At 63.0% G+C, this 57,671-nt stretch carries 42 protein-coding genes and 1 pseudogene (1 of these 43 running past the window's edge); 11 read left to right on the top strand and 32 right to left on the bottom strand.

The window, feature by feature from the left end; translation table 11 throughout:
- From HA052_RS14855 to HA052_RS14845, 3 genes are all read left to right on the top strand, one after another.
- On the top strand, positions 1-731 hold the 3' portion of the coding sequence (locus HA052_RS14855) for a [protein-PII] uridylyltransferase (RefSeq protein ID WP_166452468.1). It extends 1,843 nt beyond the left edge of the window; the window shows 731 of its 2,574 coding nt (coding positions 1,844-2,574); its start codon lies off the left edge, out of view; the stop codon is at positions 729-731.
- Between the two features lie 535 nt (positions 732-1,266).
- Positions 1,267-2,895: a S53 family peptidase gene (locus tag HA052_RS14850; RefSeq protein WP_166452467.1), complete on the top strand. Its 1,629-nt coding sequence runs from the start codon at positions 1,267-1,269 to the stop codon at positions 2,893-2,895.
- A 100-nt stretch (positions 2,896-2,995) separates the two neighbouring features.
- Positions 2,996-3,640, top strand: a complete 645-nt coding sequence (locus HA052_RS14845) for a HugZ family pyridoxamine 5'-phosphate oxidase (protein ID WP_166452466.1) — start codon at positions 2,996-2,998, stop codon at positions 3,638-3,640.
- Between the two features lie 62 nt (positions 3,641-3,702).
- Here the strand turns inward: HA052_RS14845 and ribA are convergent, their stop codons facing one another.
- Together ribA and HA052_RS14835 are read right to left on the bottom strand one after the other, a co-directional pair.
- Positions 3,703-4,284 carry a GTP cyclohydrolase II gene (gene ribA / locus HA052_RS14840; RefSeq protein ID WP_081544494.1) on the bottom strand — a complete coding sequence of 194 codons (582 nt, stop codon included), beginning with the start codon at positions 4,282-4,284 and terminating at the stop codon, positions 3,703-3,705.
- 96 nt (positions 4,285-4,380) lie between these two features.
- Positions 4,381-5,106 (bottom strand): GAF domain-containing protein, encoded by a 726-nt coding sequence (locus HA052_RS14835; protein WP_166452465.1) that lies wholly within the window; start codon positions 5,104-5,106, stop codon positions 4,381-4,383.
- A 110-nt stretch (positions 5,107-5,216) separates the two neighbouring features.
- Here HA052_RS14835 and HA052_RS14830 point away from each other — a divergent pair, with 110 nt between their 5' ends.
- Positions 5,217-6,293: a hypothetical protein gene (locus HA052_RS14830; RefSeq protein WP_166452464.1), complete on the top strand. Its 1,077-nt coding sequence runs from the start codon at positions 5,217-5,219 to the stop codon at positions 6,291-6,293.
- A 54-nt stretch (positions 6,294-6,347) separates the two neighbouring features.
- Here HA052_RS14830 and HA052_RS14825 read toward each other — a convergent pair whose 3' ends face one another.
- From HA052_RS14825 to HA052_RS14815, 3 genes are all read right to left on the bottom strand, one after another.
- Positions 6,348-9,014, bottom strand: a complete 2,667-nt coding sequence (locus HA052_RS14825) for a collagenase (RefSeq protein ID WP_166452463.1) — start codon at positions 9,012-9,014, stop codon at positions 6,348-6,350.
- Between the two features lie 223 nt (positions 9,015-9,237).
- Positions 9,238-10,119, bottom strand: coding sequence for an Hsp33 family molecular chaperone HslO (hslO, locus tag HA052_RS14820; RefSeq protein ID WP_166452462.1), 882 nt, complete (start codon positions 10,117-10,119; stop codon positions 9,238-9,240).
- Positions 10,116-10,712 carry an Ntn hydrolase family protein gene (locus HA052_RS14815; RefSeq protein WP_166452461.1) on the bottom strand — a complete coding sequence of 199 codons (597 nt, stop codon included), beginning with the start codon at positions 10,710-10,712 and terminating at the stop codon, positions 10,116-10,118. The genes hslO and HA052_RS14815 overlap by 4 nt, the downstream gene beginning before the upstream one ends.
- Positions 10,713-10,935: 223 nt before the next feature.
- Here HA052_RS14815 and HA052_RS14810 point away from each other — a divergent pair, with 223 nt between their 5' ends.
- Positions 10,936-11,373 (top strand): hypothetical protein, encoded by a 438-nt coding sequence (locus HA052_RS14810; protein ID WP_166452460.1) that lies wholly within the window; start codon positions 10,936-10,938, stop codon positions 11,371-11,373.
- On the opposite strand, the gene HA052_RS14805 is transcribed toward HA052_RS14810, so the two are convergent.
- Positions 11,342-11,758 carry an OsmC family protein gene (locus tag HA052_RS14805; protein ID WP_166452459.1) on the bottom strand — a complete coding sequence of 139 codons (417 nt, stop codon included), beginning with the start codon at positions 11,756-11,758 and terminating at the stop codon, positions 11,342-11,344. The two genes, HA052_RS14810 and HA052_RS14805, sit on opposite strands and share 32 nt — an antisense overlap.
- A 121-nt stretch (positions 11,759-11,879) precedes the next feature.
- Between HA052_RS14805 and tsaD the strand changes: the two genes are divergently transcribed.
- From tsaD to HA052_RS14790, 3 genes are all read left to right on the top strand, one after another.
- Positions 11,880-12,905: a tRNA (adenosine(37)-N6)-threonylcarbamoyltransferase complex transferase subunit TsaD gene (tsaD, locus tag HA052_RS14800; protein ID WP_166452458.1), complete on the top strand. Its 1,026-nt coding sequence runs from the start codon at positions 11,880-11,882 to the stop codon at positions 12,903-12,905.
- A gap of 53 nt (positions 12,906-12,958) precedes the next feature.
- Positions 12,959-14,863, top strand: a complete 1,905-nt coding sequence (locus HA052_RS14795; protein ID WP_166452457.1) for an ATP-binding cassette domain-containing protein — start codon at positions 12,959-12,961, stop codon at positions 14,861-14,863.
- 208 nt (positions 14,864-15,071) lie between these two features.
- On the top strand, positions 15,072-15,830 hold the full coding sequence (locus HA052_RS14790) for a substrate-binding periplasmic protein (RefSeq protein ID WP_277345104.1): 759 nt from the start codon (positions 15,072-15,074) through the stop codon (positions 15,828-15,830).
- A 46-nt stretch (positions 15,831-15,876) separates the two neighbouring features.
- Here HA052_RS14790 and accD read toward each other — a convergent pair whose 3' ends face one another.
- The 15 genes from accD to leuC all read right to left on the bottom strand — a co-directional run bounded on the left by accD (position 15,877) and on the right by leuC (position 32,610).
- A complete protein-coding gene (accD, locus tag HA052_RS14785) occupies positions 15,877-16,746 on the bottom strand; it encodes an acetyl-CoA carboxylase, carboxyltransferase subunit beta (RefSeq protein WP_019102618.1) in 870 nt (289 codons plus the stop codon).
- 74 nt (positions 16,747-16,820) lie between these two features.
- A complete protein-coding gene (trpA, locus tag HA052_RS14780; protein WP_166452455.1) occupies positions 16,821-17,609 on the bottom strand; it encodes a tryptophan synthase subunit alpha in 789 nt (262 codons plus the stop codon).
- Between the two features lie 9 nt (positions 17,610-17,618).
- Entirely contained in the window at positions 17,619-18,821 is a 1,203-nt protein-coding gene (gene trpB / locus HA052_RS14775) for a tryptophan synthase subunit beta (protein WP_166452454.1), read from the bottom strand.
- The gene (locus HA052_RS14770; protein WP_346774562.1) at positions 18,808-19,437 is read right to left on the bottom strand and encodes a phosphoribosylanthranilate isomerase; all 630 of its coding nucleotides are present in this window, start codon (positions 19,435-19,437) and stop codon (positions 18,808-18,810) included. Before HA052_RS14770 ends, trpB begins: the two co-directional genes overlap by 14 nt.
- Before the next feature lie 2 nt (positions 19,438-19,439).
- Positions 19,440-20,231 (bottom strand): tRNA pseudouridine(38-40) synthase TruA, encoded by a 792-nt coding sequence (gene truA / locus HA052_RS14765; protein ID WP_166452453.1) that lies wholly within the window; start codon positions 20,229-20,231, stop codon positions 19,440-19,442.
- Positions 20,232-20,459: 228 nt separating this feature from the next.
- Positions 20,460-22,904 carry a type IV pilus assembly protein FimV gene (locus HA052_RS14760; RefSeq protein ID WP_166452452.1) on the bottom strand — a complete coding sequence of 815 codons (2,445 nt, stop codon included), beginning with the start codon at positions 22,902-22,904 and terminating at the stop codon, positions 20,460-20,462.
- Between the two features lie 265 nt (positions 22,905-23,169).
- Positions 23,170-25,452: a motility hub landmark protein FimV gene (locus tag HA052_RS14755; RefSeq protein ID WP_346774561.1), complete on the bottom strand. Its 2,283-nt coding sequence runs from the start codon at positions 25,450-25,452 to the stop codon at positions 23,170-23,172.
- A gap of 218 nt (positions 25,453-25,670) precedes the next feature.
- Positions 25,671-26,681: an aspartate-semialdehyde dehydrogenase gene (locus HA052_RS14750; RefSeq protein ID WP_166452451.1), complete on the bottom strand. Its 1,011-nt coding sequence runs from the start codon at positions 26,679-26,681 to the stop codon at positions 25,671-25,673.
- A gap of 152 nt (positions 26,682-26,833) precedes the next feature.
- Positions 26,834-27,946 (bottom strand): aspartate-semialdehyde dehydrogenase, encoded by a 1,113-nt coding sequence (asd, locus tag HA052_RS14745; protein WP_166452450.1) that lies wholly within the window; start codon positions 27,944-27,946, stop codon positions 26,834-26,836.
- A gap of 180 nt (positions 27,947-28,126) precedes the next feature.
- Complete coding sequence (leuB, locus tag HA052_RS14740) at positions 28,127-29,191, bottom strand: 3-isopropylmalate dehydrogenase (RefSeq protein ID WP_019102609.1); 1,065 nt, start codon at positions 29,189-29,191, stop codon at positions 28,127-28,129.
- A gap of 13 nt (positions 29,192-29,204) precedes the next feature.
- Complete coding sequence (locus HA052_RS14735; protein ID WP_019102608.1) at positions 29,205-29,516, bottom strand: hypothetical protein; 312 nt, start codon at positions 29,514-29,516, stop codon at positions 29,205-29,207.
- Complete coding sequence (locus HA052_RS14730; RefSeq protein WP_166452449.1) at positions 29,513-30,292, bottom strand: class I SAM-dependent methyltransferase; 780 nt, start codon at positions 30,290-30,292, stop codon at positions 29,513-29,515. Before HA052_RS14730 ends, HA052_RS14735 begins: the two co-directional genes overlap by 4 nt.
- A gap of 23 nt (positions 30,293-30,315) precedes the next feature.
- The gene (gene leuD / locus HA052_RS14725) at positions 30,316-30,954 is read right to left on the bottom strand and encodes a 3-isopropylmalate dehydratase small subunit (RefSeq protein WP_166452448.1); all 639 of its coding nucleotides are present in this window, start codon (positions 30,952-30,954) and stop codon (positions 30,316-30,318) included.
- A 92-nt stretch (positions 30,955-31,046) separates the two neighbouring features.
- Positions 31,047-31,184 (bottom strand): entericidin A/B family lipoprotein, encoded by a 138-nt coding sequence (locus HA052_RS14720; RefSeq protein WP_019102605.1) that lies wholly within the window; start codon positions 31,182-31,184, stop codon positions 31,047-31,049.
- Positions 31,185-31,203: 19 nt separating this feature from the next.
- Positions 31,204-32,610, bottom strand: a complete 1,407-nt coding sequence (gene leuC / locus HA052_RS14715) for a 3-isopropylmalate dehydratase large subunit (protein WP_166452447.1) — start codon at positions 32,608-32,610, stop codon at positions 31,204-31,206.
- A gap of 170 nt (positions 32,611-32,780) precedes the next feature.
- Here leuC and HA052_RS14710 point away from each other — a divergent pair, with 170 nt between their 5' ends.
- Positions 32,781-33,560 carry a helix-turn-helix transcriptional regulator gene (locus tag HA052_RS14710; protein ID WP_107798728.1) on the top strand — a complete coding sequence of 260 codons (780 nt, stop codon included), beginning with the start codon at positions 32,781-32,783 and terminating at the stop codon, positions 33,558-33,560.
- A gap of 117 nt (positions 33,561-33,677) precedes the next feature.
- Positions 33,678-34,583 (top strand): hypothetical protein, encoded by a 906-nt coding sequence (locus HA052_RS14705; RefSeq protein WP_166452446.1) that lies wholly within the window; start codon positions 33,678-33,680, stop codon positions 34,581-34,583.
- Positions 34,584-34,598: 15 nt separating this feature from the next.
- Here the strand turns inward: HA052_RS14705 and HA052_RS14700 are convergent, their stop codons facing one another.
- A complete protein-coding gene (locus HA052_RS14700; protein WP_166452445.1) occupies positions 34,599-34,868 on the bottom strand; it encodes a hypothetical protein in 270 nt (89 codons plus the stop codon).
- A gap of 232 nt (positions 34,869-35,100) precedes the next feature.
- Here HA052_RS14700 and HA052_RS14695 point away from each other — a divergent pair, with 232 nt between their 5' ends.
- Entirely contained in the window at positions 35,101-35,535 is a 435-nt protein-coding gene (locus tag HA052_RS14695; RefSeq protein WP_166452444.1) for a hypothetical protein, read from the top strand.
- 84 nt (positions 35,536-35,619) lie between these two features.
- Here the strand turns inward: HA052_RS14695 and HA052_RS14690 are convergent, their stop codons facing one another.
- The 10 genes and pseudogenes from HA052_RS14690 to HA052_RS14645 form a co-directional block, all read right to left on the bottom strand.
- On the bottom strand, positions 35,620-35,994 hold the full coding sequence (locus tag HA052_RS14690; protein ID WP_166452443.1) for a hypothetical protein: 375 nt from the start codon (positions 35,992-35,994) through the stop codon (positions 35,620-35,622).
- 369 nt (positions 35,995-36,363) lie between these two features.
- Entirely contained in the window at positions 36,364-36,963 is a 600-nt protein-coding gene (locus HA052_RS14685; RefSeq protein WP_166452442.1) for a hypothetical protein, read from the bottom strand.
- Positions 36,960-49,913, bottom strand: coding sequence for a two-partner secretion domain-containing protein (locus tag HA052_RS14680; protein WP_166452441.1), 12,954 nt, complete (start codon positions 49,911-49,913; stop codon positions 36,960-36,962). Before HA052_RS14680 ends, HA052_RS14685 begins: the two co-directional genes overlap by 4 nt.
- Before the next feature lie 73 nt (positions 49,914-49,986).
- A complete protein-coding gene (locus HA052_RS14675; RefSeq protein WP_166452440.1) occupies positions 49,987-51,597 on the bottom strand; it encodes a ShlB/FhaC/HecB family hemolysin secretion/activation protein in 1,611 nt (536 codons plus the stop codon).
- 226 nt (positions 51,598-51,823) lie between these two features.
- On the bottom strand, positions 51,824-53,089 hold the full coding sequence (locus tag HA052_RS14670; protein WP_166452439.1) for a nitronate monooxygenase: 1,266 nt from the start codon (positions 53,087-53,089) through the stop codon (positions 51,824-51,826).
- 253 nt (positions 53,090-53,342) lie between these two features.
- Positions 53,343-55,352 (bottom strand): M13 family metallopeptidase, encoded by a 2,010-nt coding sequence (locus tag HA052_RS14665; RefSeq protein WP_166452438.1) that lies wholly within the window; start codon positions 55,350-55,352, stop codon positions 53,343-53,345.
- Between the two features lie 202 nt (positions 55,353-55,554).
- Entirely contained in the window at positions 55,555-55,974 is a 420-nt protein-coding gene (locus HA052_RS14660; protein ID WP_166452437.1) for an ExbD/TolR family protein, read from the bottom strand.
- Positions 55,975-55,987: 13 nt separating this feature from the next.
- Complete coding sequence (locus tag HA052_RS14655; protein WP_043631007.1) at positions 55,988-56,431, bottom strand: ExbD/TolR family protein; 444 nt, start codon at positions 56,429-56,431, stop codon at positions 55,988-55,990.
- Positions 56,432-56,441: 10 nt separating this feature from the next.
- On the bottom strand, positions 56,442-57,173 hold the full coding sequence (locus HA052_RS14650; RefSeq protein WP_081551353.1) for a MotA/TolQ/ExbB proton channel family protein: 732 nt from the start codon (positions 57,171-57,173) through the stop codon (positions 56,442-56,444).
- A gap of 49 nt (positions 57,174-57,222) precedes the next feature.
- Positions 57,223-57,671: pseudogene (locus HA052_RS14645) on the bottom strand (energy transducer TonB); the annotation flags it as partial.

The raw sequence follows: 57,671 nt of genomic DNA, 5'->3' as shown, positions 1-57,671 counted from the left end.
AAGCCCAGGCGCTGCTGCGCCTGCACGCGGTGCCGAGCGGCGTGGAAGCCGCGCTGTGGCAGGAACTGGACACCGTCTACTTCCTGCGCCACGAAGCCAAGGAGATCGCTTGGCACGCGCGCCTGCTCAACCGCTTCGTCCATGCCGACGGGCCGCTGGTGCGCGCCCGGCTGTCCGACGACCACGAAGGCATCCAGGTGCTGATCTACACCCGGGACCGCCCGGAACTGTTCGCCCGCGCCTGCGCTTTTTTCGGTCGCACCCACTACAGCATCGCCGACGCCAAGGTCTACACCACCCGCCACGGCTACGCGCTGGACACCTTCCACGTCTTCGTGCCCGAGCATCATGACGGCGATTATCGCGACATGATCAATTTCATCGAGTTCGAACTGGCCGAATGTCTGCGCCAAGAGGGCGAGCTGAACCTGCCCGCCTCCGGCCGCATCAGCCGCCACCTCAAACACTTCCCCATCACGCCGCAGATTCTGATTCGCCCGGACGACAAAGCCAGCTTCTACGTGCTGTCCATCGTCGCCGGCGACCGCCCCGGCCTGCTGGCTCGCATCGCCAAAGTGCTGTCCGACTACCGGATGAATGTGCAATCCGCCAAGATCATGACCCTGGGCAGCCGCGCAGAAGACTCCTTCCTGATCTCCGGCCCCGGCCTCAACGACGACAAGACCGTACTGGCGCTGGAGAACGCCTTGCTGACGGCCTTGCGGTTGTAAAAGCCTGCTCTCAAAGTCTCGTGAACAAGAGCGAGACAAGGCGAAAACGGCAGAGGAAGCGAAGTTTACAAGTGCTATATAAGCATTCCGGAGGCCCACTCACCATGCGGCGCCTCACGAAGCGCAGCAGACTTTGAACAGGTTCTAAACCCCCGTCAGCGCCCACAACGCGTCACCAGTCCGCACGTTGGCTAGCTCAGCAAAAACTCATGCGCCGCATGAGTAAAATCGCAGCCTCAACCACCCCTCTCCTGTTTAGCCTCACCCATCAGACATATCCATGGAAGCCATTAAACAAACACATCGCATGCCTCATATTTTTGCGTTTTGCATACAGATTTGACGCTGATCAATAATTTACTTGTCATCACTTGAGGTTTGGGATTACACATTCAGCGTTCCCCATCGGGAGCAGCCCTTCCGCACCAAGGGCAACCAATCTGGATCAAAGGCGCGCCGTCGAGCGACTACAAGCCTGGTCCAAGGGCCTTGCCCAAGAGCAGGCCCGCGCGGTACTTCTTCAGAGGAGAAGTGAATGTTTGCCAAGCAATACACGGCCGCACTGGTGTCCGCCGCCGTCTTCAGCATCGCGGCGCAAGCAACAACCCTCAACTGGCAGTCCACCAACACCCTGGCTCATCCTGTGCAAACGCTGATCCCGCAAGCGCAGGATAGCGGCGAAGTCGCCGCCGGCCAGAGCGTGCACATCGCCGTGGCCTTGAAAGTACGCGACAAAGCGCAGCTGGACGCGCTCACTCAGGACATCCTGCAAGGCCGCAGCAAGCGCTACCTGAGCAAGGCCGAGTTCCTGCGCCGCTTCTCGCCCACCGAGGCGCAAGCACAAACCGTGGTCAAGCATTTGCAGGCCAGCGGTTTCCGCACCATCAAGGTGGCGCCCAACCGCCTGCTGATCACGGCCGACGGCAGCGCCGCCACCGTCAAGGCAGGCTTCCAGACCACGCTGCACCGCTACGACATCAACGGCCGTCAGGCCTTCGCCAATGTCGCCAACGCTCAGGTGCCCAGCCAGTTGGCCGACATCGTTCTGGCGGTGCACGGCCTGCAAAACGTCCACCAGTTCCACACCGCCTTGCGCCACCCAACGCCGCAGGCCTTCAAGACCGCCAGCGTCAGCGGCCACTCTCCCACTGACTTCCCGTCCATCTACAACGCGAACAGCCTGCCGCCGGCCGGCAACACCACCGTCGGCATCATCGCAGAGGGCGACCTGAGCCAGACGCTGAGCGATCTGCAGGACTTCGCCAGCAGCGCCGGCTACGGCGCGGTGGCCACCTCGGTGATCAACAGCGGCACGCCCACCAGCGACACCTCCGGCACAGAGGAATGGAACCTGGACAGCCAGGACATCCTTGCCGCCGCCGGCGGCGCGGTTCAACAGATGAACTTCTACGTGGCGCCGTCGATGACCAACGCCGATATTACCGCCGCCTTCAACGCCGCGGTCAGCGACGGCACGGCCAAGGTGATCAACGTGTCGCTGGGCGAATGCGAAACCAGCGCCCAAAGCGACGGCATGACCGCCAGCGCCGACCAGATTTTCCAGGCGGCGGTAGCCCAGGGCCAGACCTTCTCGGTATCCACCGGCGACTCCGGCTCCTACGAGTGCGGCGGCCGCACCGCGCGCCAGAGCTACCCGGCGGTATCGCCCTACGTGATCGCGGTGGGAGGCACCACCTTGTCCACCAGCGGCAAGACCGGCTATCTGTCGGAGAGCACCTGGAACGGCGGCGGCGGCGGCCCCAGCTATACCGAGAGCGCCCCTGCTTGGCAGAGCAGCGCCGGCGTGCTGACCATTTCCAAAACCAAGCGCGGCGTGCCCGACGTCTCCTTCGACGCCGACCCCAATAGCGGCGCGCTGGTGCTGGTCAACGGCAGCACCTCGCAGATCGGCGGCACCAGCCTGGCGGCGCCGCTGTTCACCGGCTTCTGGGCGCGGATCGAAGCGGCCAACGGCAACAACATCCACTCGCCGGCGCCGTCGATTTACAAATACTTCAAGGCCAACCCCTCGCTGTATCACGACGTCACCAGCGGCAGCAACGGCGCTTACAGCGCCGCCAAGGGCTGGGACTACACCACCGGCTGGGGCAGCTTGAACATCGCCAACCTGAACGCCTTCATCGCCAGGACTCCAGGGTTCTAATCTCAACGCCCTCTCTCCTTGAGCCCCGGTCCGCCGGGGCTTTTTTGCGCCTAGCCCCGTCGCCGGCTAAGATGAGCCCACTTCGCGCCGAGAACCCAACATGAAAATCCCGCCCGCCGCCGCCATCCACCTACTTCACCGCTGCGCCCACGCCAGCCTGGCCACTCACAGCACTCAGCTGGCCGGCTACCCCTACGCCACACCGATACCCTGCGTGCCCGACGCCCGCCACCGGCCCACGCTCTGCCTCAGCGCGCTGGCCGAACACTGCAAGAACCTGCGGGCCGACCCGCGCTGCAGCATGGCGCTGCTGGACCCGGCGGCGGCGTCCAGCCAAAGCGGCACGCGCCTGACCCTGCTGGGCGATATGGAAGCCTTCCAACCCACCCCGCTGGAGCTGGCGCGCCACCTGCGCTACCAGCCGGAGGCCGAAGACTGGCTGCAGCTGGATTTCACCTTCTACCGGCTGAAGCCGCAACGGTTTCGCTATATAGAAGGCTTCGGCCGCATGGGCTGGCTGGAGGCCGAGCAGTGGCTTGACGGCCCGATGCTGGAGCCGGAGCAAGAAGCGGAGCTGCTGGAACAAAACACCACCCTGCCCGCCGGCGTCCGGCTACTGGGCGCCGACTGCCACGGCATTGACTACGAGATCGCCGCCACGCGCCGGCGACTGCCCTTCCCCGCCGCGCTGGAGGTGGACGAACTAGCCGCCCGCTGGCCGGAACTGACTGCGGCGCTGACATGAAAAACGGGAGCCCTCGGCTCCCGTTCGTTCACATCCTGCTTGCGCCGCTTTGACGCGGCCATTCACTTAAACAACATATGGCCCAGCTTGCTGGCCTTGGTGTCCAGATAGCGGTCGTTGTGGGGATTGCGCCCCACCTCCAGCGGCACCCGCTCCACCACATCGATGCCGGCGGTGCGCAGGGTTTCGATCTTGCGGGGATTATTGGTCATCACCCGCACCCGCGATACGCCCAGCTGTTCCAGCATGTAACGGGCAATGCGGAAATCACGCATGTCGGCGGGGAAGCCCAGCCGCTCGTTGGCTTCCACCGTGTCGGCGCCACCGTCCTGCAGCTGATAAGCGCGGATCTTGTTGATCAGACCAATGCCGCGGCCTTCCTGGCGCAGGTACAGCAAGGCGCCGCGACCTTCGGCGGCAATGGCGGACAAGGCCGCCTCCAATTGGAAGCCGCAGTCGCAGCGCAGCGAAAACAGCGCGTCGCCGGTCAGGCATTCCGAATGCAGCCGCGACAGCACCGGCTCGCCGTCGTCTATCGTGCCCAGGGTCAACGCGATGTGCTCGCGGCCTCCCACTTCTTCAAAACCATGCATGGTGAACTCACCCCAAGGGGTGGGCAGCTTGCAACTGGCGACGTATTCCATCCTCGGCTCATCCGCGCTGAGCTCGACAGCAGGCAATGACATTATTTCTCCGCTAAACCTGATAAGCGCACCTGAATCCGCGCGCGATAATCTTTATTAACTGTGGTCGGCTTCCGGATTTTCAAGCGCCAGCGGCAAAGCGGCGAAGGGCTCGGCCAACACGATGGCCAGCGCGGCCAGCCACACCAGCCGTTCCGGCGTGAAAAAGCCGGCGCTGGAGGCCTCGGCGTCCAGAATGCCCAGCACATTGTCGTCCCGGCCCAGCACCGGCAGGCAGACCTCGCTCATGACTTTGGGATCGCACTCGTAATAACCGCCGCCCTCGGCACGCCAAGCCTTGACGTCCTCAATCAACACCGCCCAGCCGGTCAGTCCCACCCGGCTGTTGTTGCTGTACTCGGCGAAGGCCTCGGTCAAAGGAAACTCGGCGCGGCTGGGCACGCCCTGGTAGGCCAGCTTAACCAACTTGGCCTGCTGGCCCTTGCCTAACTTGCGGTACACGCCCAGCCAGTCCGCGCCCACCTTGTGGTTTACCGACTCCACCAGCGCGTGCAGATTGCGCAAGGCCGCCGTGGCTTCCGGGCTTTCGCCGCCGAACAACGGCGCCAGATCGTAAGGTTCGTCGGCCAGTTCTTCAAACAAGGAGCAACTGCCGTCCTCGCTCAATTTGGGCACCCGATAGCGGTACAAGTCCTGGCGCGCCGCCGGCTTGTCCGCGCTCAATACCGCGGACAGGGTCAACACCGCGATCTGCAGCTCGGTGCGATCCAGTTCCAGGCTCTGCTCGCGCAGATAGTCGGCCAGTTGGCTTACGGGTATCATGACTGTGCTCCTGAAGGCGGCACCGCCGCCTGATGCGAATGAATATCGAAACCCAGCAGGATACCAAAAACCGCCCCACGCTGGCCAACCCCAGTCCAGAATAAGACACCATGTCCGCCATCCATATTCCCTACCAGCCCCTCGTGATCAAGGCCGGCGCGCACGCCCGCAAGCTGCTGGCGCGCCAGGGCCTGCCCGCCGCCAGCGTGGCCATTCTGCCCGGCGCCGCCGGCGGCCCCAAGGCGATAGGCATCACCGGCCTGGATCAGGCGGTGTTCGAATGGCTGAACGGCAACCCGCGCCGGCGCGAACTGGTTGGCGCCTCCATCGGCGGCTGGCGCTTCGCTTGCGCGATGCAGGCCGAACCGCGCCAGGCGCTGGCCCGGCTGGCGGAGCGCTACACCGCTGAAACCTACGCGGCGGACTCCAGCGTGGCCGACATCACCCGCCAGACCCGCCTGATGCTGGACGAGATACTAGCGCCGGCGGCGCGTGGCGCGCTGATAGACCATCCGCACTATCAGCTTAGTCTGTTGTTGGTGCGTTCCCACGGCCTGCTCGCCAGCGAGGCGCGCGCCGCGCTGCTGGGCGGCCTGGCGCTGAGCGCCGCGCTCAACGCCGTGTCGCGCGGCCTGCTGCGCCACGCTTTCAGCCGGGTAATCTGCCATGATCCCCGCAGCGCCTTGCGCTTCAAGCCCGAGGACGGCATCCCCACGCTGTGCCAGCCCTTGGGGCCGGACAATCTGGACACCGCGCTGATGGGCACCATCGCCATTCCCGGCGTGCTCAGCGGCGTGCAGCTGCCAGGCGCCCCGGCGGCCACTTATCGAGACGGCGGCCTGACCGACTACCACCTGGACTTCCCCTTCGCCCAGGGCGACGACATCGTGCTGTATCCTCACTTCACCGAGCGCATCGTGCCCGGCTGGTTCGATAAATTCCTGCCCTGGCGCAGGCCCGACCCAGCCCACCACGCCAACACCGTGCTGATCGCGCCGTCGCGCGACTACCTGGCGCGCCTGCCCGGCGGCAAGCTGCCGGACCGCCAGGATTTTCACCGCTACCTGGGCCGGGACGCTCAGCGCCAGCAGGTCTGGCGCCAGGCCACCGCCGAGAGCCAACGGCTGGGCGACGCCTTCATGGCTTGGCTGGAACGGCCGGATCTGGGCCAGGTTCAAGCGCTCTAACACAAAAAGAGCCGGGAATCTCCCGGCTCTTTTCATTCATGCCTCAGACACGCCTCAACCGGCGCGGGCCCAGCACGCCTCGTCCGACATATTCACCGGCGTCGCCAGCAATTGCACCACCACATCCCGCGTTTGCGCGCCCTTGCGCACGCGCACGGTGATCTGGTCTGCCACGCCCGGCTGGTCCTGGTCGCGGCGGTAGTTGAAGGCACCGTGGTCGGCCATGATGGCGCGGCCGAGCTTGGGGCCGCTTACCAGGCTATAGCCGTCCGGCTCGCCCACGCCTTGCAACTGGCCACGCAGGCAGCGCACAGGGCTGGAATAGCTGAGCTTGGCCAAACCCAGCTGGGCGTCGCCTCCGCCCGGCTGCGACGGCTGCGACATGGCCGGACCCAACGGACCTTCGCAGCGCAGCGCGGCGCGCTTGGCCTTGAAGTCGTAGTCGGTGGCCGCGCAGTTGAGCGCCATCATATTGTTGATGCCGCTGCCGCGCAGCAGGTTCTGCAGCGCGGAATCCAGCGTCTTGTCCAGCTCCTGGCGCGCCATGGTGGCGGTGCCGGAACGCAGCGGCAAAGCGCCGTCGCATTCGAAGCGGCGCAGAGCGCTGCGCTCGCCGTCAGCCCACACTCGGCACGTCACCGGCAGATAGCGGCGCATCGCGCCCTCGATCGCGCCGACGTCGCCGGCCTGCCATTGCGCCTGCTTCAGCCAATCCACGCCCCGCTCGGTTGAGGTGTTGCCCAACTGGCCGGCGCGCTGCGCCTCCACCTGGCGGCCCACATAGTCGTGGAAGCCCTGAACCAGGCCGGCGTCGCGCCCCATTTCCGCCACCAGGGCGTCGAAGCGCTTGACGTCGTCGGCGCGCAGCGCGGCCAGGATCTCGGCAATGCGGCCCGGCTGTTGCTGGTTCAGATAGTAGAACCACAAGGCGGAATGACTGTAGAAGTCCCAACCGTCGCTATAGCTGGAACGCATGATGCGGGACGGTTCCAGATAGCTTTGCGGCCAGCCGTTGGCCACCACGTCCACCACGTGGCCGCGCACCTTGATGCCGTCGCGCGACGTGCTCCAGGCCATGAATTCGGCGAAGCCCTCGTCGTACCAGGCCATGCGGTGGTCGTCGCGGTAGAAGTCCGAGCTGCCCCACATGCCCGGCTGGATGAAGCGGCCGGACAGATAGTGCACGTACTCGTGGCGCACCAACTCTTCCAGGCTCAGATAGCTCTCGCGCGGCACTTCGCGCTGGAAGGTGTAGAAGGTGCCGTCCTTTTCGATGTAAATGCCGCCGTTGTCGGTGGACAATTCATTGAGCAGGCCCTGGAAGCGCTGGTAGGCGGTCTTGCTGCCGTAGATCACCATGCGCAATTTGGCGTTGGTGTCGCCGCTAACCGGCTGGCTGATGCCGCTGACCCGGCCCAGTTGCGCCTGCACCTGCTTCATCGCGTAGTAGAGCGGCTCCACTTCGGCCAGCGCCAGCGAGGTTTCGAACACCAGATTGCCGTTGTCGAAACTCCAGCTATGCGGGAATAAATGGGTTTTCAGTTCCTGTTCCGCCTGGCAAATGCCGTAGCGCTCGCACGGCACTTTGCCCAGTTTCTTCAGCGCGTACACCGCTTCCGCCCACGAAGCGCCGAACTTCTCGCCGCCCAGCAAGCCGGCCACCGCGTCTTCCGCCAGCTTGGCGGTGCGCGGGTATTGCATGAAACGGCCGGTTTCGCGCACGGTGTTCAGATACATCTGCTCATCGGCGAAAGCCGCCTGGCCGGCGCGGGTCAGTCCTGCCAGGCTGGTCGCCAGCGCATCCAGTTGCCCGGCGCCCGCCTTGGCGGCGAAGCCCTCGGTGTAATGCATATTGAACAGGGTGGTCTGCATCGGATGCAGCGCGATGCGCGCCCAGTTGTTCTTCGCCGCGGCGTTGTAACGGCCGAAGAAACGCTGCAGCAGCGGCAAGGCGTGCTCCGGCTTGCGCACCGAATCCGCCAGGATCATGGTTTCCGCCACGGACTGACGCAGATCGGTCGCCAGATACCAAGCGTCGTGATCGCCGCTGCCGTCGCGCACCGGCTCGCCCCACAGCGCCGGGTTTTCCGCCAGCGCGCTCACCGCCTGCATCACCGGCTCGTCCACCGGGCGGCCGTAATCGCCCACTTCCGCGGCGTGGCTGTACTGGGTGAAATAGCCGGCTTTCAAAAACACCGCCAGCGGCCACAGGCCGTTGGCGCTCTTGCCGTCCCAGCCTTGCGCGCGGGCGCGGGCCTCGGCCGCCACTTCACGCATATTCGCCGGCGATACCACCCGGTAGCTGAAAGCGTCCGCCTGGAACAGGCGGTTCATGCAAGTGCCCTGCACGCTGGCGACATAGCGCGCCAAGGCCGCGCCGGACAATTGTCCCAGCTTGGCTTCGTCGCAGTCGGCGTACTGCGGCGCGGCCGCGGCCTCCTTGGCGCGACGCGCGCCGGTCTGCTGCATCGGCCCTTGCGGCTTGGCACCGGGGCCGGCGCCGTCGGCCGGCGCGCCGGGCGGCAGGCCGTGCGGATAGGACGGTTTCTCCGACAAAGCCGGAGAGTGCGAAGAATGGCCGGCCTGCGGCAGATTGGCCTGCGGCGCCGGCTGACTGAGCGCCGTTTTTTCGGAATCGCTGACGCAACCGACCAATAAGGCGGCGGCCATCACGGAAAGACTCAGTGCGCGCACGCCGCTGAGCGAAGCTGTTTTTATCATGACGCTATCCAAGACATTGAAAATGTCGCATCAATAATCATATGCGAATTTCAAATCATATAGAATAGCCATCGTCATGAAAATTCAGTTTAAAATAAAACCAGCAATTTAAACCATAATTACAACATTGGTATTTTTACCCTATTTTTCACCCAAAAAAGAGCGTAAAAAAAGCCGCATAAGCGGCTTATGGAAAGTTTGTTGCCAAACTAACAGAAATGCATCAATGCCTGGCCTCGCGCGCCGCGGCGATCACATCGTAATCGAACAACCCGTTGGCATCGTCTTCGTCGTAGACGTAATGCTGGTTGCAGTAATCGCAGACGATTTCCACGCTGCCTTGCTCCAGCAACACCTCGCCCACTTCCTGGCCGCCCAGCATCTTCAACATGTCGCCGACGCGCTCGCGGCTGCAATTGCAGGCGAAACTCACCGTTTCCTGATCAAATACGCGCACCGTTTCCTCGTGGAACAGACGATGCAGGACATCCTCGGCCGGCAAGCCCAGCAACTCATCCGCCCTCAGGGTGGCGCCCAGCATCTGAATGCGCTCCCAGCCTTCCTGATCCCCATGGCCTTCCGGCAGCCTCTGCAACAGCATGCCAGCGGCGGTTTCCTCGCTAGAGGCCAGGATCAGTCGGGTTTCCAGCTGCTCGGAACGAAGCATGTAGTTCTCCAGCATCTCGCCAATGCTGTCGCCCTCCAGCGCCACGATGCCCTGCCAGGTTTGCGCCTTGTCCACGCGCGGCTCCAAGGTCACTACGAAGCGTCCGTGAGCGCCCAGCAAGGACTGGATGGACGCGTCGTCGGAAATGCTTTCGTCCCACTTTGCGGTGGCGCGAATGGTGCGATCGTTGTTGCACTCCACCACCGCCAGTTTCAGGGCGCCGGCGCCGTGAAGCTGCAGAATCAGCGCTCCGTCAAACTTGAGGTTGGCGGCCATTAGCTCGGCCGCCGCCATCATTTCACCGACAATCTTCTTCAAGGCAGGCGGGTAGCTGCGGCGAGCCAACACCTGCTGCCAGGCGCCGTCCAATCTCACCAGCGCGCCGCGCACCGGCGCGCCGTCAAACAAAAATCGTTGCAATCTGTCTTGTGTGCTCATGCTGTGTCTTTCTTTTCCTTGCCCGCCGCCAGTTCTACGGTATAGACCGTCATCGGCATTGAAGAACTGACGTCGAATTCGCAACCTGCGCGCACGCCGATTTCGGCGATTTCGCGCGCGCTCAGCGCTTGGTCATACACCGCGTACATCGCGCCCATCGCGAACTTGCGGCCGGAGCCTATCGCCCAGATGCGGGAGAACTCGTAAATCTCGCGCATCGGATAAACCCCGAAAATCCCGTGACGGTTGGCGATCACCACCATCATCTGGCTGGATTCGTACGGATCCTCCTCGTCCTCTTCAGGACGCAGGTAGAAACCATCCTTCAGCTTGGGATGCAATTTGCGGAAGGTCTCGAAAATACCCTGGCGGCTGCTCAGGTCCTTTTTCTTCAACTCCTTCAGCGCGCCTTGCAACACCAGATCGTGGGCGGCCGAGCCGGAGATGGCCAAATAGCTGTCCCCATGCTGGAAAATCTTGTTGTGGAAACAATCATAGCCGGCCAACAGCTTCTGGTCGTCGCCAAAAGTGGTCTGGCTGTCGGCGGCGATCGCGATCTGATCGCCCTTTCTTACCGCCACGATGGTAGTCATCCCTACGCCTTTTTCGTCGATGGCGGCCCCGGAGTCGGCGGCCGCGCAAAACCGCCTATTGTATCGGCTTACGCCCGGCAACCCAAGCCTTGCGCCCACGGCCGGCCTTAGGAAAGGTGGGGACCGCCGGAGCGAATCTCAAGACCGCTCCGCGACCGCCATCGGGATGACAGATCGGGTTTTTGACGATACAATGATATTGATTATCATTTACAAAAAAGCCATGCAATTCCACGCTCAAGACTTCCCCATCGTCTGGCTGGATCGCCGCCGCCCGGATGGGCAGCAGCCCACCGACATCTTCGCCACCCTGGACCAGTTGCTGCTCCAGCAACGCCCCTTTGTGTTCATCGCCAAGGAACCGGCGCCAACCGAGCTGGATCTTCACGCGCGCATCATCCGTAAAATGGCGGCGCTGTGGGTCAAGGACAACCGGCTGCAGATTCGCCAATTGATACGCGGCACCATCGTGATCGCCCCGCAAGCCGACCAACAGCGCTATCTTGACGAATTCGCGCCGCGCTTCGAAAAGTTCTGGGGCTATCCGCTGCGCCACCGTCCGGACCATGATGCGGCGCTGAGCCTGGCGGCGGACCTGTTGGCCGGCCCGCCCGCCGTCGGCGGCGTCCTCAGGCGTCGCGCAATTCGAAATCGTGGCTGATCTCGGCGGTCTTGCCCAGCATGATGGAGGCGGAACAGTACTTCTCCGCCGACAGCTTGATCGCTCGCTCCACCGTCTCCGCCTTCAGATCGCGCCCGGTCACCACAAAGTGAAAATGAATGCGGGTGAACACCTTGGGCTCCTCCTCCGCGCGTCCGGCCTCGATCTCCACCCAGCAATCGCTGACTTGCTGCCGCGACTTCTTCAAAATAGTGATCACGTCGTAACTGGTGCAGCCGGCGGTACCCAAGAGCAGCAGCTCCATGGGCCGCGGCCCCAGATTCCTGCCGCCGCCCTCCGGCGCGCCGTCCATCACCACCGCGTGACCGCTGCCGCTTTCGCCCAGAAAACACACGCCGTCCACCCACTTCAACCTGGCTTTCATCCCCGCCTCTCCTCATAGTAGGAATTCCGAAACGGCCTAGCCTAACATCCGGATTTGGGGGAACAAAGATTCACCGGTAAAATAGAAAGATTGTCCCGCTATATCCGAGCTGCGCCCAAACATGCTGGTACTAGGTATTGAATCCTCCTGCGACGAAACCGGAGTCGCGTTGTACGACACAGACGGCGGCCTGCTGGCCCACCAACTGCACACTCAGATGGCCATGCACGCCCAATACGGCGGCGTGGTGCCTGAGCTGGCCAGCCGCGACCACATCCGCCGCGCTATCCCGCTGACCGAAGCCTGCCTGGCCGAAGCCGGAAAAACGCTGGCCGACCTCGACGCCATCGCCTACACCCAGGGCCCCGGCCTCGGCGGCGCGCTGCTGGTAGGCGCCAGCGTGGCCAACGCGCTGGCCTTTGGCCTGAACATCCCGGTGCTGGGGGTCCACCACCTGGAGGGCCACTTGTTGTCGCCGCTGCTGGCCGAGCCCAAACCGGCGTTCCCCTTCCTGGCCTTGCTGGTTTCCGGCGGCCACACGCAGCTGATGGCTGTACGCGGCGTCGGCGACTATCAAATCCTGGGCGAAACCCTGGACGACGCCGCCGGCGAAGCCTTCGACAAAACCGCCAAATTGCTGGGCCTGCCCTACCCCGGCGGCCCTCTGCTGTCGCAGCTGGCGGAGGAAGGCGATCCGGCCCGCTTTACCCTGCCGCGGCCGATGCTGAATTCCGGCGACCTCGACATGAGCTTCTCCGGCCTGAAAACCGCAGTGCTGACGCTGAGCAAACAAGTGGCGGACGCCGACGGCCACATTGACGAACAGACGCGCAAAGACATCTGCCGCGCCTTCCAGGAAGCCATCGTCGAAGTGCTGACCAAGAAATCGCTGGCCGCGCTCAAGCAATGCGGCATGAAACGGCTCGTGGTGGCCGGCGGCGTCGGCGCCAACAAGCAACTGCGCGCCGCACTGGACGAAGCCGCACGCCGCCGCCGCTTCGACGTGTTCTATCCGCCGCTGGCGCTGTGCACTGACAACGGCGCGATGATCGCCTTCGCCGGCGCGATGCGGCTGAAACACGCCCAAGCCCCCGGCAGCTACTCGATCAAACCGCGCTGGGATCTCAGCGCACTGCCCCCGGCCTGACCCACCCCCATGCGCCGCGCCGGCCGCAAACGCCGGCGCGGCTTCGGACTCCTATGATTCAACTCAAGAACCTCAACCTGCGCCGCGGCCTGAAAGAATTGCTGCTAGGCGCCAACCTGACCCTCAACCCCGGCTACAAGACCGGCCTCACCGGCGCCAACGGCGCCGGCAAGTCCAGCCTGTTCGCGCTCCTGATGGGCGAACTACACGCCGACAGCGGCGACGCGCTGCTGCCACCCCACTGGACCATCGCCCATGTGGCGCAGGAAACGCCGGCGCTGGAACGCTCGGCTCTGGACTACGTGCTGGACGGCGACCATGAGCTGCGCCAGCTGGAACAGGGGCTGCAAGACGCCGAAGAGCGGCACGACGGCAACGCCATCGGCCATCTGCACGGCGAATTGGCGCGCATCGACGCCTACGCCGCGCCGGCGCGTGCCGGCAAGCTGCTGACCGGCCTGGGCTTCGACATCGACGCCCAGCAACGACCGGTGGCCAGCTTCTCCGGCGGCTGGCGCATGCGCCTCAACCTGGCCCAGGCGCTGATGTGCCGCTCCGACCTGCTGCTTTTGGACGAACCCACCAACCACCTGGACCTGGAAACCGTACTGTGGCTGGAGGACTGGCTGCAAGGCTATCCAGGCACCCTGCTGATGATTTCCCACGATCGCGATTTCCTAGACAGCGTCTGCGACCACATCGTTGAAGTCGCCAACCAGGATTTGACGCTGTACACCGGCAACTACAGCCAGTTCGAAGTGATGCGCGCGGAAAAACTGGCGCGCCAGCAAGGCGAGTACGAAAAGCAGCAGCGCCAGATCGCCCACCTGGAGTCCTTCGTCAACCGCTTCAAGGCCAAGGCGTCCAAGGCGCGCCAGGCGCAAAGCCGGGTCAAGGCGCTGGAAAAGCTGGAGCGCATCGCGCCGGCACACGTGGCCTCGCCGTTCGACTTCCACTTCGACAGCCCGGACAACCTGCCCAATCCGCTGCTGAAGCTGGAACAGGCCGACGTCGGCTACGGCTCCGCCGCCATTCTTAGCGGACTGAATCTATCGGTGGAGGCCGGCGCGCGCATCGGCCTGCTCGGCGTCAACGGCGCCGGCAAATCCACCTTGGTCAAACTCTTGTCCGGCGACCTCGCCCCGCTGCGCGGCGAGATCGTCAACGCCCAAACGCTGAAGATAGGCTACTTCGCCCAGCACACGCTGGAGACCCTGCGCGAAGACGAAACGCCGCTGCAACACATGCAAAGGCTGGCGCCCACCACGCGTGAACTGGAACTGCGCAGCTTCCTTGGCGGCTTCAACTTCCGCGGCGACGCCGCCACCGATCCGGTGGGCCCGATGTCCGGCGGCGAGAAAGCGCGGCTGGCTCTGGCGATGATAGTCTGGCAAAAACCCAATTTGCTGCTGCTGGACGAACCCACCAACCACCTTGACCTGGAAATGCGCCATGTGCTGACCATGGCGCTGCAGGACTTCAGCGGCGCGCTGATCGTGGTGTCCCACGACCGCAGCCTGCTGGAAGCCACCACCGATATTTTCTGGCTGGTCAGCCACGGCAAGGTGCAGCCCTTCGACGGCGACCTCGAAGATTACCGCCAATGGCGGCTGACCCTGCTGGCCGACGCCGGGAAGCCCTCCTCCGGAGACGCGCAGGGCCAGAACCGCAAGGAACAGAAACGCCAGGAAGCGGAAGCGCGGCAACGGCTATCCCAGCTGCGCAAACCGCTGCAGAACAAGTTGAACAAGCTGGAAAAGGAACTGGACCAACTTAGCGCGGCAAAAGCCGAACTGGACGGCTTCATGGCCTCCGCGGACGCCTACGAGGACGCCAACCGGCAAAAACTGGCCGACGCAGTGCGCCGCCAGGGCGAAGTGGCGACCCGTCTGGCCGAAGCGGAGGAAGCTTGGCTGGAAGTTCAGACCGAACTGGAGGAGCTGGAACAGGCGGAATAACGGCGACGGCGGCCGGGGTTTTCCACAGCAATCACCGGATAACTTTGTGGATAACCCCAAGCGGACGCCAAAAAAACTTTTGCAATTAGCCACTTGCCTCTTACGCTTATAAAAAAGGCAAAATCCGGGAACTTTCCCACCTTGCCAATGAGCAAATCTGGTGACAGCATGTGGATAAAACCGGCAACTCCATGATTGCAAAAAACAAATGACTGCCGCCTGTTTTTTAAGCAGGATCCCGGGCCATTCTTCCCGCCGCAGCTCATGCCCGTCGCCCATCCGTCGCGCTCTGCTAGCCGGCCTGCTGCTAGCCGGAGCCGCCGCCGCCGAACCGCCTATTCGGCTCAACACTCATCAGCAAGCTCCGTTGTCCTTCCGCAAAGAGAACGGCGACGCCGACGGCTTGGCGGTGCAAGTCGTTCAGTGCGCGCTCAAGCACCTACAACGCCCCTACTCCATCTCCTTCCTGCCGTGGCCGCGCGCGCAATGGCAGGTACAGCACCAACAAGCCGATGCCTTCTTCACCGCCACGCCATCGGCGGAACGCGACGGCTACGCGGTGCTCTCCGCCCCCATCCTGCCTTATGAGCGACGCTGGTACCTGCTAAAGGACAACCCGCAGACGCCCACCAGCAGCGATTTCAAGCGCCAGGGCCGCACCGCCGCCTTCAACGGCTCCAATATGGACGACTGGCTGCGCGAACACGGCTACCAACTCACCTCCACCCCGCCCAATAGCGAACAGCTAGTAAAGATGCTGCTAAACCGCCGTGTTGACGCCATTCTCGGCAACGCTTACGTGGTGGACGCGCTCATCGCCAAAATGGGTGTACAGGAGCGACTGCGCAGCGAGCTGGCGCAAAGCCTGCCCTTCGGCGTCTACTTCGGCAAAGTCTTCCTCGCCCGCGAGTCGCCGCAGTTCCTGATGCAATTCAATCGCGCGGTGCAAGCCTGCCGCGCCAAATAAAAAAGCCGCCAGAGATGGCGGCTTTTCAATACGACTTGGCTGCGGATCAGACCGGAGCCGGCTCCTTCATCAGCAAAGCGCTCAACTCCGCCAGCTTGCGCTTCAGTTCGCGACGATCCACCACCATGTCCACCGCTCCCTTGCTCAGCAGAAACTCGGCGCGCTGGAAGCCTTCCGGCAGCGTTTCGCGCACGGTCTGCTCGATCACGCGCGCGCCGGCAAAGCCGATGCGGGCCTTGGGCTCGGCCAACACCACGTCGCCCAGGAAGGCGAAGGAAGCCGACACGCCGCCCATGGTCGGGTCGGTCAACACCGAGATGAACGGCAATTTGGCGTCGGTCAGCAACTGCAAGGCGGCGCTGGTCTTAGCCATCTGCATCAGCGAATTCAAACCTTCCTGCATCCGCGCGCCGCCGGAAGCGGCCACGCAAACGAAAGGCGCCTTGGCTTCCACCGCGGCGCGCACGCCGCGCACGAAGCGCTCGCCCACCACCGAGCCCATGGAGCCGCCGATGAATTTGAATTCAAACGCGGCCACCACCACCGGCATCGATTCGATGCTGCCCTGCATTACAACCAGCGCGTCGTCCTCGCCAGTGTCGCTCTTGGCTGCGGTCAAGCGATCCGGATACTTCTTACTATCCTTGAACTTCAGGATATCCACCGGCTTGACTTCTTCGCCCAGCTCGCGCCGGCCCTCTTCGTCCAGCAGCAGGTTCAGACGTTCGCGCGCGGTCAGCGGGTGATGGTGATTACACTTGGGACACACCTGCAGATTGCTCTCCAGGTCAGTGTAATACAACACGGCTTCGCATTCCGGGCACTTGCTCCAAAGCCCCTCCGGTACCGCGGAAGGTTTGTCAGCGCGGTTGTCGCGCTTGATCTTCGGCGGCAGGAGCTTGTTCAACCAGCTCATGCTGACTCCTTGATTCTTGGGCCCGCCGCCAAACGGCGGGCACAGTAAAACGGGGGCTAAGCCCCCGCAGTGTTCTATCGGATGGCGGCCTTCAGTTCAGCCACCAGACGGGTTAACCGCTCTTTGGCGGTTTCGGGTGTCGCCGCCTCAATTTCCTGCACCAAGCGGCTGCCCACCACCACCGCGTCAGCGGCGGCGGAGATCGCCTTGGCGGTCGCGCCGTCGCGAATGCCAAAGCCGACGCCGATCGGTACGGTCAAATATTCTCTAAGGGCAGCAATTTTACGCGCTACGTCGTCAATGTCCAGATGCCCGGCGCCGGTCACCCCCTTCAGAGACACATAATAGACGTATCCGCGCGCCAGTTTGGCGATTTCCGCCACACGTTGCGGCGGCGTGGTGGGCGCGATCAGGAACACCGGATCCAAGCCGTTGGCGGTCAGAGCCGCAGACAGATCGGCGGATTCCTCCGGCGGGCTGTCCACGGTCAACACGCCGTCGACGCCGGCGGCCTTGGCCGCGGCGGCGAAGGCCTGATAGCCCATGGCGAACACCGGGTTCAGATACCCCATCAGCACCACCGGGGTATGGTCGTTGTCGCGACGAAACTCCGCTACCATTTGCAGCACCTGGCGCAAACCCACCTTGTGGACCAGCGCGCGCTCGGAGGCACGCTGGATCACCGGGCCGTCGGCCATCGGGTCGGAAAACGGCACCCCCAGCTCGATGATGTCGGCGCCGCCCTCCACCAGGCCGTGCATCAACTGCACGGTCAACTGCGGCGACGGATCGCCGGCTGTGATGAAGGGAATCAGCGCCTTGCCGCCGGCCAGCGCTTCAAAACATTGGGCGATACGTGACATAGCGCCTCCTTACAGGGTGATGCCGGCGAGGCCGGCCACGGTGTTGATGTCTTTGTCGCCGCGGCCGGACAGATTGACCAGAATCACCTGGTCCTTGCCCATCTTCGGCGCTTCCTTGGCGGCCCAGGCCAGCGCGTGGCTGGATTCCAGCGCCGGGATGATGCCCTCGAAGTGACAGCAATCGTGGAAGGCGCGCAAAGCCTCGTCGTCGTTGATCGCCACGTAGTCGGCGCGGCCGATGTCCTTCAGATAGCTGTGCTCCGGCCCCACGCCGGGATAGTCCAGGCCAGCGGACACCGAATGGGTTTCCACCACCTGGCCGTTCTCGTCCTGCATCAGATAGCTCTTGGCGCCGTGCAGCACGCCCAAGGGCGCGCCGCCGGAAAGCGGCGCCGCGTGCTTGCCGGAGTCCAAGCCCAGGCCGCCGGCCTCAACGCCGACCATGCGCACGCCGTCCACGCCGATATACGGATAGAACATGCCGATGGCGTTGGAGCCGCCGCCTACGCAAGCCACCACCACATCCGGCTGGCGGCCGATGACTTCCGGCATCTGCACCTTGGCCTCCTCGCCGATCACCGACACGAAATCGCGCACCAGCATCGGATAGGGATGCGGGCCGGCCGCGGTGCCCAAGATGTAGAAAGTGCTGTCGACATTGGTCACCCAGTCGCGCATCGCCTCGTTCAGCGCGTCCTTTAGCGTCTTGGAGCCGGATTCCACCGGCACCACGGTAGCGCCCAGCAGCTTCATGCGGAACACATTGGGCGATTGACGCTTGATATCCTCAGCGCCCATGTACACCACGCACTCCATGCCGTAACGCGCCGCCACGGTGGCGGAAGCCACGCCGTGCTGGCCGGCGCCGGTTTCGGCGATCACTCTTTTTTTGCCCATGCGCCGCGCCAGCAGCGCCTGGCCAATGGCGTTGTTGATCTTATGCGCGCCGGTGTGGTTCAGATCTTCGCGCTTCAAATAAATCTGCGCGCCGCCCAATTGCTCGGACCAGCGCTTGGCGTGGTAGACCGGGCTGGGGCGGCCGACGTAATGCTTGAGCTCATGGCGGAATTCTTCCCAGAATGACGGGTCGGCCTTGACGCGAGCGTACTCGTTTTTCAGCTCGTCCAGCGCCGCCATCAAGGTTTCGGCGACATAGACGCCGCCATGCGGGCCAAAATGGCCCTGGGCGTCCGGCAAGTCATAACGATCCATGTCTAACTCCTGATATGAACGCCGCCATTCTGGCGGCATCTTTGATTCCCTTGGACGCCTCCACACCGCTGGAGACATCGACCGCGGCCGGGCGCACCTGCGCCACCGCCGCCGCCACATTGTGTTCGTCCAGCCCTCCGGACAGGATCAACGGCAGAGGCAAGGCCTCCGGCAGCAAGCTCCAGTCAAAGGTAGCCCCGGTGCCGCCGTGCGCGCCTTCAACGAAGGCGTCGGTCAGCACCGCGCGCGCATCCGGGTATTGCGCGGCGATTTCGGCCAAATCCATGCCCGGCTTCACCCGCACCGCTTTCAAATAAGGCCGCTGGAAAGAGCGGCAGAAGGCGGCGTCTTCCTCGCCGTGGAACTGCAGCATGTCAATTGCGCATCCCGCCAACACTGCGCGCACATAATCCGGTTCCGGATTGACGAACAAGGCCACCACGCTGACGAAGGGCGGCAGCGCCGCGATCAGAGCGCGCGCCTGCTCGATGCCCACATGACGCGGGCTCTTGGCGTAGAACACCAGGCCGATGGCGTCGACGCCCAGCCGTGCGGCTTCCACGCCGTCTTCCGGCCGGGTAATGCCGCAAATCTTGATTCGGGTCGTGCCGCCCACTCTCATCTCCACAAGGCCAGCCGCGCGGCGTCCGCCTGCGACGGCAAATCGTATGTTTCCGGATAACCCACGCCGGTCAGATACAGACCATCCGGCATGAAGGTGGGCGGCGCGAAGGTGCGGTCGCGCGCCGCCAGCAGCCCCGCCATGTCCTCCGCGCGCAAAGCGCCCTTGCCGACATAGACCAGCGCCCCGACGATATTGCGCACCATATGGTGCAGAAAAGCGTCCGCCAGCAGATCGAAGCGGATCAGGCCGTCTTGCTCGCTGATGTCCAAGCGCTGCAAATCCTTGAGCGGCGACTTTGCCTGGCATTCGGACGCTCGAAAGCTGGAAAAATCATGCCGCCCCAACAAGTGGGCGGCCGCTTCCCGCATCGCCTCAACGTCCAAGGCCTGATGAAACCAGCCCATCTTGCCGGCCAGCAAACAAGGCCGCACCGGACTAGTCAGCAGAAAATAGCTGTAACTGCGGGAAAACGCCGAAAAACGAGCATGAAACGCCTCCGGCACCTCTCGCGCCCACACCACCGCCACTTCCGGCGGCAGCAAGGCGTTGACGCCGCGCACCCAAGCATTCAGCGGTCGCTGCGTCAAGCAGTCGAAATGCACCACTTGCATGGCCGCATGCACCCCGGCGTCGGTCCTGCCCGCGGCCAAGGTGCCGATGTCGGCCACGCCGGCGATCTGCGCGATCGCCTGATTCAATCTGTCCTGAACCGTATTGCCATGCGGCTGAGTCTGCCAGCCGGAAAACGCCCGACCGTCATACTCGATGCCGAGCGCTATCCTCATGCCCACACCTTCTTCAAACACCGACGCGGCGCACCGCGTCGTTTCAGCAATAAAGCACTCACTCTACCTTATCCTGCCCGGTTTGCGCCACGACCAAACGATGACGTCTGCTGCGAACACGCGAGAAAAGCGGCCAACCACGGCATAAGACGCCGTCGACGTAAAACGAAAGGGCCGGCTCGCGATAAGCGCGCCGGCCCCTGTGACTCGCAATGCGCGATGGACGCCTCAGCGGCCGGCCTCCTTCATCAAAGCGTCCGCGGTTTCCTTGTCGCCCATCTCCAGATACAGCTTGGCCAGCTCCATTTTCTCCTCATCCGGGCTCGCCACAGCTATCGGCGCAGGCGATGCCGCTACGGGCGCCGCGGGTGCGGGTGCGGGTGCGGGTGCGGCAACAGGGGCGGGCGCTGCGGCCGCAAGCGGCTGCGCCGGCGCTTCCGCCGCCGGTTCGGGCTTGGCCTGGGCGAACAAGGGGTGGCCGGGCTCTACGGTCTGGCCGATTTCACACACCCTCATCCATAAGGTACTGTCCTTGCCGAACACGCCCTTGGCCGTGGTGGCCTCGGCAATGAACATCTGCTTGTCCTGCTGGGTGGACAACACCTCCAGCAGTTTGTAGCGCAAATCCTGCCGCATCGGCTCATGGGCCAGGCCTTCGCGCAGAATCTCCAGCGCCTGATCATCGCGACCGTAAGCCAGATAGACATCGGCCTCGGCAACCCGGTCCACCGAGGACAGGTCGATGCCGTCGCCCTTCTTCAAAGAGCTCATCAAGGTCGTCAGCGGACCCAGCATCGAAGCGCCCGTCGCCGTTCCGCTCAAGGCCGGCGCGGCGGGTTCGGCCTTGCCGCTATTGCGCTTGCGTCGCGCCAGCAGCAAGGCCACCAGGCCCAGCGCCGCCGCCGCGCCGCCCAGCTTCCAACGCATAGACTCATCGGACAAGACCGCGCCCAATTCATCCGTCCAGCTATTGGCCGCCACTGTAGCCGGCGGGACATTCCCTCCCGCGGGCTTGGCCGCCGGCGGCTCGTGCGGCGCGGCGGATTCGGGCGCCTGCGGCTTCTCGGCGTGTTCCGGCATAGCCGCCTGCGGCGCGGACGCCGCCGCGACCGGCATGGAACTGACGGCCGCCACCTTGGGTTCCGGTTTCGGCTTGGGTTCCGGCGCGGACTCGGGGCCGGGCTCTCTTTCCGCCGGGGCCGGGACGGCGGCCTTTACCGCCGCCTGCTGACGCTGGTAATCCTGAATTTTCTGTTCCAGCGCCTTGGCGCGCTGTTCGGCTTGCTGTAGCGCCTGATCCTGCCGCTGCAACATCTGCTGCAAATTCCGCTCCTGCTGCGACGGCGCGGCCGCTTGCCTCGGGACCTCTGCCACTGGAGCCGGTTTGGACGCATCCTTGGCGACAAGCGGATGCGCCGTCGCAGCAGGAGCGGCCGGCTTGACCGCCGATTTGGCCTCTACGGGTTTGTGCTCCTGCGGTTTGGATTCCGGCGGCTTGCGTTCCGGAGGCTTCTGCGCCGGAGGCTGATGCTCCTGCGGCGCGCGCGCCTGGGGCTTGCTTTCTTGCTGCACGCTTTTCTCAGCCGCGCGGGCCTCGGGCGAAACCGCCGATCGCTTAGGCTCCGCGGCGCGGGCGGCGCTCTGACCACGCAACTGCCACTCGGCCGGATACTCCAGAGCCACTCCTGCGCGCAGGCGGTTGGCGTCTCCGGCGATGAAGGCCTCGGGATTGCCTTGCAATAGTTGCTGCGCCACCCCGCCCGACTCCCCGCCGCCGCGCACGCGGCTGGCGATGCCGGACAGCGTGTCGCCCTTGAGCACCCGATACACTTTCAAACCCTGCGTCTTGGCGACAGGAGCCGGCTTGGCCGCCGAATGCGGGTCCAGCAATACCGAGTAGTTTTTCTGCGCCTTGAGCTTGCCGGCGGCCACTTCCAGCCGAAAGGCCAGCATCGGCTCGCTTACCGGCTGCTCGGTGCGCAGTTGCACATTAAAGCGGCCTTTGGCCACTTTCTCGATATGGGGCACGATGGAAGCCACCAAGCGCACTTGCTGAGCGCTGGGCTCGCCCTGAGCCGCAACCGCGAACAGCGCCAGGCGCGGCGGCTCCGTCTGCTCCAAGGCGCTGCCCTGCAAGCTCAGTTCCAGCAGCAAGGGCTCGCCCAAGCGCGAACGCAGTCGGGCGTCGCTCAGGCCCAGCGAATCCAAGCGCGGCGAGGCATCGACGCCGGCCAGCGGCTTCTTCCCCTCCTCCCGCGCCGGCGCGGGCTTGTTCCGCGGTCCATCGCGGCGATAATCCACCTCGAACTCGCGCACCAACCTACCCGCCGGCCAACTCAGATCCACGGCGAAACGCAGCAGTGGCTCCGGATAACTGGCGGCACCCTTCACTTGGATTTTTTGAACATTGCCGTCCGGCTTGCGGACGATGGAAAACTGCAGATTGCCGGCGGAACTGCTGTAAGTGGACAACAGCGGATAGCGGTTGCGGTCAGCCAGGCCCACCAGCACATTGTCCGAGGGCTCCTCGTCCACCACGGGGATCTCCGCCAGGAAAGGCTCTCCATCGGCGGACAATACCCGTATCGGCCCCAAACCGGCCGTAGCGGCCGCCGCCAGGCCCAGACCGGCCAGCAGCGACGCGATTTGACTCATGCGTGTCTTGAAAGACATGAACGAATTTCCCCACCCTCATTCTTCGAAACCGCCGCGCAGCAGATCGCAAACAGATTCTTATAACATTTTAATTATTGCAACGAAACAACACAACAGCCACTTAGCGAGGATAAATCGAGCATCCTTGCCTCATTGCATCCAGGCAATGGCCAAAAAAGCCACACATTTTCATGCCATTCGCCTCAAACCACGCAATGGCGCCGGATCGTCAAACGGCGGGAGGAGTTGCCCCGTCCCGCCGCGCATCGTCGTCGCCTCTATCTCAAGCGCTGATCGTTGCCAGCAAGGCCTCGGCCTCCGCCTTGAGCGGCCCCTGCGCCTCGGCGATCAAATCCTGCAACACTTCTTTGGCGCCGTCGCGGTCGCCCATGTCCAGGTAAACCTTGGCCAGATCCAGCTTGGTGGCCAGTGGATCGTCCAGCACCGACATGCCTTCGGCCTGCGCCGGCGCTTCCGTTTCTGTGGCCGGCGTCTCCGCCAGCATATCTTCGTACAGAGACTCGAAACCCGCGGATGGGGCCGCTGGCGCAGCTGGCGTCTCGGCTGCGGCCGGCGCTTCCGCCGCCATGCCCTCCAGATTGAAGTCGAAGTCCAACAAATTGTTTTCCGCCGGCGCCGCAGCCGCCGCCTCCGGCTTGGGCTCCGCCGCGGGCGGCTTCAGCTCCGCGTCCAGATCGAAATTGAGCAGATTGGCTTCCTCCGGCTTCTCCTTCTCCTCTGCCTGGGGCTCCGCGAACAAGGCGGCCAGCGGGTCGTCCTGCGGCGCGGCAGCTTCCGGCACGGCGACGGGCTCAGGCGCGGCAGTCGGCGGCGTTGCTTCCGGCTCGCCGAACAGCTCCTTATCCAGATCGATGCCGCCCGGACTAGATACCGGCGCGGGCGCGGCTTCGATGTCCTCGCCCTCGCCGTCGGACAGATAGAGCGAGTTGGTCGGGTCTATGGAACGCCCCATCGCCGCTGCCTTGGCCCAGATTGGCCCATGGCCGTCGAAGGTGGCATGCATTTCCCGCGCCAGTTTTTCAAAGCTGGCGACATCCGGCCGCGCCGCGTAGATCTCCATCAACTTCAGCCTCACCTCCTGACGCGACGGGTCTTTGGCCAGCGCGTCCTTGAGGATGTCCTCTGCCTGCACATCGCGGCCGTAGGCGATGTACACCTCGGCTTCCGCTACAGGATCAACCTCGGCCGCGTCGATGGCGCCGGCCGCCTGGGTGAAGTTGCTCATGAAGGAGTGGCCGCCGCCCACCGACGGCGGCTCTATGCCGGAAGACGCGCCGCGGCTCAAGGCGGCGCTGGTATTGTTGGCGGACAGCGACAAGGGCTTGCCGCCCTTGCGCCGGCGCGCCAGCAGCAGGCCCAGCGCGCCCAACAGGCCCAGGCCGGCCACGCCGCCGCCCACTAGCGGCAAATGATCGATCACCTTATCCAGCAACGACGGCTCCGGCGGCGGAGGCGGCGGCGCCGGCTTGGCCGCGGGCTTGTGCTCCGCCGGAACGGGCTTGGCCGCAGGAGCCGGGGCCGGCGCACTGGCGGCGTGCGCGGGAGCGCTGGCGGCGACAGGTTGCGCCATCGCCGCGGCTGGGGCGGAACTAGGGCTGGAATTCGTCATGGCCGGCAAGGGCTTGCCCGCCTGCAGGGCTTTCAATTGCTCTTCCAGCGCGCTGATGCGCGCCTCCGCGCTCTTCAGCGCTTGCTCGCGCGCCGCCACCTGCTGCTCAAGGTCGGTCAGCTTGCCGCCGCCCGGCTCGCTGGGCACCAGCTTCAGCACATCGGAGCCTGCTTTCGCTTCAGCCGCCGGCGCCGCTGGCTGACTGCCGAGAATACTGGCCACCTGAGCGGCGCTCAGGGATTTGATCTTGCGGCTGGTCGGCACTTTCAGTACCGCGCCCAGTTTGAGGCGGCTGACGTCGCCGTCGACGAAGGCGTCCGGATTGGCCTGGGCCAGCGCGGCCATGGTCTGGTCCAGCGTGGCGCCGCGCGGCCTCACCTTGCCGGCCAGGCCGCGTAGGGTGGAGCCGGACTTCACTTTGAGAATGCCTGGCTGCGGCCGCGCGATGGGCGCGGCGTTGCCGCGATAGCGGCTGGACAGATTATTGTCGGCGTAGCTGGGCACGTCCTGCACGATATTGGCGGACGGGGAAGCCATCGAGTAGTTGCTGGGATCCAACAACACCGTGTATTCGCGCACCGCGCGTCCCGACGAAGTCTTGGCTTCCACCACGAAACGCAGATAGGGATCGTTGATGGGTCCGGAAGAACTGATGCGTATCATCGCCCCACGCGAACTGGGCGCCACGCTGAAGCGCAGCATATTGAGCACCGTGGCGTAATCAACGTTCAAGTCCTGAAACGTATCCACCCCGGCCAACCCTATCCTGGCGCTTTCCAACTCCGCAGCCCTTACTCCGGTCAATTCGATATCGGCGCGGAACGGCTCGCCCAGATTGGACCTGACGTTGATTTTCCCCAGCCCTGCCCAAGCGCTGGCGGAGCAGGCCAAAGCCACCGCCAGAACGCCGATTCTGATTTTTGCCTGATGTGTCACTGTCAACCTTCCGGCACGTTTATCTTGATTTTATTTTCGCTGGCCCAGCGGGCGCAGACGGTAACTGTTGCAATCTTAGGCCCTGCCGCTGTTTTTAGCTAGATTTCATAATGACGCCGTTTGCGCGCGTTTTTCGACTCCATCATGAAACAGGGCGGCACTCTCGCGAATGCCGCCCTCTGTCCGCGCCGTGCGCGGCTTCGGCCAAACCGCTTAAATCAGATCAAACCATTCTGCTTTAACAGGGTTTCAGCAATATTCACGCAATTGAGCGCCGCGCCGGCCTTCACATTGTCGGCGGCCAGCCAGAAACTCAGCGTCCGGCCCTTGCCGCGCAGGCGGCTGACCCACACCGCTTCATTGCCGGTAGCTTCCATCGGCGTCACATAACCGCCCAGCTTGTCAGCGGCCACTACTTGCAAGCCTGCCGCAAGCAGGCGCTTACGCGCTTGCTCCATGTCAAATTCATGTTCGAATGCCGCATTCACCGCCCACGCGTGGCCGAAGAACACCGGCACCCTCACGCAGGTGGCTTCCACTTGCAATTGCGGCAGCGCCAACAGCCGCATCAGCTCGCGCTCTACCGAGCGTTCTTCCTCGGACGCGCCGTCCGCGTCCAGCGCGCCGATCTGCGGCAGCACATTGAAAGCGATGCGTTTGTCGTAGACCCGGCTTTCGGTCTCGCGCTGAGAGAACAGCGCCGTAGTCTGATCCGCCAGCTCTTCCATCGCCGCCTGGCCGCTGCCGGACACCGATTGATAGGTGGCCACCGACACGCGCTGCAAGCCCAACGGGCGCAGCGCCGCCAGCGCCAGCGCCAGCGGCGTCACCGTGCAATTGGGCACGGAGGCGAGCGCGGCTTCGCCAGCGTCCGCCAGCACAGCGCCGTTGATGGCGGGAATCACCAGCGGCACGCTGTCGTCCTCGCGGAAGGCGGAACTGAAATCCACCACCGCCGCGCCGGCCGCGCGCGCCAGCGGCGCGTACTCGCGCGCCAGTTCGCTGCCGGCGGCGAAGATGGCCAGCGCCACGTTTTCGAAGGCAAAACCGTCGATCGGATGCACATCCAGTTCCAGGTTGCCATAGGCCGCGGTTTCGCCTTCCTTGTCCGCCGTGTCCACGGCAAAGACCCGGCCCACGGGCAATTGGCGCTGGGCCAGCAGTTCCAGTACCGCCTGGCCCACCAGGCCGGTGGCGCCGACTACGGCGAGCTGAATAGAGTTCGACATCGTTTTACTTTCTCAATCAATCATTGCAAACAGAATACCGCACGCAAAAAAGGGCACCTAGGTGCCCTTTTCAACTCGGCCGCGCATTTAAAGAGCGACCCGGCAGTAGGAGCCCGCCAACGCGGACCCCAGGCTGCCGCCATTCTACCCTGTCAGCGCTCGATCAGGATACGCAACATGCGGCGCAGCGGTTCGGCCGCGCCCCACAGCAGTTGGTCGCCCACGGTGAAGGCGGACAGGTATTCGCCGCCCATCGCCATCTTGCGCAAGCGCCCCACCGGCGTGGCCAACGTGCCGGTCACCGCCGCCGGGGTCAGCTCGGCCATCGAGGCCTCGCGGGTGTTGGGAACCACCTTGGCCCACGGATTGGCGGCCGCCAGCATGGCTTCGATCTCGTCCAGCGGCACGTCGCGCTTGAGCTTGATGGTCAATGCCTGGCTGTGGCAGCGCATCGCGCCCACGCGCACGCACAAACCGTCCACCGGCACCGGATTGGCGGAGCGGCCCAGGATCTTGTTGGTTTCCACGCCGCCTTTCCATTCTTCCTTGGACTGACCGTTGCCCAGATCCTTGTCTATCCACGGAATCAGGCTGCCAGCCAGCGGCACGCCGAAATTCTGGCTGGGGAAATCGTCTGCGCGCAGGAAGTCCGACACTTTGCGGTCAATATCGAGAATGGCGGAAGCCGGGTCCGCCAGCAGGCCGGACACCTGGGCGTTGATCGCGCCCATGCCGGACAGCAGTTCGCGCATATTCTGCGCGCCGGCGCCGGAGGCGGCCTGATAGGTCATGGAGGTGGCCCACTCCACCAGATCGTTCTGGAACAGGCCGCCCAGCGCCATCAGCATCAGCGACACGGTACAGTTGCCGCCGACGTAGTCCTTGACGCCGCGCGCCAGGCCCTGCTCGATCACCGCTTTATTGACCGGGTCCAGGATAATGATGGCATTGTCTTCCATGCGCAGCGCGGAAGCCGCGTCCACCCAGTAACCGTTCCAGCCGGCGGCGCGCAGCTGCGGGTAGACTTCATTGGTGTAATCGCCGCCCTGGCAGGTGACGATCACGTCCATGGTCTTGAGTTCGGCGATGTTCTTCGCGTCTTTCAGCGCCGGGGCGTCGCGGCCGATGTCGGGGGCTTTGCCGCCCACATTGGAGGTGGTGAAGAACACCGGCTCGGCGATCGCCGCAAAATCGTTCTCTTCGCGCATGCGCTGCATCAGCACGGAACCCACCATGCCGCGCCAGCCAACAAAACCTACTCTCACTGGGTCTCTCCTGGTATCTGTCTGTCAAATCGTCGCGCCCGGCTGTGCGGCGGGCGGCTGTAATGTTGTCACCCCATTGTGCAGCGCGATAAAGCGTCAGGCAATGGGGTATTTCGTTTTTATTGTATTCAAATCAGAACAGACGGTTCGCCCGGCGCAAGCCGGGCGGACCACTGCCATTTACAGCGCCGACACCACCGCATCCCCCATCGCCGAGCAGCTGACCTTCTCGCAGCCGGCCTCGTAGATGTCGGCGGTGCGCAGGCCGCGCGCCAGCACGGTTTTCACCGCGTTTTCCACCCGCTGCGCCGCGTCTTCCAGGCCGAAGGTGTAGCGCAGCATCATCGCCGCGGACAGGATGGTGGCCAGCGGATTGGCCAGATTCTGCCCGGCGATGTCCGGCGCCGAGCCGTGCGAGGGCTCGTACAGGCCCTTGTTGTTTTCGTCCAGCGAGGCCGACGGCAACATGCCGATGGAGCCGGTCAGCATCGAAGCCTCGTCCGACAGGATGTCGCCGAAGATATTGCCGGTCACCATCACGTCGAACTGCTTGGGATTGCGCACCAGCTGCATCGCCGCGTTGTCCACGTACATATGGGACAACTCCACCTGCGGATACTCCTTGGCCACGTCTATCATCACCTCTTTCCAGAACTCGGTGGTTTCCAGCACATTGGCCTTGTCCACCGAGCACAAGCGCTTGTTGCGCTTCATCGCGATGCCGAAGGCGACATGGGCGATGCGGCGCACCTCGCCCTCGCTGTAGCGCATGGTGTTGTAGGCCTCGCGCTCGCCCAGCTCGTTGACGGCGATGCCGCGCGGCTGGCCGAAGTAAATGTCGCCGGTCAGTTCCCGCACAATCATGATGTCCAGGCCGGACACCACTTCCGGCTTCAGCGTGGAGGCGTTGGCCAGCTCCGGGTACAGGATGGCCGGGCGCAGGTTGGCGAACAGGTTCAAATCCTTGCGGATGGCCAACAGGCCGCGCTCCGGCCGCAGCGGACGCTCCAGCTTGTCGTAGGCCGGGCCGCCCACCGCGCCCAGCAGCACCGCGTCGGATTCGCGGCACAGCTTCTGGGTGAACTCCGGATACGGCTGGCCGAAGGCGTCGTAGCCGGCCCCGCCCAAGGGCGCCTGCTCGGTTTCGATCGGCAGACCGTCCTTGCGCAACACTTCCAGCACGCGCTGCGCCTGAGCGATGATTTCCGGACCGATGCCGTCACCCGGCAGAATGGCGATTTTCATACTGTTTTCCTTTTCAGTCTTGATGACCGCGCCGGGTCAGCCGCTCAACCAGCGCCCGCTCGCAACATTTGAATACGATATAAGCCGCCATCGCGGCATAGCCGGACGCCAGCAGTTCCAGCAATTGGCGCAACGCGCCGTCCATCGCCGCCTGCCAGCCGGCGTCCAGCCACAGCTTGAAATTCAATTGCAACAACAGGGCCAGATTGACCGTGCCCGCGCCGAACACCAGAAAGCTCAAGCCCAGCAGCGCGAAGGCCCAGCAGGGATGGCGGTGCAGCCAGGCCATCGCGCCGCGACGGCCGTCGCCGCGGGCGGCGTTCATGTTCTGGCCCACAACACCATCACGTCGGAACTGAAACTACCGTCCGCCTCGATGGCGAAATAATCGCGCACCTCGCTGCCCATGCGCTGTTGCAACAAGCGGACGACCGCGGCCATCTCCGGCGGCGTGCGCATGCGCGCGGTCCAGGCGTCGAAGGCCAGCCGCAGCCGCTGGCGGCGCAGGCTGTCCACCGCGAAGCCGGCCTCGGCCAGCATCGCCAGCCATTCTCCGGCGCTGTAATCGCGCACGTGGCTGGAATCCCGCAGCACCTCCACCGCCTGCAGATGCGTGTCCAGCAAGGGCTGCCCCGGCGACATCACGTCGATCAGCGCCAACCGGCCGCCCGGCTTCAGCACGCGCCGCGCCTCGCGCAGCGCCAGGCCCACGTCGCCCCAGTGATGGGCGGAATAGCGGCTGAACACCAGATCGAAATCGCCGTCGGCGAAGGGCAGCCGCTCCGCCGCGCCCTGGCGCGTGCTCAGATTGTCCAGGCCGCGCCGGGCCGCTTCCGCCGCCACCACCTCCAACATGGCGGCCGACAAATCGTAAGCCACCACCTCCCGCGCCGCCTCCGCCACCTGAAAGCCCACATGGCCGGCGCCGCAGCCCAGGTCCAGCACTCGCGCCGCGCCATGCTCCATCGCCGCCTGGCGCAGCTCGGCGAACTCGGCGCCTTCCGCATGCACCTGGCTGCTCAGATAGGCGGCGGCCTGGCCGCCGAACTGCTGCTCCACGTGTTGCTTATGCCCGTGGCTACCCTGCTGTAGCGTGCTCATTCCGCCTCCTCCCTTCCTGTCTCTCAGGCGAACAGCCACGGCTGCTCGCCGCGGCGCTTGGCTTCGAAAGCCTTGATTTCGTCCGCGTGCCGCAAGGTCAGGCCAATCTCGTCCAGGCCGCCCAGCAGGCAGTGCTTGCGGTGCTCGGTGATGTCGAAGGAGAACACCTGCCCGGCCGGCGTGCTTACCGTCTGCGCCGCCAGGTCCACGGTCAGTTGATAGCCTTCGGCGGCCGCGCATTCGCGGAACAGCTGATCCACCGCGTCCGCCGCCAGCACGATGGGCAGCAGGCCGTTCTTGTAGCAGTTGTTGAAGAAGATGTCGGCGAAACTGGGCGCGATCACCACGCGGAAGCCCTGGTCGTCCAGCGCCCACGGCGCGTGCTCGCGGCTGGAGCCGCAGCCGAAGTTCTCGCGCGCCAGCAACACCTGCGCGCCCTGATAGCGCGGCAGGTTGAGCACGAAGTCCGGGTTCAGCGGCCGCTTGCTGTTGTCCATGCCCGGCTCGCCGTGGTCCAGGTAACGCCATTCGTCGAACAGATTGGGACCGAAGCCCGAGCGCTTGATGGATTTCAAGAACTGCTTGGGAATGATGGCGTCGGTATCCACATTGGCGCGGTCCAAGGGACAGGCCAAACCGGTCAGAGAGGTAAATGCTTTCATCGTCAATGCCGTTTCCGGGCGCTGGCGCCCGCTTTCATTAGAGAGTGCGAGGAGGCAACCGCCCCGGCTTCCGCCGGGAGCGGGCCATCGCATCACATTTTGTTGGACACGTCCTTGGCGGCGTTTTCAATCACCTGCCCGCCCTTGGACACGTCCTGGCCCACGCCCTTCACCGTATTGCAAGCGCTCAGGGTCAGCGCGGCCAGTACCAACAACAGCAGTTTTTGCATGATTCTCTCCTTGGAACGGTTACAACGAACGCACATCGACGAAATGACCAGCGACGGCGGCGGCGGCGGCCATCGCCGGGCTGACCAGATGCGTGCGGCCGCCCTGACCCTGGCGACCCTCAAAATTGCGGTTGGAGGTGGACGCGCAACGCTCGCCCGGCAACAGGCGGTCCGCGTTCATCGCCAGGCACATGGAGCAGCCCGGCTCGCGCCACTCGAAACCGGCGGCCAGGAACACCTGGTCCAGCCCCTCGGCCTCCGCCTGCGCCTTCACCAGGCCGGAGCCCGGCACCACCAGCACCTGCTTCACATTGGCGGCCTTGTGGCGGCCCTTGGCCACGCTGGCGGCCTCGCGCAAATCCTCGATGCGGCTATTGGTACAGGAGCCGATGAAGACGATGTCCACCGCGATGTCGTGGATGGGGGTGTTGGCCTGCAAACCCATATAGCTGAGCGCGCGCTCAATGCCGCTTTTCTTCACCGGATCGCTTTCCCGCGCCGGGTCCGGCACCGCGCCGTCGATATCCACCACCATCTCCGGCGAAGTGCCCCAGGTAACCTGCGGCAGGATATCCTCCGCGCGCAGCACCACTTCCGCGTCGAATACGGCGCCCGGATCGGAACGCAAAGTATGCCAATACGCCACCGCCTGCTCCCACTGCTCGCCCTTGGGCGCAAACGGCCGGCCTTTTACATAATCGATGGTCTTCTGGTCCGCCGCCACCATGCCCGAGCGCGCGCCGGCCTCGATCGCCATATTGCACAAGCTCATCCGGCCTTCCATCGACAGGCTCTCGATGGCCTCGCCGGCGAACTCGATCGCATAGCCGGTGCCGCCGGCGGTGCCGATCTTGCCGATGATGGCCAGCGCCACATCCTTGCCGGTGATGCCGCGGCCCAGCTTGCCGTCCACCCGCACCAGCATATTCTTGGATTTCTTGGCCACCAGGCACTGCGTGGCCATCACATGCTCCACCTCGGAGGTGCCGATGCCGTGCGCCAGCGCGGCGAAAGCGCCGTGGGTGGAAGTGTGGCTGTCGCCGCACACCACCGTCATGCCCGGCAGCGTGGCGCCCTGCTCCGGCCCCATCACATGCACGATGCCCTGGCCCTTGTCCTTGAACGGGAAGTACGCCAGCGCGCCGAAGGCCTTGATGTTGGCGTCCAGCGTTTCCACCTGCTGGCGCGAGATCGGGTCCTTGATGCCCTCGTCCCAATGATCGGTGGGCGTGTTGTGATCCGCGGTGGACACCACCGAATCCACGCGCCACAGCGGGCGGCCCGCCAGCTTCAGCCCCTCGAACGCCTGCGGGCTGGTCACCTCGTGCACCAGGTGGCGGTCGATGTACAGCAAGGCCGTACCGTCCGCCTCCTGGCGCACCACGTGGCTGTTCCATAATTTGTCGTACAAGGTCTGTGCGGTCATGGTGTTTGCTCGAATCCGGTTATTCAACTTGAGACTGCCGCCGGCGCCACGGGTTTCCGCGTGCCGGGCACAAGGCTCTGCTCCGTGGACTTATCTTGGAGCCAAACTTTCCCGGCAACAAGCCAGTTGCTTATACTAGTAGCGATACTAATACCCAGAGCCCTACGCCCATGACCGCCAGCAAAGACAGCGCGCCGCTGGGCCAATTCATCCGCGCCCACCGCGAGCGCCTGAGCCCGGAACAAGCCGGCCTGCCGCCCGGCCAGCGCCGCCGCGCCAAAGGCCTGCGCCGCGAAGAAGTGGCCGCGCTGTGCGACATCAGCACCACCTGGCTGACCTGGATAGAACAAGGCCGCACCCAATCCGTGTCCGCGCCCACTCTGGCCCGGCTGGCTGAGGCCTTGCGCCTGACCGCCGCCGAGCGCGACTACCTGTTCAATCTGGCAGGCCTCAAAGACCCGGAACCGGAATGGCGCGGCCCGTCCGAACAGGCCAAGGCGCTGTTAAAGCAGGCCACCGCCCATATCGATTCCCCCGCCTACGTGCTGGACGCCGAATGGCGCGCCGTGGCCTGGAACCCGCCGGCCCAAAGGCTGTTCCGCGACTGGCTGGGCCGACCGGACGCCAGCCGCAGCCTGCTGGACTTCATCTTCCTGGCGCCGGAAGCGCGCAGCTTCATCGACCAATGGGCCGAGCGCGCCGGCCGCATCGTCGCAGAACTGCGCGCCGATCTCAGCCCGCGGCTGAATCAGCCCGCCATGGCCGCGATGATTGCGGCGCTGGAAGCAAAAAGCCCGGAATTCCGCCAATACTGGCAACAGCAGGACGTGCAAGGCCGCGAAGGCGGCAGCCGCGTATTCCACCACCCCAGCGCCGGTCGCATCGAGCACCAGCAAATCACCCTCAAACTGGCCCAGGCGCCGGAGTACAAGCTGGTGATGCTGCTCTGAGCGCATGCCGGGGACATGGCCATTTCTTTATATTGAACGCTCCCGGGTTTGGGCACACTGCGCCGCACCAACAAAAAGGCGGCGCTAAACGCCGCCCATTCCGCCTCAGGAGCGCTTATGAAAATTTCAGACCTATTGCTCAGCTGTATTCACCCGCGCGGTTCCGCGGACCCGGACACTCCGCCGCAAACCGCGCTGGCCGGCGAACTCAAACGCGCGCAGAACAGCGACGCCAACGCCGCCCTGCTGCGCGCCGAGCCCAGCCCAAGCGCCGCGCGCTCCCGCGCCCACGACAGCGCGCTGAACCAAGCCAGACGCCGCTTCGCCACCGCCGCGCCAGCCGGCGTGGACCCGGCGTTCAAACCCGCCCAGCAACGCTTCGCCCACTGGCTGAACCAACAACCGCTCAATACCTGGCGCCAACTGCTGCACAATCACCAAGCCCGCGAAGTGCACGCCTTCATCGACGCCCACACAGAAGACATGGTGCGCCGCGACCTGGCCAGGATGCCCGGCGCGGACGCCAAGGCCCTGATTCAGGCTTACCGCGAAGCCATGATCGCCGCCGCCGCCCAACTCTACCCGCAACAAGCCGAGCGCTTCCGCCAGGGCGGCGTCAGCACCCTCAGCCAACAACTGGAGCAACTGAGCCAGCAGGCAGGGCTGGATTGCAGCAACAAACGCCCGCTGCAACAGCAGGCGCTTCAGGAGCTGATACGCGCCACGGCGGACCAAATAGCCGACGCGCTGGAGCAGACCAAACCGCAGTTGCTGCGCAAAGCGCTGGAACAGGCCAGCAACGCCTACCAGGCGCACCCGGCCGCCACCCGCCGGCAAGCCGCTTGCCAAGCCGCCGCCCAAACCTTATCCGGCGAACGCGAAGCCAATGACCAGAACACGCTGGGGCTGTCGCTGCGCCGCGCCGGCGGCGCCCGTCTCAGCCGCCGTCATTACGACTCCATCCGCCTGAGCCGGGAAGCCTTCGCCCAGCGCCGGATCTCCCTGGGCAAGCGCGCCGGCTAAGAACGTGTTCACGATCTAGCGAGCTAAGGCGAGACAAGGCGAAAACGGCTGAGAAAGCGGAATGTACAGGTGGTACATGAGCATTTTGAATGCCGTTTTCAACGCTGTATCGACGACGCGCAGCAGATCGTAAACAGGTTCTAAAGCCCCGCCCAGCACCCGCCGCATCGCCGGCGGCTGGGACCGGGGCGGCTTGGCCGCAAGCCCAAGACCAAAACTCGGTGGCCGCGCGCCCTTGACCCGCCCCGCCCGCGCCGCCACAATCGCCTGCGTGCCGATCCACATCCGGCACTGGGACTGGAACCCCAAAAAACTTCACTCTCAGCGAACGGGCCGCTTTGCGGCCCTTATTGTTCGCAGCCTGAGCACGCCCATACGGCGGGCGCAGGCTGCGGGAACGGCTTCGGCCGTGCCGAGAAGAGAGTGATCGGTGTTCCAGTCCCGTGGTCTTGCGCCCGCCTCCCGACTGGAACCGAGAAGCGGGGACATCATGCACACTCTCATAGGAGTCTCCCTAATGTCCCAAGCACTTCCCCCGCGCCGTCATTACCGTCCCAAGCCTCACGAAACCCAGGCCACGCAGCTGCCCTTCGTCCGCCACCTGCCGCAACGCGGCCAGCCCCACCATTGGCAGATGCCGCCCGCCGACGACTACGTCGACGCCTGCGCTTACGGCCGCGAATGCGCCGCCCACCTGGCCCAATACCTGAAAGACAATCCGGACCGCCACAACAAGGGCCTGCTCGGCAAAATCGCCTACGATATCGACTTCCGCGACCCACACCACGCCCGCGGCTATTGGGTGGGCTTCTTCAACTACGCGGAGCAATTGATGTTGCTTGGCGCGCTGCGCTGCGACGTCTTCCAGCACGTGGACAGCGTGCACGCGATGCAGCGCGCGCTAATCGCCAAAACCGAGCTGGAAGGCAAAACGCCCGGCCGCAATAGCTAAGACGTAAAAAAAGCGGCGCGCCGGATTGGCGCGCCGCTTTCAAATTCTCGCTCATTAAAACAATCTCAACCTCGGCGATTAAAATCAGCCTAGCTTTGTTAAAAACACATTCTTAATCAACTCCACATCTTCCCTCAGCCCATCCGCCTCTTCTTGATAGGTTTCAAAGAATCCCTCATCCACACCTTGATATATTTCTTTTAGCTCATTTAACACATCCAAAGCAAATGGATCATACTCCGCGAACCCATCGCTCATACTACACACACGCTTGAACAATGCAGTATAAATAGCCACCCTTCTGAATTGCGACCCAAGTTTACACTGTCTCTCTAATTCATCATAAGCATACGCAAACTGCTGCCCAAGGTCGTAGCCAAAACTAGCACCTCTCGAGAACTCAAAACAAACTCTCTTTACCACTCCACCATAAGTACTATAATTTTCATAATCGTACAATTAATCACCCCTCAGACAACTACCACAAAAACCATACTCCCCTGAACCACCTAATCTTCTGCAAACGAAATCACCTCACCCCATCAAAAACACCAACCGCTTCGGCACACCGATCAAATTGAAAACATTACATCCAATTCAAATAGCAACCAAACATTAAAAACAAACAATAAAAACCACCCAACAAAGCCATAACATTTATGCCTCACAAGAATAAAACGCAAAACAAACACCTACCTCATAGAATAAATAGCCAGAATATTAAAAATGGCGAACTCAAAGGAACGCCATTTTCAACACACACCCAACACCTCAAAATCTAAGCAATCGGCCTACCTTGCAAATTCACGATGCCCCCCAAAAAAACCATCAACAATACTGACGAACAAAGAGGTCGTTAATCTCAGAATTATCCAAAACACTTTGAACCTCAAAGTCCACCACATCAGAAATACAAACAACACTCCTCAACTCAGCGGGCAGATCATCAATGGAGGAACTCACTGTCGGCGCTAGAAATTTAAAATAATCCCCCATCTCAACTTCGCCTTGGTAGCCAACGGGAAAATCCTCCCCCTGAAAACTACCCTCAACCGCATGATAAAGATAGAATCCATGCTTAATTGGAACACTCAAATCCGAGCCTTCCGGAACTCTGCCAAACGACTGCAACAGGCTTGCCTCTACCTGCACCCTATCAGCCAACCCTTTATTGTTGCACTTAGAATAAAAAACCAATTCATAACTTGCTTCCGGGTGATGAAAGTTGTGCTGAAACCTCTCCGACTCGCCCCAAACCAATTCATTCAGTTCATCCAAACGACTTTCCACATCATCAAGTCGCAGCAAACTTCTAGGTAAGTTTCCAAACCCATTGTTAACCATCATAGCTATTCGACCATGCTTATCCATGCAGAACCAAGTAAATATCGAGCCAAACCCCGGCTCCCAACTACTATTCAGCGTCATTGCGCCCGTTCTCCTTTTGGCCAAGTTCTTTGACAATTTCCGCAAGTAGAAATAATCGCCTTTTCTTCCATAACACCTCCATTTTTCAAAATCGTCAGTGGACGAACAGCCTGGGTAAATTCAATACTTTCTGGCCGAACTCCCTGGCGGATCAGCTTATCTGCTGCAGATATTTCCGCACAAGCACCCACCCTGTTCGAACAAAGGTTTGTAAATTCTCCAATTGTAACACCAAGCCGCTCTTCCACATACTTTACTGTAAGCGGACTAAGATCCTCTGCCTTCCTAAAACCCGAGCTATAACCTATCGCAACCTTACCAGTCTCAGGATCAAAAGCAGCAATCATTGTTGCTATTTTTGACGCTTGATTCTTAGACGGAATAGCATTTACTGCATCTAATAATTGTTGATTAGCATGGGCAGTTAGTTGAGACAACTTAGCGGTGTCTCCAGCCGCACGCAGTCCAGCAATTTTCTTTACCGCACCTTCAAGAACTATAGCAGCTTCCGCTTTCTCTCCTGCAGCTTCCAAAGCCCTATACTTCTCAACCGATTTTATAAGTGCAGCTCCACCAACCCCTAATCCAGTAGGTAATGCATCGCCCGCAGCTACTTCTCCTAACGAGATAGCTAACTCATTTAGGCATAACGGATTGCTCATACACGCTCTAGCCGCTGCAATAGCTGCGGGAGTGCCTTGAGCCGTTAGGAAGGCGGCAGCCAGCACCAAGCCTTGGGAGCTGCCCTTCTGATTTGCTTTCTCAACTAATGCTCTGATTCCACGACTTTTCCCAGCATAGAGATACTGATCTACAGTACTATCCCCAAACTGGTTATTTTCCAACTCCGTCTTCGCCGCATTCACCGTAGTCGCGGCGGTGTCCGCTCCGCCTGTGACGGCCGACAAACCCGCCAGCAAACCGCTCACCAGGCTTTCACGCTGCAACTTCTGTTCCGCCGTCATGGTGTCCGGGCTGGTTTTTTGGAGCGTGTCCAACGCATTGTTCAGCGCCACCGCAGCGGCGGCCCCGGCGGCTCCCGCGCCGCAACTCTGCCCGCTGGCGCTGGCTCCGCCGCAGGCCAGCGCGGCATGCAATACCGCGCGGACGGTTTCGCCTTCCGGCGTCTTGGCGCCACCCTCCATCCCGTCAACCAGTGCTTTCACCTGCTGAGCGCCCAGGCCTTGCAGATAGGCGATGCCGGCGTTTTGCTCCATGCCGCCAAGGCCGTTGGCCACATTGCCGCCAATACCGGCGGTGACCGCGATGAGGATCTGGCTGTAGGCTCCGCCTGGCGCCCACTTGGCGGCATTGGCCGCCGTCGCTTGCAGGCGTTCCTTCTCCGCATCGCTCTTGGCCGGATTCTTTTGCGCCTTGTCCGCTTCCTCTTTCGCCGCCTTGGCCTCCGCAGCCTTAGCGGCGGTGAACACGCTGATCTGCTCGGTCAGCGCCTGCACCACGGCGAAGGTGGTTTGCAGTTGCTGCTTGTCGAACTTGTCCTGTAGGGAATTTGCGCCGTCCCTGTCGCTGCTGACGTCGCGGTTGAGCGCCGCGGCGGCTTGCTCCGCCGTCTGGCCGGTCAAGGCTTGCTGGCCGGCGCTGTCGGCGATGCTCAGTTTGCCGCCGCTGACCCCGGCGCGGGTGACGCTGTCCGCGCTCTCATGGGCGGCTATCGCGCCGAAGGCGTTGGCCCCGCCTCCGTTGCCGAATTGCTGAGCATGGATATCTTGCCCGCCCACAGCGTCCATGGAGCCAAACTTGACCTCTCCGCCCTTCATGCTGCCGCTGCCACCCAGGCTGATGCTGCTGCCGCTGTAGTTGGCGTGGTTTTGCACATCGCCGACGGTCAGCGTGCCGGTGCTCAAGCTATTCTTGCCGTCCGCCACCGCCTTGTCGCTGCTGGCGATGACGCCGCCCGTGAGATGGGTATTGCCTTTGACCGCCACTTGGAAGCCGCCGTCTCCGGCCTTGAGGCCGGACTGGTTCTGCACGCTGGCGTAGTCGTTGTCCATCTTTTGCTGGCTGTAACTGCCGCTGGCGCTGAAGCCGAGTCCAACGGTGACGCTGCCGCCCAGGCTCTTTCCGCTGCTGTGGTACTGGTGCAGGTCTTGCTGGCTCTGGATGTCCAGATTGCCGCCGACGTTGGCCACAATCTCCCGGCCACGCGCCTCCGCGCCTTTGAGCACGGCATCGCCGCCGGATTGCAGGGTCAAGGTATTGCCGGCGTTTACCGTGGCGTGGCGTTGATCGACGGTGTCGCCGCTTTCGCCGCCGAAGGAGTGGTTAGCATTGGCGGTGACGCCAACGCTGAAGCCGCCCTGGCCGAAGGAAGCGCCAATGCCCACGCCCCAGCCGGAGCCGCTGTTCTCGCCGCGCAAGCTGCTGCTGTCCTGTGCCGACTGCAGCGCAACTTGATTGTCCGCCTTCAGCGTTGCATTACGGCCGGCCTGCAATTGACTGCCGACAATATCGATATTGGAGTCCTTGCCGCCGCCGCTGGCCTGTATCAGCAGGTCTCTCCCCGCCTCCAACCGGGTGCCGGTATGCGTGAGGGACTGGGTTTCCTGCTTGCTGTCGCTGCGGTTGGCGCCGATGGTAACGCTGGCTGACACCAGTTGACCGTCAGCCGCCGCCTGGGCCGCTTTATACCCGTTGTACGCGGCCAAGGCGGCGGTGCCCGTCGCCAAGGCGCGGGTGCGTGAATCGGCATTCTGCCCGCCCGCCGCCACCTGGCCCATCTTATCCACCGCATCCAGCGCGCTGAGCACAGGGCTGCTGACCCCGGCGGTAACGCCCCATTGGTCCATATGATGGGTTTCGACGCGGCTATCCTGATCCACGCCGGGCCGGATTTGCACGGACTTGCCGCTCAAGGTCAAATCCTGCCCCGCCGCCAATTGGGCTCCGGCCACTCGCACCGCGTCGGCGGCGCTGAGCGCGACATTGCCTTGCAGACTGGTGATCTGGCTGAGGGCAACGCTTTGCTGGCTGCCGCTGCCCAAAGCTTTGTCCTCTGTGTGCTGGACGCCGACCGTGGCGGAGTGATTGCCGCCGCCGACATTGCCCAGAGTAAAGCCCCTGTTGTCCTGACTGAACTGGTAATGGGCGGTGGCGGCCAGCACGTTGACGCTGCCTTGGTCCGCCGCCACGGTCACGTCTTTCACCCCCTGCAGCGTGGAGCCCACCACGTTGACGTCGCCGCCCAGGCTGACCACCCGGATTTGCTCGCCGCGAACCTGGCTGGGGTTGAGTTGCTGGTCGTTCTGCCTGCCGTTGCCGTCCTGCCGCGCCTGGTTGTACGGCGTGAGCGAGGTGCCGCTGTGGTTGGGCACGCCCTCAAACGCGCGAACCAGATCGCCGAGCTGCGGCGTGTACAAAGAGGCGCGAGAAGCGTGGCTGTAGCTGCTGAAGCCGTCTTGCCTGTCGTTGACGCCCGCCAGGATGTCCACATTGCCCTTGGCGAACAAGTCCACCTTGCCCCCGGCCTGCAGGCTGGAACCGACAACGGACAAGTCCCCATTGCCCGGCAGCTGCGCCGGCGTGCCGCTGGCCAACAGCTTGATGTCGCCGCCGGCCAGGATGGCGCTGCCCACGCTGCTAACGGTGCGGTTATGTTGCTGGTAGCCCTGCTCCAGCGAGGAATAGGACATGTCCTGACTGCTGCTGGACAGCGCGAAGGCCGATATCTCCGCGCCCACGCCCTTGACCAGACCAAAACCGCGGCGGGTGCTGACGATCTCTTTCAGGTTGTCGAACGTGTCTTTCAGCGTATTCACGGTTTTCATGGAGAAGCCGCTTTGCTTCTCCACATGACTGCGGTCCACCACCATGACGTCCCGGCCATCCTGCACCAACACGGAGTTGGCCCCCACCGCCACGTCGCCGTTCAAGGCGCTCAGGCTGCTGCCCTGCACCAGCAGCTTGCCGCCGGCCTGCACCGTTAAATCGCCCTTCAAGCTGCCCACCAGGCTCTTGCTTTGGCTCTGGGTGGTGCCTTGGGCATTCATCGCGTCGCTCAGCTCTTTGCTGCCTATCATGAAACCGCCCCAGCCCGTGCCGAAGAAGCCGGACTTCTTCTCGTAGTGGTACTGGAAGCTTTGGCTGGCGTTGGTGCCGGCCTGGACGCGGATGTCGTTGCCCGCTTGCAGCGATGCCGTGTCCGTGCTCGCCACCTGACTGGCCTGGATGCCCAGATCGCGCCCGGCGCTGACGGTGACCTTGTCCGCCGACAGATTGCTGCCCACCTGGGTGGCGCTCTGATGAGAACTGATGTCCACCGTGGTTTTCTTGCGCATGAAGCCGCCGGACGAACGCACCGTCTTGCTGTAATCGCTGTGCAGGTTCGCCACCGAGCCCAAGCTGATGTCGCGTCTCGCCGCCAGCGCGGCCTCGCCGTCGCTGGACAGGCTGGCGGCCTGGGCGGCGATATCCCGGCCTGCCAACAGCGTTAGCCCCGTCTCTCCCCGCAGCGCGCTGCCGTGCTGGGTGAGGTCGTAATTATTGTGGACATCCTGGCCCCAGCTGTTGTCGCTGCGGTTTTCCGTAGCCACCGCGCCCAGTTTGATGTCGTTGCCGGCGGACAGGCCCAACTTGCCGCCGCTAAGCAGGCTGGCGCCGTTCAGCAAGGCGTCGTCGCCGGCTTGCAGTTGCAAGTCGTTCTTGCCGGAGAGCGCGGCCACCGTCAGGGAATCGGTCCGCCAGTTGTGACTGCTGCCCCCGCTGCTGCCGATATCTTGCTTGGTGTTGGCCTCGCTCTGCAGCGTCAACTGCTTGCCGGCCAGCGCCAGCAGGCCGCCGCCGGCCTGGGCCTGGGAGCCGTTGAGAGCTAGATTGCCGCCGGCTTGCAGCAGCATATCGCCGCCGGCCTGCAGCTGGGTGGCATGACGGATCTGGTCCAGCGTCGAGTACGCGCCCCAACCCCAGCCATTCCAACTGCCCTGGCCTTGTTTGCTGTCCAGTGTGGATTGCAGGGTCAGCTCATTGCCGGCCACGGCCAGCAACTTGCCGCCGGCCTTGACCTCCCCACCGCTAAGCGTGAGGTCGTGCCCGGCGTTGAAACCCAGGCTGCCGCCCACTTGCAGCGCGCTACCGACATGGTCCACTTGCTGATAGCTGTACTGGCTACGGCCGGTGTTGGCCCCATAGCTGTAACGGTTTTCGCGGCTGGTGATGTCCAGATCGTGACCGGCTTGCAGTTGCGCGTCGCCGCTGACCTGCAGCTGCACGGCCTGCAGCTTGAGATCATTGCCGGCCTGCAGCTGCAAGCTGCCCGCCTGGATCACGCTGCCGACCTGACTATGTTGCTTGTCGTCGCTAACAAGCAGATCGTGGCGAGCGCCAAGGCCCAGATCGCCGCCAGCCAGCACTTTGCCGCCTTCGATGCGGATATCGCCCGCCTGCGCCAACAGACTGTTGTCCGCCTTCAGGGTGCCGCTATTGATCAGCGAGCCATCGGCCAGCAGCTCCATATGGCGGCCGGCCAGCACCGCGCCCTGGCCGCGCAGCGATTGCTCCTGCGCCTTGGCCAGGTACACCACCGGCACCAACACGTCGTGGCCGTCGACATTCTGCTTGACCAGCCACACCATGTCCGCGGTGAGTCGGGACATTTGCTCCGCGGACAGCGCCACGCCCGGCGTCAATTGGAATTTCTTGGCGTATTCCGCGCCCTGGCTCATCAATTGCTGGTACTGCTGCGTTGCGTTGGCGTTGCCGCCGATGAAGCGCTTACCGGTCAGTTCCGTCACTGCGCGGCTGACCAATTGCTGCTCGTAGAAACCATCGCCCAGGCGCTTTTCCACGCGGCTGGGGTCGTAGCCCAATTGTTTGAGCAGATAATCCGACGAAATGAAATTGCCGTATTGGGTAAAGCGCGGATCGGTTTCCACCAAATAAGGCTGCGCCGGTGCCGGGCGGGTCTGGAACAGGCCGTTATTGGGCAAGCTATAACCGCCAGCTACCGGGTTGGCCGCCTTGGTGCCGGCGGATTCCAGCAACACTTGTTGCGGCAGCACCGCGGCTTTGGCTCCATCCCACTGCGCGCCGGCCTGGCCGCCCACCGCTGATTTTTGCAGATCCGCCGCCGCTTGCGCGCCTGTCAGCTGCCCGGCCAAGGTTTGCGCGGAGGCGACGGCATCCAGCGGCTTGCCGCCCAGATTCTTGCCCGCGCTGGCCATGTCGCCATCGGCTTGCGCCAAAGCCTTGCCCGCCGTGGTGTTTACCGCCGTCACTTTGGACTGGCTATCGCCGGTAGTTAGAGAGATATCGAGCTGAGAAGCCTTGCCGTTGGAAATGGTGGGGGCTTGTAGTGTGAGTTTTTGACCGGAACTAACTGAGGCACCAACTGACCCTAACTTTTCTGTAGTTGTTTTTGATGGCAATGGTCTAGATTGACAAATACTCCTGCCCCAAATCACTCCACATTCTGGAACGGGATTCCTTGAAAAAATATTAGTAAACCTACCAACAGAATCCACCTTGACAGTTTTTTCTACATTTTGCCCAACATTATCTATCTCCCCACCCTTTACAAAAGCGCCCCCACCAATTGCTATTGTGCTGTACTTATTCTGCACAGCCATTGAGTTCACAAAAAAATCTTTCCCAACAAAAACTCGGCTTGGAAGCAGTTCCCCCTCGACATGATCTGTTACCACAGAAACGGTAGAAACCCTTTCTACCTCTCCGCTTTCAGCAACAAAATCCCGACCAGCAACAGCCTTCTCAGCAATACCTTTAAGATCATTAGGAAGCAAATGCAACTTGGGATCAAATCCAATAATCGCGCTATAAACACCATCCCTTTTATCGAAATAGTATATTTTTTCCTCTTTCAGGGTAGATGCACCAAACAAACCACCCCAACGAGGATTTGCAGTTGGCTCCCTACGGCTACTTGCCCCAATAGTTTTTACCGTCAATACCTTATTAACAGGATCATCAGAAACAACCTCTCGCTTAAGATAATTGTAAACCGTAACATCATGACAACTAGTCCCTCTCGTTATACAGCTATTCGACTCAAGCTCCGTTGTCATCCACTCAACAACATTGACCCCAGACGAAAAATTAAAATTCTCAACCCCCTTATAACCGGGAAGCAGCTTACGACTCTCAATATACTGCTCCGATTTCTGAGTCACCAGTAATACACTGGACTCATTACTCACCCTCCCCGCATCAATAAACATATTGCCATCAGACTGCAAAGTCGCCACATGATTAATCACCTGCCCGACGGCCGCTCCGGCCTTGCCTATGCGCATATCACCCTGGCTATACAACCAGCTGCCGTCGTGATTATTCAAGGTTTGCCCGATATCCAGCGCCATATTGCCGGCAGAGGCGATCAGCCCCTGGTTGCCGCCGTTGTCCAGGCTGGCGGCCTGGATGGAGATATCGCCGCCGGTGATGGAGTAGGTGTTCAGCACGCTGGCGGCGTTCAGTTGCAAACTGCCGGCGCTGAGCTTGCCGCTATTGCTGAGCGCCTGGCTCAGTGCAGCGCTGAGTTTGCCGCCTGCGTTGACCTCGCCGCTATTGGTCCAGCTGACGCCGTTCAAAACCAAATCGCCGCCGGCCTGCAGCTGGCCGCTATTGATCAGATTTCCGCCACTGCTGATGCTGAGCTTGCCATTGGCTTGCAGCTTGCTGCCCGCCGCGTGGATGAAGTCGCTGGCCAGGGTCAGGCTCAAATCCTTGCCGGCCAGGAAGGAGCCGGAATTGCCCAGGCTCACGGTGTCGATGCCCAAGCTGCCCACGCTCAGCAGGCTACCGCCGGCATTGTCCAGTCCTTGCGCCTTGATCCGCCAATCACCGTTGCCGGCGATCTGGCCGCCGTTGTTCAATTGCCCGCTGAGGGTCACGCGGCTGTCGCCGCTGCCCAGCGCCAACAGCTTGCCGCCCTGGTTGAGCAGACTGCCGCTGTCCAAGGCCAAAGTGCGGCCGGCCTGGATCAGGCCGCCGGCGTTATCCACGCTGGCGCTGTCCAACTTCAAGGCGTCGTTGCTGCCCAAAGCCCCCTGGCGATTGTCCAGCGCTCCGCTCGCGCTGAGCTGCAGATCGCCCTGACTGCTGAGCGTGCCGCCAGCATTCAGCAAGCCCGCCGCCGTCACCTGCAGTTGACCGTTGGACAGCACCTTGCCCTGCAGACTATTGTCCAGCTGGCCGCTTAACTCCAGCTTGGCCACGCCGTCTCCCGCTTGACTGAGCAAACCCTGCTGATTGTTCAGCTCGGCGGCTTTCAGTTGCAGTTGCCCGGCCTGAATTTTGCCGCCCTGGTTCTGCGCCACTTGCGCCACTTGCACGCCCAGCTTGGCCGCGCTTTGCAAAACGCCTTGACGGTTGTCCAAGGCCGCGGCGTTCACCTCCAGACCGCCATTGCCGGCCAACAAACCCTGTGCGGAGTTGTCCAGCGTCCCGCTGATGTTGACCTTGCCGTCGCCGCTTCCCAACACCTTGATGCTGCCGCCCTGATTACCCAGGCCAGCCGCGTGCATTTGCAAGGATTCGGCTTGCACCGTGCCGCCTTGGTTGCTCAAGGCCGCGCCCAGCTGCAGTTGCAGCCCCTGTCCGCTGACCAGGGCGCCGCCCTGATTGTCCAGACCTTGGGCCAATTGCAATGATTGCGCGCCCAGGCTGCTCAACGAGCCCTGCTGGTTGTTCAAGGAATGAGCAGCAAGCGTCAGGCCGCCGTTGCTGAACAGCGTGCCTTGCTGATTGTCGAGACGCTGGCGCACCTGCCATTGCGCCATGGTCTGTCCCAGGTGGCGGATTTCGCCGCCCTTGTTGCTGAGCCTGTCCGCTTTCAGGTTCAGGTCTTTGGCGACGATGTGGCCGCCGTCGTTGTTCAAGCTGGCTTGCTTCTCCAGCTTCAACTCGCCGGCCGACTGCAGCGTGCCGCCGTGGTTGTCTATGTCGGCGGCCTTGATGTCCAGCCCGGCATTGCCGGCGATCTTGCCCTGGTTGTTCAGCTGGCCGCTGATCTCCAGGCTGCTGGCGGCGTCCTTGCCCAGCGCCAAGATTTGCCCTTTGTCGGCGTTGCTGACGCTGGCGGCATTCAGTTGCAAGTCCTTGCCCGCCTGGATCAGTCCCCCGCCGTTCTCCAACTGCCCGGCCGTTAACGTGAACTGGCCGTCGCTACCCAATAGGCCATTGTTGCGCAGCACTTCGCTGGCGCTGAGAGTGAACCCTTGCGAGCCGATCAGGCTGCCCTTGGCGTTGTTCAGCTGTCCCAGCTGAGCGTCCAGCTGCTGCTGGGCGAAGACTTCACCGCCCTGATTGCTGAGCGTATCCGCTTTCAGGTTCAGGTCTTTGGCGACGATGTGGCCACCATCGTTTTTCAAGCTGCTTTGCTTCTCCAGCTTCAACTCGCCAGCCGACTGCAGCGTGCCGCCGTGGTTGTCGATGTCGGCGGCCTTGATGTCCAGCCCGGCATTGCCGGCGATCTTGCCCTGGTTGTTCAGCTGACCGCTGATCCCCAGGCTGCTGGCGGCGTCCTTGCCCAGCGCCAAGATTTGCCCTTTGTCAGCGTTGTCGACGCTGGCCGCCGTCAGTTGCAAGTCCTTGCCCGCTTGAATCAGGCCGGCCCCGTTCTCCAGTTGGCCGGTCGTCAGCTTGAACTGGCCGTCGCTGCCCAGCAGGCCATCGTTGTGCAGTGAGGCACTCGCGGTAAGGTTCAGCTTCTGCGAACCAATCAGGCTGCCCTTGGCGTTGTTCAGCTTCAGCAGCTTGGCGTCCAGCGCTTGCTGGGCGAAGACTTCACCGCCCTGATTGCTGAACGTATCCGCCTTCAGGGTCAGGTCTTTGGCGACAATGTGGCCGCCGTCGTTATTCAGGCTGGCTTGCTTCTCCAGCTTCAACTCACCGGCCGACTGCAGCGTGCCGCCGTGGTTGTCGATGTCGGCAGCCTTGATATCCAGCCCGGCATTACCGGCGATCTTGCCCTGGTTGTTCAGCAGGCCACTGATCTCCAGGCTGCTGGCGGCGTCCTTGCCCAGCGCCAAGATTTGCCCTTTGTCAGCGTTGCTGACGCTGGCCGCCGTCAGTTGCAAGTCCTTGCCGGCCTGGATCAGGCCCGCGCCGTTCTCCAGCTGCCCGGCCGTTAACGTGAACTGGCCGTCGCTACCCAATAGGCCATCGTTGCGCAGCACATCGCTGGCGCTAAGACTCAGGCTCTGCGAGCCGATCAAGCTGCCCTTGGCGTTGTTCAGCTGCTGCAGCTTGGCGTTCAGCGCTTGCTGGGCGAAGACTTCGCCGCCCTGGTTACTGAGCGTGCCCGCTTTCAGGTTCAGATCCTTGGCGACGATGTGGCCACCGTCGTTGTTCAAGCCGGCTTGTTTGCTCAGATTCAGCTGCGCGGCCGATTGCAAAGTGCCGCCGTGGTTATCGATATCGGCGGCCTTGATATCCAGCTGTGCGTTGCCTGCGATCTTGCCCTGGTTGTTCAACTGGCCGCTGATCTCCAGGCTGCTGGCGGTGTCCTTGCCCAAGGCCAGTATCTGGCCTTTGTCGGCGTTGTTGACGCTGGCCGCCGTCAGTTGCAAATCCTTGCCCGCCTGGATCAGGCCTGCGCCGTTCTCCAACTGCCCGGCCGTCAGCTTGAACTGACCATCGCTGCCGAGCAGGCCATTGTTGCGCAGCACTTCGCTGGCGCTAAGACTTAGGCTCTGCGAACCAATCAGGCTGCCCTTGGCGTTGTTCAGCTGCTGCAGCTTGGCGTCCAGCGCTTGCTGGGCGAAGACTTCACCGCCCTGGTTACTGAGCGTGTCCGCTTTCAAATTCAGGTCTTTGGCGACGATGTGGCCGCCATCGTTGTTCAGTCTGGCTTGCTTCTCCAGCTTCAACTCGTCGGCCGACTGCAGCGTGCCGCCGTGGTTGTCGATGTCGGCGGCCTTGATGCTCAGCCCGGCATTGCCGGCGATCTTGCCCTGGTTGTTCAGCTGGCCACTGATCTCCAGGCTGCTGGCAGCGTCCTTGCCCAGCGCCATGATTTGCCCTTTGTCGGCATTACTGACGCTGGCCGCCGTCAGTTGCAAGTCCCTGCCCGCCTGGATCAAGCCCGCGCCGTTCTCCAGCTGCCCGGCAGTCAACTTGAACTGGCCGTCGCTGCCTAGCAGGCCATCGTTGCGCAGCACGCGGCTGGCGTTCAGTTCCAGGCCCTGCAAGGCGGTCAACCGCCCTTGCGCGTTGTCGAGCTCCGCCGTCTTGATCTCGGCTTTGGCGTCGCTGTGCAGCTTGCCTTGCTCGCGGTTGTCGATTTTGTCCGCGCTCACTCGCAGCGTGTCCGCGCCGGCATGACTGATTTCGCCATGTCGGTTGTCGATGGCCTCTGCGTCCACACTCAGCGTTTTGCCCTGGCTGGAGATCACCCCGCCGCGGTTGTCCAACACGCCTTGCAAGCGCACCGAGCTGGCCGCCGCGCCGCTTTGCGCAATCAGGCCGCCACGGTTATCCAGTGCCCTCGCCTGCAGTTCTAACTGCCCGGCGCTCAGCGCGCCCTGTTGCAGCTTGATGTCCTCGCCGGTTTGCAAACGAGCCAGATTCTTGGCGCCCAGCTTGGCTTGCGAAGCATTCAACTCGCCGTCCACCGTCACCCTCAAATCGCCGTGGCTGGCGCCAACAACCGCGCCCTGCAACTGGGCGCTACCCGCCTGAATGTTCACATCGCCGCCGGCCAGCAATTCCCCATGGAAATCCAGGCTCGCGCGGCTGCGCAGCGTCAGCGCGCCGGCCTCGCCCAATTTGCCGTCGGCTTGGGCGCCGGCGGCTACGCTGCCCTTGCCCGCCACCGCGGCCGCGTCCAGACCCAGCCCGCCGCCCGCCGTCAGGCTGCCTTCCAGTTGGGCCGCGTCGGCGGCGGTCACTTGCAAGGCGCCCTGGCTGCGGGTCTGGCCGCTGTGTTCCAGCTTGCCCCCGCTGTTGAGCTTGATGTCCTGCTGGCTGAAAGTCTTGCCCTTCAGCACCAGGTCGCCAGCGCTGCTCAGCTGCAGATCGCCGGCCCGCGCCGCCATCTCGCCCTGCTGCTTGACCCCCACCCCGGCCTCGGTGCCCACCAGGCGGATGGCGTTGGCGTACATGCCGCCCAGTTGCGCCACGTCCAGCGCGAAGGCCGGCGCGGCGGAACCGTCGGCCGCCAGCGGCCGCGCCTGCAGGGTGTCGGCGTCCACCTGGTTGCGGCCCAGCACCAGCTCCAGTTGCTTGGCGTGCAGGTCGGCGTTCACTTGCAGCGCGCGGCTGATGATGGCGAATTTATCGACATTGCCGGCGTTCAGGCCGGCGCCGCTGATATTGACGGCGCCGCCGTTGACCTGAAAACCGGTCAGCGCGCCCTGGGCGTTGAGTTGCGGCGTGCCGGTGCTCAGCATCGCTTGCTGAGTATTGATGAAGCCGCAGCCGCTGCAACTGATGCCCCATGGGTTGGCCACCACCACTTGCGCGCGCTGGCCCGCCACTTCCAGATAACCGTTCAACTGCGAGGGGTTGGCGTGGGTGACTTCGTTGAGGATGATGCGGGCGCTGCCGCCGGCCAGATTGGGATTGCCGCCGACATAGCCGGCCAGCTGGGTATTGACGACTTGCGCGCTGTTGTTGAGCACCGCCCCTTTGGGGCCGACGTTGAACTGCTGGTACTGGTTGTGGGACACGCCGGCGGCGGTGGGGGCGGCGATCTGCACCACCGGCAACCCGTTGTTGGCCTGAATCACCGTCGGCCGTTTGCCGGCCGCCGCGCCGGGATCCGCCGCGATGTCCGCCGCCAGCGCGACGCTGCCCAGGCTGACGCCCACCCACAGCGCGCATAGTTTGAAGCCAAAGCCGCGCACGGCGGCGAACCTCGCCCCCGCCGCATTCTGGCCGCGACCGCTGCCCTTGCCCTGTCCGCTTGCGGTTTCCTGCACCGCCATCAGTTGGCCGCGCGCTTGGTTGAAGATAATGCGATAGAGTGTTTTGTTCATGATGACGTCGTCGAAACGGGGCAGGGCCCGGCCTTGAACGCACGCTCAAGGCCGGGAGCTCGGCAAAACGGGCTTATTGCCAGAGCAGAGTCAGATTGAAATGGGTGATGGCGGGCCGGTTCCAGCCTTGCGGCTGGCGCATTGCGCGTTCGTGGCTGAGTTCGGCGCTGAGTTTGCCCGCCAACTGCGCGCGCAGGCCGGCGGCCCAGCCGGAAAGGCTGCGGCTGGTATCGTCGGCGTAAGCCGGATGCGACACCCGGCCGGCGTCCAGGCCCAGATAGCCTTCCAGCTGCGCGCCGGCCGTGGCCGGCAGCGGCGCGCTCAACTCATTGCGCCAGTACAGGCCGCCGCGGCCGCTGAGGCTGTTGCTGTTGAAGCCCCGCACGGTGTAACGGCTGCCGATGGAAAACTGTTCCGAGGGCAGCAGCGGATCGGCGCTGTACTGGCCGCGCAGTTCGCTGCTCCAGCGCCAGGCCTGGCCGCCCAGGCGCAGCGGCAGCTGCAAGGCCAGCCGGCTTTGAAACAGTTCATGGCGGGCGGTGAAGCCGGAGGCGGCTGTTTGCGCCTCGTTTTGCGCGCCCCAGCCGCCGATGCCGCGCTGATACGCCAGCGAGGCGTCCAGCACCGCTTCGCCCAGATAGCGGCGATGGCTCAGTTCCAGTCCGGCGATGGTCAGATCGCGGCGTTGCTGTGCAATTTCCGCATCCTCGATAAAACTGCGCGAAGCTTTGCGGGTCAGGCTGGCCTTGAGTTCGGTTTTGCTGCTCTGATCGCGGTGAAGCAAGCGCGCCAGCGACAGCAGGGTATTGCGGCTATGGCCGCTGGAAGAGAAGGATTGGTTGACGCCCTGCACCGTTTGCCGGTACGCGAACGCGCTATAGCTGGCGAAGGCGGTCCAATCGCCCCAGGGCAGCAGCCAGGACACGGTATGCGCCTGGCTCAGCGGGTGGGAGACATGTTCGGCGTCCTGACTCCAGGAAAGGGACAGCAGGTCGTTGAAGCCGGTGGCGCCGCCCAGCAGCAGGCTGGCGTTGCTCTGCAGCCTGCCGGTGGCGGGCTGGCCGCTGTCGTCCAGGCTCAGTTGCCCGGTCAGCTGGCGCGCGCGGCTGCGGCTGACCGCCACATCGCTTTCACCCGGCTGTTGCCCAGGGACGATTTCCATCGTCGCCTGCTGGGTGGGTACCCGCCCCAGTTGTTCCAGGCCCTGCTCCAGCGCGCGCACATTGAGGATGTCGCCGGCCCCCTGCGGAAAGGCGGACGCCAGACTGCGGTCGCCCGGCCCGTCCTTGAGCCGGATTTGATGGATGCGGCCGGGCACCACCGCCAGTCGCAAGCGCCCCTGCTTCAGGTTTTGCTCCGGCAGATACACCCGGCTAGTGACATAGCCGCGCTCCACCATCGCATTGCTCAGCTCCGCCACCACTTGGTCCAGTTGGGCCAAGCCCAGGCATTGGCCTTGCCAGCGGGCCGCCGCCGCAGGCAGCCAGCCGCGCCAGGCGACGGGCATGCCCTCCAGCGCGATTTGCTTCACCGTGAAACACGCGCCTTCATGAGACCTCGCGGCGGCGGGCAGAGCGGCGGGACTGGGCGTGGAGGGGGATTGGAGCACATCAGGCCGCCGTTGCAGCTCTTCCCGCTGCAACTCCAGTTGTTGTTGCTGATGCCGAAGAATGTGTTCGTCCAACGCGGACGCTCCGGCTGCGGGAACAAGAAAGCCGCCCAAAACGGCGGCCTGAATGAATGTATGGTTCACGGAGACTTAGAGTGATTATTTTAAATTATTTAAATGGTATTTATGTTTCCATTTTAAATAATGACAATCACAAGGTAACTACGTGAAAATACGTAATACGTAAAAAAAACCGGAAGCCTCCCTTCCGGTTTTTTTTGCCTGCCGCGCCTTGTCGCGCTCAAGCCACCACAATGCTCTCCAACTCCGGCAAGGCGATCTGGTGATCCTTGCTGTATTGGTAGTCGTGAAACACGTGCTCGGCACTGAGCAGTTGATAGCTGCCGTCTTCGCGCTGAACTGTGGTGTCTTTGAGACGATAGGTATTCTGGCCACAGGTCCAGCAATCGAAATTGCGCATCTGCGTGCACAAACAGGTCTTGTCCCACACCTTGATGCGGCGCTCGCCGGGGTGGGCGGCCACTTCGCGGTTGTAGGCATCGATATAAGAACAGCCGCCCTTGGCGTCCAGCAGATAGCCGTAAGCTTCGCAATTGGGGCGAATGCCGTCGCCGATGGCCGGACAGTGCTTGATCATGCGCATCGGATAGCCGGTGGGCGACAGTTGGTTAACTTCGATGTCGTCCTCATTGGCCTTGAAGTACTCCTGCTGCACTTTCTCCGGCAGGCCGCATTCGCGCGCCACGGTGAAGCGAGTAGCCACCTGCACCGCGCCGGCGCCCATCTCCAGGAATTGGGTCGCATCGCTGCCGGTGAACACGCCGCCGGCGGGAATCAGCGGGATGTCCAGTTGCTCGGCCCGCAGCCAATCGCGGATTTCGGCCACGATGACGGCCAGGTCGTATTGCGCCCAATCCATGCCGAAGCCCAGGTGGCCGCCGGCCAGCGGGCCTTCCACCACCACGTAGTCCGGCAGGCGGTTGCTGCGCGCGCTCTTTTTCAGGAACAACTGCAGGGCGCGCAGCGAGGAGACGATGATGCCGAGTTTGGCGTCGCGGAAACGCGGGTGATCTTCCATCAACGCGAAGGAGCCCAGATGCAGACCCGCAGCCAGGGTGATGCCGTCGATGCCGGCGTCCAGCGCGGCATGCATGCGCGTGCGCAAGGTGTCCTTGGGCGCGTTCATGGTCAGCTTTTCCATGCAGTTGATGAAGACCAGGCCATCGCCGCGTTTGGCTTCCATGGTCTTGCCCACATGCATGCGGGTAGCTTCCGCCAGCAAACCCAAGTCGAACTGCACGACGGATTTGTCGCTGTTTTCAACATTGAATTTGTACTGCTTGAGCTTGTCTTTGACGTATTTGGTATTGAAGCGGCGGTCGGTCACCGTGGGCACCATGGCGTCGGAAATATGCCCCACGCCGCCCAGCCTGGCCGCCTCCAGCGCCAGCGCCGAGGTGGAGATGTCCACGCCCATGCCGCCAATCATGATGGGCACCAGCTCCTGCTTGCCCAGCCGCAGTCTGAAATCGTCAACGCACTTCATCAAATCAGCCTATCTCTCCTGAATGCTGGCCGGCATTATCCCCCGGCCTTATGGGAAAATCCATTTTTTTAGAGTTTTTGCTCCGAGGCGTCGACCGAACCGCCCCGTCGGACCCCAGCCGGTTCAAGCGCCAAGTTCAGCTCACTATGCGCCCACCATATTGCAGCCATGCTACGCGCCGGCTCATTGAAAAAGCCGGGAGGTCCCGACCTTTCCTTTCATGCCGACGCCTAGCAGGCCGCAAACGGCGGTCTTACCAAATACGGATGCGTTCGTCTTTCGGTTTGAACATCTTGTCGCCGGGCTTGACTTCGAAGGTTTCGGCAAAGGCATCGCTATTGCTCGTCGCGCCAATGGCCCGGAACTCGCCGGGCGAATGCGGATCGGTCACCAAGCGCGACAGCAAGGCCTCATCGCGAATCTTGGTGCGCCACACCTGGGCGAAGCCGTAGAAAAAGCGCTGGTCGCCGCTCATGCCGTCTATTGTCGGCGCGGGCTTGCCGCCCAGCGACAGCTGGTAGGCCTTGTAGGCGATTTGCAGGCCGGCGTTGTCCGCGATGTTTTCGCCCAGCGTCAACTCGCCGTTGATGTGCTTGCCCGGCAAGGGCTCGTAGCCGTTGTACTGCGCCACCAGCTTGCCTGTCAGTTGATCGAAGCGGGCGCGGTCTTCCGCCGTCCACCAATTGCGCATATTGCCGTCGCCGTCGAACTGGCTGCCCTGATCGTCGAATCCGTGGCTGATTTCATGGCCGATCACCGCGCCGATGCCGCCGTAATTGGCTGCGTCCTCTGCCTTGGCGTCGAAAAACGGCGGCTGCAGAATAGCGGCCGGGAATACGATCTCGTTCAGCGACGGGTTGTAGTAAGCGTTGACGGTTTGCGGCGTCATCCCCCACTCCTCGCGATCCACCGGCTTGCCCAAGCGGGCCAGCATGCGGCGGTATTCAAACAAGGAGCCGCGCTTGATGTTGCCCACCAGGTCGTCCCGCTTGATCGTCAGGCCGCCGTAATCGCGCCATTTATTGGGATAGCCTATCTTCAGCATGTATTTGGACAACTTGTCCTGCGCGGCCTTCTTGGTGGCCGGGCTCATCCAGCTGAGCGTGTCTATGCTCTGGGCGTAGGCCTTCATCAAATTGCCCACCAGCGCTTCCATCTTGGCCTTGGACTCCGGCGGGAAGTAAGCCTGCACGTAGAGCTTGCCCAGGGCCTCCCCCAAATTGCCCTCCACCGCTTTCACCCCGCGCTTCCAGCGCGGCTGCTGTTCCAGCGTGCCGGCCAGCGCCTTGCCGTGAAAGTCGAAACGGGTTTGCGCCAGGCCGCTGTCCAGATAGGGCGCGTAGGCGTCCAGCGTCTGCGCCGTCAGATAGTCCTGCCAGTCTTGCAGCGGCAACTCGGCCGCCAGCTTGGCCCAGGCCTGGGCGTAGCTGGGCTGGTTGACGTTGACGGCGCTGACACCGCCGGCTTCGGCCGCGTCCAGAAAAGCTTGCCAGTCAAAGCCCGGCGCCCGCTTTTTCAGCTCGGCCACGCTCATCTTGTTGTAAGTCTTTTGCGGATCGCGGTTCTGCACCTTGCTCCACTGGGCTTCGGCCAGCCTGGTTTCCAGCGCGAACACGCGCTGGGCGCGCTGCTCCGGTTCCGCGTAGCCGCCCAGCTTGAACAATTTTGCGAGGTAGGCGCGATAGGCCTGGCGAGCTTTCTCAAAGCGCGCGTCCTTGCCCAGATAGTAATCGCGGTCCGGCATGCTCAGGCCGTTCTGATACAGGCCGGCCAGGTATTGCCGCGCGTCCTTGGCGTCCGCCTCAACGTAAAAAGCCAAAGGCTGTTGCACGCCCAGACCCTGCGCCGCGCCCATCCAGGCCGCCATCGCGCGCTTGTCCTTCAAGGCGGCAATCTCCGCCAGCTCGCCGCGCAGCGGCGCCAGGCCCAGTTTGTCCAGCGCGGCCTCGTCCATAAAGCTGTGATACAGGTCGCCGATCTTTTGCGCCTCCGGCGACGCGTTCGGCTTGGCTGCGGCTTCTTCTATCAGCTTGCGGCTGCGCTCCAGGCTCAGATCGCGCAATTGCTTGAAGGCGCCGTCGTTGTCTTCGGACGCCGGCAGCACCGCGTGCTTGACCCAGGCGCCGTTGACCGCGTGATAGATATCGTCTTGCGGACGCACCGCGTTGTCGAAATGCTGTTTGTCGATGCCGGACACCGCGCTGGCTTGCGCTTGCCAGGCCAGCAACAGGCTGGCGGCCATCAGGGCTAACTTCATTTTCATCGGGGTTCCTTTCACTCCATTTCTCTGCGGCCCTGTTTTCCTTGTTTTGGTTCCGGTGAAAATGCCGGGCCGGCTCACAACAACAAGATAAAGGCAGCCTAAAGGCTGCCTTTTCCTCACAACGGGTCAAATATCAATTTCATGACAAAGACAACATATATACAAGACATATATAAGGCATGCCTTGGTCAGGCCCGCGGGATCACTGCACAAACTGCTCGGAGCCCACAATGCCCAGCTTGGTCACCCCCAAACGCTGCGACTCCGCCAACACCATCGCCACCGGCTCGTACCCCGCGTCCTTGTTCGGCTTGATGTGAAACTCCGGCTGCGGCACCCTCCCCGCCGCTTCCGTCAGCTTCTTCTCCAAAGCCTCCCGGTTCGCCAAACGCTCCCCGTTCCACAAGATCCCGTTGTCCGCCGCAATGTCGATCTGCACCACCACCGGCTTCTCCATCGGCTTCGCCGGACTGCTCACCGGCATGTCCAGCTTCACCGCGTGCGTCTGGATCGGAATGGTGATGATCAGCATGATCAACAGCACCAGCATCACGTCGATCAGCGGCGTGGTGTTCATTTCCACCATCAGTTCGTCGTCGGACGAGCCTACGTTCATTCCCATCTTGCTCTCCCTTCTAGTTCCGCGGCGGCGGTTCGGTAATGAAGGCGATCTTCACGATCCCCGCCTGCTGCACCGCCAGCACGATCCGGCCTATCGGGCTGTACTTCGCCCCCAGGTCGCCCCGGATGTGCACTTCCGGCTGCGGATCCTTCTTCGCCTCCTTCACCAGCCGCGCCAGCAGCTCTTCCTGCGTCTTCACCGGCGTGGTGTTCCAGTAGATGGTGTTCCCGGTGTCCACCCCCAGCACGATGTTTTCCGGCTTGGTCTGCGTCGGGATATTGCTTTCCTTCGGCAAGGCCATCTTCACCGTCTGCGTCACCACCGGCACCGTGATCAGGAAGATGATCAGCAGCACCAACATTACGTCCACCAGCGGCGTGGTGTTGATCGCGGACATCACCGCGTCTTCGTCGCCCTTGCCGTGGCCTTGGCCGAATCTTGCGTTGCGCCCTTTCATCGTCGACGCCTCAGCGCGCGTTCAGCAGGCTGGCGTGCAGGCGGCCGGCCACCACGCGCACCATGTCCAGCACCAGCTTGTTGCGACGCACCAGCCAGTTGTATCCCAGCACCGCCGGCACCGCCACGCCCAGGCCGATCGCCGTCATGATCAGCGCCTCGCCCACCGGGCCCGCCACTTTGTCGATGGACGCCTGGCCGGACATGCCGATCGCCGTCAGCGCGTGGTAGATGCCCCACACCGTGCCGAACAGGCCGACAAACGGCGCGGTGGAGCCCACCGTGGCCACCACCGACAGGCCGTTTTGCATATGGTGACTGGCGGAGTCCACCGCGTCGGAGATGGCCATCGACACCCAGGTGTTGAGGTCCACGCGGCCGGCCAGTTCGCCCTTGTGTTCGCCCGCCGCGTCGATGCCGGCCGCCGCCACCGCGCTGAACATGCCTTCGTCGGCCAGTTCGCTGGCGCGTTTTTGCAGTTCCGCGCCGTGCGACGCCAGCAGTTCGCGGCCTTGCTTCAGCAGGCGGCGTTGTTCCAGCAGTTTGACGATGCCGACATACCAGGTGGCCGCCGACATGATCAGTAGGATGATCAGGGTGCCGCGCGCGACGATGTCGCCTTGCGCCCACAGGGCGTCGATGCCGTACGGGTTGCTGGTCACGTGCGCGGTTTCGGCGGCCAGCGCGCTCAGGCTGCTCAAGAGGGCCACGGCGGTGAAGGCGATGCGGGTGATTTTGCTCATGTTCTGGTTCTCCTAGAGATTGCTTGTTCCGGTCGAGGCGCGCTCGCGCTCATTCGCCGGAATCGAGTTTGAAGCCGAATTCCTGGCTCAACAGGCTGTTGGGTTTGCAGCTGTAGCCTTGCAGCGCGGCGCTGATCGCCGACTGGAAGCCGCTGCGGTAACGCGGCGGGATGCCGCCGTCGAACGAAATATTGGCGATGTGGCTGAAGCGGCCGTTGTCGCCCACCTGGAAGGCCACGCGCACCACGCCCTGGATTTCGTCCTGCTGCGCCTTGCTCGGATACTCCGGGGCTTGCAGCTGGCTGCAGTTGGCCTTGGCCGACACCGGTCCCTTGGGCGCTTCCACCGCCGGGGCGGGGGTGGGCGCCGGCTGCGGCGCCGGGTCCGAGGTGGTGGCCTGGATGGCGTTGGCCGTGGAGGTGACCGGCGGCGGATTGACCACCGGCGGCACATAGGCCTGCGGCTTGGGCGCGGCGGTGGGCTGCACCACTTTCTCTA

The organism is Chromobacterium fluminis, assembly GCF_011602385.1.
Classification (GTDB): Bacteria; Pseudomonadota; Gammaproteobacteria; order Burkholderiales; family Chromobacteriaceae; genus Chromobacterium; species Chromobacterium fluminis.
This window is presented reverse-complemented; position numbering and strand designations above follow the sequence as displayed.

What these genes read in the sequence shown, in the direction of transcription:
- HA052_RS14850 (WP_166452467.1), top strand. Translation starts at nt 1,267, where the DNA reads ATGTTTGCCAAGCAATACACGGCCGCACTGGTGTCCGCCGCCGTCTTC.
- HA052_RS14845 (WP_166452466.1), top strand. Translation starts at nt 2,996, where the DNA reads ATGAAAATCCCGCCCGCCGCCGCCATCCACCTACTTCACCGCTGCGCC.
- ribA (WP_081544494.1), bottom strand. Translation starts at nt 4,284, where the DNA reads ATGGAATACGTCGCCAGTTGCAAGCTGCCCACCCCTTGGGGTGAGTTC.
- HA052_RS14835 (WP_166452465.1), bottom strand. Translation starts at nt 5,106, where the DNA reads ATGATACCCGTAAGCCAACTGGCCGACTATCTGCGCGAGCAGAGCCTG.
- HA052_RS14830 (WP_166452464.1), top strand. Translation starts at nt 5,217, where the DNA reads ATGTCCGCCATCCATATTCCCTACCAGCCCCTCGTGATCAAGGCCGGC.
- HA052_RS14825 (WP_166452463.1), bottom strand. Translation starts at nt 9,014, where the DNA reads ATGATAAAAACAGCTTCGCTCAGCGGCGTGCGCGCACTGAGTCTTTCC.
- hslO (WP_166452462.1), bottom strand. Translation starts at nt 10,119, where the DNA reads ATGAGCACACAAGACAGATTGCAACGATTTTTGTTTGACGGCGCGCCG.
- HA052_RS14815 (WP_166452461.1), bottom strand. Translation starts at nt 10,712, where the DNA reads ATGACTACCATCGTGGCGGTAAGAAAGGGCGATCAGATCGCGATCGCC.
- HA052_RS14810 (WP_166452460.1), top strand. Translation starts at nt 10,936, where the DNA reads ATGCAATTCCACGCTCAAGACTTCCCCATCGTCTGGCTGGATCGCCGC.
- HA052_RS14805 (WP_166452459.1), bottom strand. Translation starts at nt 11,758, where the DNA reads ATGAAAGCCAGGTTGAAGTGGGTGGACGGCGTGTGTTTTCTGGGCGAA.
- tsaD (WP_166452458.1), top strand. Translation starts at nt 11,880, where the DNA reads ATGCTGGTACTAGGTATTGAATCCTCCTGCGACGAAACCGGAGTCGCG.
- HA052_RS14795 (WP_166452457.1), top strand. Translation starts at nt 12,959, where the DNA reads ATGATTCAACTCAAGAACCTCAACCTGCGCCGCGGCCTGAAAGAATTG.
- HA052_RS14790 (WP_277345104.1), top strand. Translation starts at nt 15,072, where the DNA reads ATGACTGCCGCCTGTTTTTTAAGCAGGATCCCGGGCCATTCTTCCCGC.
- accD (WP_019102618.1), bottom strand. Translation starts at nt 16,746, where the DNA reads ATGAGCTGGTTGAACAAGCTCCTGCCGCCGAAGATCAAGCGCGACAAC.
- trpA (WP_166452455.1), bottom strand. Translation starts at nt 17,609, where the DNA reads ATGTCACGTATCGCCCAATGTTTTGAAGCGCTGGCCGGCGGCAAGGCG.
- trpB (WP_166452454.1), bottom strand. Translation starts at nt 18,821, where the DNA reads ATGGATCGTTATGACTTGCCGGACGCCCAGGGCCATTTTGGCCCGCAT.
- truA (WP_166452453.1), bottom strand. Translation starts at nt 20,231, where the DNA reads ATGAGGATAGCGCTCGGCATCGAGTATGACGGTCGGGCGTTTTCCGGC.
- HA052_RS14760 (WP_166452452.1), bottom strand. Translation starts at nt 22,904, where the DNA reads ATGTCTTTCAAGACACGCATGAGTCAAATCGCGTCGCTGCTGGCCGGT.
- HA052_RS14750 (WP_166452451.1), bottom strand. Translation starts at nt 26,681, where the DNA reads ATGTCGAACTCTATTCAGCTCGCCGTAGTCGGCGCCACCGGCCTGGTG.
- leuB (WP_019102609.1), bottom strand. Translation starts at nt 29,191, where the DNA reads ATGAAAATCGCCATTCTGCCGGGTGACGGCATCGGTCCGGAAATCATC.
- HA052_RS14735 (WP_019102608.1), bottom strand. Translation starts at nt 29,516, where the DNA reads ATGAACGCCGCCCGCGGCGACGGCCGTCGCGGCGCGATGGCCTGGCTG.
- HA052_RS14730 (WP_166452449.1), bottom strand. Translation starts at nt 30,292, where the DNA reads ATGAGCACGCTACAGCAGGGTAGCCACGGGCATAAGCAACACGTGGAG.
- leuD (WP_166452448.1), bottom strand. Translation starts at nt 30,954, where the DNA reads ATGAAAGCATTTACCTCTCTGACCGGTTTGGCCTGTCCCTTGGACCGC.
- HA052_RS14720 (WP_019102605.1), bottom strand. Translation starts at nt 31,184, where the DNA reads ATGCAAAAACTGCTGTTGTTGGTACTGGCCGCGCTGACCCTGAGCGCT.
- leuC (WP_166452447.1), bottom strand. Translation starts at nt 32,610, where the DNA reads ATGACCGCACAGACCTTGTACGACAAATTATGGAACAGCCACGTGGTG.
- HA052_RS14710 (WP_107798728.1), top strand. Translation starts at nt 32,781, where the DNA reads ATGACCGCCAGCAAAGACAGCGCGCCGCTGGGCCAATTCATCCGCGCC.
- HA052_RS14705 (WP_166452446.1), top strand. Translation starts at nt 33,678, where the DNA reads ATGAAAATTTCAGACCTATTGCTCAGCTGTATTCACCCGCGCGGTTCC.
- HA052_RS14700 (WP_166452445.1), bottom strand. Translation starts at nt 34,868, where the DNA reads ATGTGGATCGGCACGCAGGCGATTGTGGCGGCGCGGGCGGGGCGGGTC.
- HA052_RS14695 (WP_166452444.1), top strand. Translation starts at nt 35,101, where the DNA reads ATGTCCCAAGCACTTCCCCCGCGCCGTCATTACCGTCCCAAGCCTCAC.
- HA052_RS14685 (WP_166452442.1), bottom strand. Translation starts at nt 36,963, where the DNA reads ATGACGCTGAATAGTAGTTGGGAGCCGGGGTTTGGCTCGATATTTACT.
- HA052_RS14680 (WP_166452441.1), bottom strand. Translation starts at nt 49,913, where the DNA reads ATGAACAAAACACTCTATCGCATTATCTTCAACCAAGCGCGCGGCCAA.
- HA052_RS14670 (WP_166452439.1), bottom strand. Translation starts at nt 53,089, where the DNA reads ATGAAGTGCGTTGACGATTTCAGACTGCGGCTGGGCAAGCAGGAGCTG.
- HA052_RS14665 (WP_166452438.1), bottom strand. Translation starts at nt 55,352, where the DNA reads ATGAAAATGAAGTTAGCCCTGATGGCCGCCAGCCTGTTGCTGGCCTGG.
- HA052_RS14660 (WP_166452437.1), bottom strand. Translation starts at nt 55,974, where the DNA reads ATGGGAATGAACGTAGGCTCGTCCGACGACGAACTGATGGTGGAAATG.
- HA052_RS14655 (WP_043631007.1), bottom strand. Translation starts at nt 56,431, where the DNA reads ATGAAAGGGCGCAACGCAAGATTCGGCCAAGGCCACGGCAAGGGCGAC.
- HA052_RS14650 (WP_081551353.1), bottom strand. Translation starts at nt 57,173, where the DNA reads ATGAGCAAAATCACCCGCATCGCCTTCACCGCCGTGGCCCTCTTGAGC.